Genomic DNA, 57,671 nt, shown 5'->3' on the forward strand with positions numbered 1-57,671 from the left:
GTCGCCAGCAACCTACTCACCGCTACGCAAAGGCAGAAAAAGTACACCTAAGCATACCAAATGTGCTTAATCGGCAGTTTCAGCCGAGCAAGCCAAATCAAGTTTGGGCGGGTGATGTCACTTATATTTGGTCGGGTTCAACTTGGTTGTATCTTGCAGTGGTCATTGATTTATATGCAAGGCGTATCGTTGGCTTTGCTACCAGTAAAAGCCCAGATAGCGAACTGACAAAAAAGGCATTAAGAATGGCCTATGAAAGCAGAAGGAAACCTAAACGTATTCTATTTCATAGTGACCAAGGCTGCCACTACACCAGTAAGGCGTACCGTCAATGCCTGTGGCATTTTGGCATGAGGCAAAGCCTTAGCCGACGAGGAAACTGTTGGGATAATTCACCCGTAGAACGGTTCTTTAGAAGCTTTAAAACCGAGTGGATGCCAAAATCAGGTTACGTTTCATTTAACGAAGGTGCTCAGGCGATTACTCAATACATTAATCAGTATTATAATCGTTACCGCCCACATGCTAACAATGGCGGGCTATCGCCAATAATGGCAGAAGAAAAATTTGGATTAACCTCTAAAGAGGTGGCCAGTTTTAGTTGACCACAACACGGTTGTGCGTGAGATACCAGACGTCTTAATGGAGGATGGCAATTACTTAAAATGAATAGCTTCATTGATAGTGAGTAACGGTCGCCTTCGACGGAGCGCACTACATACTCTCGTATCACCAAGCGTTCTAGCATGCGGTAAATTTCACTAGGACTGCGTCCCATTTCTTTGACTATCTCACCTCTTGTTAGTCCAGCAGGTTGCTGTGCTAACAGTTCAAGAATGTCTAAGCCCTTATCTAGCGCGGGTGCTCGGTAAGCAGATTTACTGTCGGTGGTGCTCATTGTCTTTTCTTCAATAGTTTTTCGGCGACCATAATTTAGCATATCTCTTATTGTCTTGTCGTAGCCGTATTTAATCATATACAGATTTTTTATTCATATACGAATTATTGTTTGCATGAATTTATCATATATGGATATACTGTTCACATACAAATAATTGTTGTTACATAGGAGGCTTGTCATTTTACGTTTACAGGGAAAAACCATATTGGTTACGGCTGCTGGCCAAGGCATTGGTCGAGCAAGTGCTATTGCATTAGCTACCGAAGGTGCGAAAGTTATCGCGACAGACCTTTCTAGTGAGTTGATCAATACTTTAAGTCAGGACTATCCACAGATAGTTACCCATACATTAGATGTGACAGATAAGGCTGCGATCGCTAGCTTGGCTGAACAGTATCCAGAATTAGATGGCCTCTTTAATGTCGCTGGCTTTGTGCATGAAGGAACCATCATGGATGCTTCTAGTGACGACTGGGACTTCAGTTTCAATCTGAATGTGAAGTCGATGTATATGATGGTTCAGGCATTCATGCCCGCATTACAAAAGCAAGCAGCCAAAAATGGAACGGCATCAATACTGAATATGTCTTCTATGGCTTCTTCAATTAAAGGCTTTCCGAAGCGCACACTTTACGGTGCGACGAAGGCGGCAGTGCTTGGTTTAACTAAAGCGATTGCGGTTGACTTTGTGGTTGAAGGTATTCGTTGTAATGCTTTATGTCCTGGGACTGTTGATACGCCTTCGTTACGTGGCCGAATTAATAGTGCTGCAGACCCCGTGCAGGCTGAGAAAGATTTCATTAGCCGACAGCCGATGGGTCGAGTCGCAACGGTAGAAGATATGACCCCAATGGTTGTGTACTTGTTGTCTGACGAAAGTAGCTTTGTGACAGGTCAGGGCATGTTGGTCGATGGGGGAGTGACGATATGAATTCGTCGCCGTCATTGGTCGATATGTCTGGTATTGAAAAGCGTTTTCCGGGCGTACACGCGCTTAAAAACGTCTCTTTCAATCTGCGGGCTGGCGAAGTTCATGCTCTGATGGGGGAGAACGGTGCAGGAAAGTCGACGCTGATGAAAATCCTTTCAGGGGTATACCTGCGTGACTCTGGTGTCGTGCGTTTGGATGGTAAGGAAGTTACTTTTGCAGAGCCGAAAAAAGCACAAGATGCAGGTGTTGGCATTATTCATCAAGAGCTGAGTCTGATGAATGACTTAACGGCGGCACAGAATATTTTTATTGGCCGTGAGCCTCGCTTCGGCTTTGGGCGTTTAGATGAAAAAGCTCTAAACCGTCAAGCGAGTGAGATTTTCGCATCGATGAATCTGGATCTTGATCCACGGGTATGTGTGGGTGAGTTAAGTATTGCGCGCCAACAGATGGTTGAAATCGCCAAGGCATTATCCTATCGCTCTCGTGTATTAATCATGGACGAGCCTACGGCTGCCTTGAACGATACTGAGATTGATGAGTTGTTTGTAATCATTCGACGCTTGCAAAAAGAGAACGTAGGGATCATCTACATCAGTCATAAAATGGATGAGCTGAAACGCATATCTGATCGTGTCACGATTATGCGTGATGGTGAAAATGTTGACACGGTGGATGCGAAGGCAACACCTGTGAGTGACATCATTGCAATGATGGTTGGGCGAGCCTTGATCGATAGTGATGTAGAAATACCAGATACCTCTGAAGGGACGCCTGCACTTGAAGTTCGTGGTTTGACTCGTGGAAGAGAGATTGTCGATGTTGGTTTTACGGTACAAAAAGGCGAGATTTTAGGATTCGCTGGGCTAATGGGCGCTGGCCGAACTGAGGTTGCTAGGGCGATTTTTGGTGCTGATCCGCGAGATGCGGGTGAGGTTTTGGTACACGGTAAAAGCGTTGATATCCAAAGTCCAGCAGATGCGGTGGCATCGGGTATCGGTTACTTATCTGAGGATCGAAAGCACTTCGGTCTGGCCATCGGTATGGATATCCGAGCCAATGTTGCTATGGCTTCATTAGAAAACTATACCTCTAAAATGGGCAAGTTGGATGAGGCTGCTATCGGCTTAGTGACGCGAGAATATATCGATAAATTGGATATACGCACACCATCTGATCAGCAAGAAGTACGGCTGTTGTCTGGTGGTAATCAACAGAAAGTAGTTATCGCTAAGTGGTTATTACGTGATTGCGAAATCTTGATTTTTGACGAGCCTACTCGGGGTATAGATATCGGAGCTAAGGCTGAAATATACAAACTTTTAAACCGTTTGGCAGCACAGGGACGGGCAATCATTGTTATTTCCTCTGAGTTGCCAGAAATATTACGGGTTTCGCACCGGATAGCGGTGATGTCTGAAGGCAGACTCACGGGAATACTACCCGGCGGTGCTAACACGACTCAGGAAGCAATTATGCATCTGGCAACTAAGCGCGAAACCGTTAGTGAATCTTTGGGAGCAACTGCATGACCTCGACCGATATTAGTAACCAGCCGTCTTTATTGAGACGCTTGATTAGCGGTGACGCACAGCAAAAGTTACTTGCCTTTGCCAGTTTGGTTTTGTTGTTGATTGGTTTCAGCATAGCATCGCCCAACTTTATGCAGGTCTCGAATATTATCGCGATTTTGCAAGCATCCAGCGTCAATGGCGTATTAGCGATTGCGGCAACATTGGTGATTATTACCGGAGGTATTGACCTCTCGGTTGGCACCATGATGACTTTTTGTGCGGTGATTGCAGGTGTAGTTCTAACCTATGCTGGCTTACCACTTCCTTTCGGTATTTTAGCAGCGATTTTGGCAGGGGCATTTTGCGGTCTTTGTTCAGGCACACTGGTCGCCAAACTCAAAATCCCTCCGTTTATTGCCACCTTAGGCATGATGCTAATCCTTAAAGGACTTTCGTTAGTTATTTCAGGTACAAGACCGATTTATTTCAACGAGACGGCAGGGTTTGATCTGATCTCCCGTGGTTCGATTATTGGTTATTTTTTCCCATCATTACCTATTCCGAATGGTGTGCTGATTCTGTTTCTTGTGGCCATTAGTGTGTCTTATATTTTGAGTCGTACGGTACTAGGGCGGTATTGCTTTGCATTAGGGAGTAATGAGGAGTCAGTGCGCTTGTCAGGCGTAAATACCGACCGCTGGAAAATGGCAATTTATGCCTTATCTGGCGCTATTGTGGGTATCGGTGGTTTGTTGATTGCTTCGCGACTCAACTCTGCACAGCCGGCCTTGGGTTTAGGTTATGAATTAGAGGCAATAGCGGCGGTCGTGATTGGTGGCACATCCCTATCAGGTGGTCGCGGAACGATTTTAGGTACTTTGATTGGTGCGCTGATTATGGCGGTCTTGATCAATGGTTTACGCATCTTGTCAGTGGCGCAGGAATGGCAAACCGTGGTGACGGGAGTGATTATTATTTTAGCAGTGTATGCCGACATGATGCGACGCAGAAAGTCGGGCTAAGTTTGTTAAGTTTTAAAGTGGCGAGGTTTCAGGTTTAGAAAGTAGCTTTATCAATTCTATTTAGAGGACGGAGAATGAACATGTTAAACAGAAGAACATTTGTTTCAACGATCGTAGGTCTTGCATTAGTGGCTAGTGCACCGTTTGCGTTAGCAGACGATAAAAAGATGTACATACCTTTGATATCAAAGGGTTTCCAACATCAGTTTTGGCAGGCTGTTAAATCTGGTGCAGATCAGGCCGCTGAAGAGTTTGGTGTAGACATTACCTTTGAAGGTCCAGATAACGAAACGATGGTTGATCGACAAATCGATATGTTGTCAGCAGGACTTGCGAAAAAACCAGCGGCGATTGGTTTTGCTGCATTAGACAGTCAAGCAGCTATTCCACTGCTCAAACAAGCGAAGAAAGCCGGTATTCCTATTGTTGCATTTGACAGTGGTGTTGAGAGTGACATTCCTGTGAGTACTGCAACGACTAACAATGTTGCGGCTGCGGCACTGGCTGCAGACAAAATGTCTGAATTGATTGGTGGTAAAGGCAAGGTTGCGATTGTTGCGCATGATCAAACTAGTCGCACAGGTATTGATCGTCGTGATGGCTTTATGAACCGTATGAAAGAAAAACATCCTGGTATAGAGGTAGTTTCAGTTCAATACGGCGCAGGTGATCAACTTCAGTCTACAGAAATTTCGAAGTCAATTTTGACAGCGTATCCCGACCTGAAAGGTATGTTTGGTACTAATGAAGGTTCGGCTATTGGTGTTGTAAATGGCGCACGTGAAAGTGCTAGAAAAGGATTAATTATCATTGGTTATGACAGTGGCGCAGCACAGAAAAAAGCTATTATGGATGGTTTGATGGCTGGTGCGATTACTCAAAATCCAGTGGGTATCGGTTATGAAACAGTGAAAGCTGCGGTGATGTCGGCTCGAGGTGAAAAGGTTGAGTTGTTGATCGATACAGGTTTTTATTACTACGACGCGAAGACAATAAACGATCCTAAAATCGCAGCAGTATTATACGATTAAAGGTTGAAGTGCCTTGCCCTTTAGCGATAAGGGGCGGGGGCTTATTTTTATTACAAATATCACACTGAACACGAAACTAAAAATACTATGAAATTATTACGTTATGGCTCTGCAGGTTCGGAGAAACCAGGTTTATTGGATGATAACGGTCATGTCCGTGACCTGTCAGGAGTAATTCCTGACCTTGCTGGTAATGTACTTGAGGCCGATAGCCTGAAGAAAATAGCAGCACTTGATATATCGCAATTACCTGTTGTTGAAGGTGTGCCGCAAGATACTTTGCGCTTAGGCCCATGTGTTGGTGGGATAGGGAAGTTTATTTGTATCGGTTTGAATTATGCCGATCATGCTGCTGAGGCAGGCATGGATATTCCACCCGAGCCGGTCATTTTTAATAAATGGACATCAGCAGTTGTTGGTCCAAATGATGATGTAGTGATTCCTCGTGGTTCAGAAAAAACGGACTGGGAAGTAGAGTTGGCTATCGTCATAGGGACTGGCGGAAGTTATATCTCAGAAGCTGATGCGTTAAAGCATGTTGCAGGTTATTGCCTAGTTAATGATGTGAGTGAGCGTGAGTATCAAATCGAGCGTTCAGGGACGTGGGATAAAGGTAAAGGTTGCGATACTTTCGGACCAACAGGGCCTTGGTTGGTAACACAAGACGAAATTGCAGATGTGGATGATCTAGCGATGTGGTGTGAGATTGATGGACGTCGTTATCAAAATGGTTCGACCGCAACGATGGTCTACAAAGTGGCCTACCTTGTTTCATATTGTTCACAATTTATGTCCTTGCAAGCAGGTGACATTATTTCTACGGGTACACCACCGGGTGTTGGTATGGGGCAAACACCGCCCATTTATCTAAAAGGGGGTGAAGTGATGACGTTGGGTATTACTGGTCTTGGCGAGCAACGTCAGCATGTTAAGCGTGCGGATGAACTGAATGGATCTTGAACTTAAAAATAAAGTGATTGTGGTTACTGGTGGCGGATCAGGTATCGGCGCAGCGGTCACTACAGGTGTGGCGCAGGAAGGTGGGATACCCGTTGTATTGTCTCGCGACTTTCCAGAGCCAGAGTTTTGGGCAGAGGTGTTGTCATTAAGCCCCGATGCGCATGCCATTGTTTTAGAGCTGTCAGATGACGACGCTTGCGCTAGAGCGATAGCGGAGGTGGTTATTAAATACGGCCATATTGATGGGCTGGTTAACAATGCGGGAGTGAATGATAGTGTGGGTCTGGATGCTGGGCCAAAGGCCTTTCGGAAGTCACTTGAAAGTAACTTAATACATTATTACACACTGGCATCATTTTGCTCGTCACACCTTGCTGCTACTCAAGGCAGTATTGTTAATGTGTCTTCCAAAACAGCACTAACTGGGCAGGGTAATACCTCAGGTTATTGTGCGGCAAAGGGTGCGCAGCTTGCGTTAACCAGAGAGTGGGCGGTGGCATTGGCTCCTCAAGGGGTTCGGGTAAATGCGGTAGCGCCTGCTGAAGTGATGACACCTTTATATGAGCGTTGGTTAGAGACTTTTGATCAACCTGAAGTGCAATTAGCTGAAATTGAAAAGCGTATACCTCTTGGTCAGCGAATGACGACGCCTGCAGAGATGGCCGATACCATTTTATTTCTGCTGTCTGCTCGGGCTAGCCATACGACTGGGCAATGGCTGTTTCCAGATGGTGGCTACACACACCTTGATCGCGCAATTGGCAGATGACTGCTGTACTAAAAATGAAAATGATTAACTTGGAACTGTCACTATGAGCACAGAGCAAACATCCGTCCAATTGCATGAAAATGACAATGTTAGAGTGGCTATTGCTACCTTAATTAAAGGTATTTCTAGTTCTGTTGAGACGCCAGTCTCTACAATCCCCTTGGGACATAAGTTTGCTAGTGCTGAAATTAAGACTGATGAGCCTATCATTAAGTACAACCAAATTATTGGATTTGCTTCTGAGCATATTGCCAAAGGTGATCACGTTCATACACATAATTGTCAGTTTCGAGGAGACTTTGAGCGCGACTCCGCGTCAGGTTCTAAGTCTACGCCTACACAATTTTTTGCAGCAGATCAACGCGCTACGTTTATGGGGTTTAAACGTGCTAACGGTAAGGTCGGGACACGCAACTATTTGGCGGTAATGACGACGGTGAATTGTTCAGCGACTGTTGCGAAAATGGTGGCTAAGCACTTTGAAGATGATGCCCTTGATGACTACCCCAATATTGATGGTGTGGTCGCTTTTGCTCATTCAACAGGGTGTGGCATGGGGATGGAGGGGGATGGCTACGATAACTTCCAGCGTATTCTACATGGTTATGCGACCCATCCTAATTTTGCGGGTGTTTTGATGATTGGTTTGGGCTGCGAGACGGCTCAGATTAGTGACTTGAAGAAGAATTATAGTCTTGCGGATGATGCAGGGTTTCAATCTATGACTATTCAGGGTGTCGGCGGCACGCGTAAAGCGGTTGCCGAGGGGATTAAGCGATTAGAGCAGATGCTGCCCGCAGCCAATGCTTGCATACGGGAAAAGGTTTCGGCTGAGCATTTAACGTTGGCGCTTCAATGTGGTGGCTCAGATGGCTACTCAGGCATCACAGCGAATCCAGCGTTAGGTGCTGCAGCTGATTTATTGGTGAGGCATGGTGGAACAGCGATATTGGCTGAAACACCTGAAATTTATGGGGCGGAGCACTTACTCACGGAGCGAGCGAATACACAGGAAGTCGCTGATAAATTAATGGAGCGGATTCGTTGGTGGGAGCACTACACGCGAATTAATAATGGCTCGATTGATAATAATCCATCACCCGGTAATAAGGCGGGTGGGCTAACAACTATTCTGGAAAAGTCTCTTGGTGCTGTTGCAAAAGGCGGAACAACTGACCTGATGCAAGTGTTGAAATATGCAGAGCCAGTGACAGAGAAGGGGTTTGTTTTTATGGATAGCCCAGGTTATGACCCCGTGTCAGTGACGGGTGAGGTGGCTTCAGGCGCAACAGTGGTTTGTTTTACAACGGGACGAGGTTCAGTGTTTGGATACAAGCCTTCGCCGAGTATTAAATTAGCGACCAACTCTCAGCTTTACGAGCACATGTCTGAGGATATGGATATTAATTGTGGTGAGGTGTTGAGTGCAGGTGTGTCGATTGATGAAATGGGTGAGCGGATTTTTCAATTGATTCTTAAGGTCGCGTCAGGTCAGCCTTCTAAGAGTGAGGCGCTTGGCTTTGGAGATAATGAGTTCAATCCTTGGATGATCGGAACGGTGATGTAGTAGCGGGCAAGTAAAGTGATTTATTAATCTATTTTGGTGCGTAAATTTACTTTTGGTTTTTTATGGTGCGAAAAAACTACATACTTAACAGCTTTGCTTGCTAATCAACGGTATCTTTTCTTTGGCTTATTTCTTGCATAAAATAACAAGAAGTCTAAACCAAACAAGGATAGCGATTAGTGTCAGCAGTACCTTTAGAAACAATAGAGCCATCCTCAGGTTGGAAAGCCAAGCTTGAGTTGGGCTATGTTGCACGTGAAACACGCACTGTCTTAGCGCACCGCAGTCGTCGTGGGCCATTAGCTGTCCAACGTGCTTTCTACCCTGAAGGTGCGGTTTGTCATTCCTATATCTTGCACCCGCCCGGTGGTGTTGTTGGTGGCGACGAATTACTTATCAATGTATCTGTCGATAAAGATGCTCAAGCACTGCTAACTACTCCAGGCGCAACAAAATTCTATCGTTCATTAGGCGACAAAGCCCATCAAGTTCAGCGTTTTACAATTGCTGAAAACGCCTGTTTGGAGTGGCTACCACAAGAAACAATTTTCTTCCCCGGTGCAAATGCAGGGCTTAGCACGCAGATTCAGCTACACGCTCTGTCTCGCTACATCGGCTGGGAAGTACATTGTTTAGGTCGTCCAACCAATAACGAACGATTCGAGTCTGGCCAAGTGTTGTTCTCAACGGACATCACACGAGATGACAAGCCGCTATACAAAGAGCGCTTATTTATCAATGGCCTTGGTGACTTAGACGCGTTAGCAGGCTTAAACGGCTATCCCGTTACTGCAACCCTAATCGCACTGCCTGCAACCGACGAAGTTTTACAGCTAGTTCGACAACACTGCCAAAACTTTACTGAGCAACATAAAGCCGACGGCTTTGCAGGCGCTACCTTATTAAATGATGTGTTAGTGGTCCGTTACTTAGGTAACAGTACCGAGCTAGCACATCGACTATTTAGAAATATTTGGCTGAGTATTCGGCCGTTTGTGAATGGCCTTGACGCTGTTTCACCTCGAATTTGGTCCACCTAGGAGGAGCCATGGAATTAACACCTCGCGAAAAAGATAAATTAATGTTGTTTACGGCAGGGCTATTAGCTGAGCGTCGTTTGGCTAGAGGCGTAAAGCTGAACTACCCTGAGTCGATTGCGTTCATTAGTGCTGCTATTTTGGAAGGCGCGCGTGACGGTAAAAGCGTTGCTGAGCTAATGGATTTCGGCCGCACCTTGTTAACGGTGGATGATGTGATGGATGGCATTCCAGAGATGATTCACGATGTGCAAGTTGAGGCGACATTCCCAGACGGTACCAAGTTGGTGACTGTTCACGATCCCATTGTATAAGGTAGGTGACGCATGAAACCGGGTGAAATTATTATAGGTGATGGCGGTGATATCGTCATTAACGAAGGCCGCGACAAGGTGACTGTTTCCGTGGCGAATATGGGTGATCGACCGATTCAAGTCGGCTCTCATTATCATTTTTATGAAACCAATACTGCATTGCAGTTTGACCGTGAAGCCACAAAAGGCTTCCGTTTGGATATTGCTGCAGGTACAGCAGTGCGTTTTGAGCCGGGTCAAACACGTGAAGTGACCTTGGTGAATTACGTAGGCTCTCGTGAGGTTTATGGCTTCAGAGGTGATGTGATGGGGTCGTTGGATAAAGGACACAATCATGAGTGATTCTATGAACAAGATAGATCGACGCGCTTATGCAGAAATGTACGGCCCAACTACCGGTGACCGCGTGCGCTTAGGCGACACAGAGCTGTTCATCGAAGTTGAAAAAGACTACACAACTTACGGCGACGAAGTGAAGTTCGGTGGCGGTAAAGTTATTCGTGACGGCATGGGGCAGAGTCAACGCCCGGATGCTGAGGTTGCGGATTTGGTCATTACCAATGCCTTGATCCTAGATCATTGGGGTGTGGTGAAAGCGGATATCGGCATCAAGCACGGTCGTATTGTTGCGATTGGTAAAGCGGGAAACCCTGATATACAAGACGATGTGAATATCATCGTTGGACCAGGAACTGAGGCGATTGCAGGTGAAGGTTCGATCATTACCGCGGGTGGTGTGGATTCTCATATTCACTTTATTTGCCCGCAACAGGTAGACGAAGCGCTGAGTTCAGGTGTCACCACTATGTTAGGTGGTGGAACAGGCCCTGCGACAGGAACCAACGCAACCACCTGCACACCCGGTATTTGGAATATGCACCGCATGTTGCAAGCCGCTGACTCGTTACCAATGAACATCGGTTTCTTGGGTAAGGGTAACGCGAGTTTGCCGCAAGGTTTGAACGAGCAGGTTGAAGCGGGCGCAATGGGTTTGAAGCTTCATGAAGACTGGGGAACAACGCCAGCTTCGATTGATAACTGCCTAACGGTTGCCGACAACTACGATATTCAGGTAGCGATTCATACTGATACGCTGAATGAGTCGGGTTTTGTTGAAGACACGATGGCGGCGTTTAAAGGCCGTACTATCCACACTTACCACACGGAAGGTGCAGGTGGTGGACATGCGCCAGACATTATTCGTGCCTGTGGTGAAGATAATGTGTTGCCGTCCTCAACCAATCCAACACGTCCATATACGGTAAACACGGTTGATGAGCATTTGGATATGTTGATGGTTTGCCATCACCTTGACCCAAGTATTGCCGAAGATGTGGCGTTTGCTGAGTCTCGTATTCGTCGTGAAACCATTGCCGCGGAAGACATCCTGCATGACTTAGGTGCATTCTCAATGATTGCCTCTGACTCGCAAGCAATGGGCCGTGTCGGTGAAGTGATTACTCGCACATGGCAAACCGCGCACAAAATGAAAGTGCAGCGTGGCAGTTTGGAAGGTGATCCATCCACACATGATAATGCGCGTGCGAAGCGCTATATCGCGAAGTACACTATTAACCCTGCGATTACTCACGGTATCTCACATGAAGTAGGTTCGGTGGAAGTCGGTAAATTAGCTGATTTGGTGATGTGGAAACCTGCATTCTTTGCAACCAAACCAAGCCTAATTATTAAAGGTGGAATGATTGCGTCGGCACCGATGGGTGATCCGAATGCATCTATTCCAACGCCTCAGCCAGTTCACTACCGTCCAATGTTTGGTGCGTTAGGTGCTGCGATGCATGCGACGCGTATGACCTTTATGTCGCAGGCGTCTATTGATAAAAAAGTACCTGAGATGTTGGATTTGAAAAGTATGATCGGTGCGGTCAAAGGCTGCCGAAACATCAAAAAAGCTGACATGATTTTGAATGATTATCAGCCGACGATTGAAGTTGATTCACAGACCTATGAAGTGAAAGCGGATGGTGTGCTGTTAACTTGTGAGCCTGCCGAGATTTTGCCGCTTGCACAACGCTACTTCTTGTTCTGATGATTAGACTTACTACAAAACTAACGCCAGAGATGGCGAGTGAAACCGTTGCTCAAGCGAGTGTTGTTTTGCCTTTGGATCTACGCATTAAAACTCGTCAGCGCGTGACTTTAGAGTCAGGTGAGGATGCAGGGATTTTTCTAGAGAAGGGCGCAATCTTGCGTGGTGGTGAGAAGCTACAGTCAGAAGATGGCTTGGTCGTTGAGATCATTGCGGCAAATGAAAATGTGTCTAGCGTTTATGTGGATGATGCGTTGGCGCTGGCTAAGGCGGCTTATCACTTAGGTAATCGTCACATTCCATTGCAAATCGATACGGGTGTTTTACGCTACCAGCATGACCATGTGTTGGATGAGATGGTGAAAGGCTTTGGTTTAACGGTAACAGTTGAGCAAGCGCCTTTCGAACCTGAAGGTGGTGCTTATAAGAGTGGCTCACATGCCCATGGTAGTCACTCTCATGGCGCGCACAGTCACGGTGATGGAGAGCACTCACATTGACCGAGGTTAGCTCAGTACCGGCAGCGCCAGAGGTGTCAGTGTCTTTGATGCGTCTAATGCAGTTAACTAGTCCTAGTTTGCCTGTTGGCGCGTTTGCTTACTCGCAAGGTTTAGAGTCAGCAGTTGAAATAGGGTTGTTAACTGACTTGGCCTCTTCTCGGTTGTGGATTAAAAACATCATGTCGCAAGGTTTGGCGCGTTTAGATGTGCCGATCTTTTACCGCTTATACCGCGCATGGCAGGCGTTAGATGAGGCAGAGCTAAGGTCACTCAACGCCCAAATATTCGCTCAACGTGAGACTAGTGAGTTACAAGCAGAAGATGCTCACATGGGCGGTGCGTTATCGCGCTTGTTAATTGACTTAGGTATGACTGAAGCTGCATTGTGGCAGCGCTCGGAGCAACTGAGTTTCACAACGATGTTTGCATTAGCAGCAGTGAAGTGGGATATCGAGATCAATCAAGCGGCAACCGGTTTACTCTGGTCATGGTTAGAAAACCAAGTCGCCGCAGCAATCAAATTAGTACCCCTCGGGCAAACCGATGGGCAGCGATTAATTGGGCAATTATTAGAGGATATTCCTGCGCTATTAGTAATGGCACAGCAACTACCCGACGATGAAATAGGCTCATGCCTACCCATGCTAGCTATTTTAAGTGCGCAGCATGAAACCCAATATTCGCGATTATTCCGTTCTTAAGAGAGAAGATTATGGCAGACAGTAAGTTCCTTCGTGTCGGTGTTGGTGGTCCAGTTGGATCAGGTAAAACAGCACTGTTGACGCAGTTATGTAAAGAGATGAAAGACCACTATGAAATGGCGGTCGTGACAAACGATATCTATACCCGTGAAGACGCCGAGTTCCTATTGCGTAATAAGGCCATGGATGCTGACCGTATTGTAGGTGTAGAGACGGGTGGTTGCCCGCACACAGCCATTCGTGAAGATGCGTCGATCAACCTTGCAGCGGTTGAAGGCTTGCAGGTGAAATTCCCAATGCTGGACTTTGTTATCATAGAGAGTGGTGGTGATAACTTGAGTGCAACGTTTAGCCCTGAGTTATCAGACCTCACTATTTATGTGATTGACGTCGCGGCGGGCGATAAGATCCCTCGTAAGGGTGGCCCAGGCATTACTAAGTCAGACTTGTTGGTAATTAATAAGACGGATCTTGCACCAATGGTTGGCGCGTCACTTGAAGTGATGGATACCGATACTAAGCGCATGCGTGGTGATAAGCCTTATGTGTTTACGAACTTGAAAACAGGTGATGGTGTACAGACGATTATTGATTTCATCATTCATAAAGGAATGTTGGACGCGAAAGTTTAGTTATAGCCGTCTGGTTTGTAGCTTAGTTACAAAAACTAAACTCAGCGTTGATATATTATAGATTGATTGAAGTGGGTAAGATCATTAGTATTAAAAGCGTAAGATGATTTCCTCCTCCTCAATCAATTTGAGGTAGTTGACTTAAGCCACTTTGTCTTCTACCTCACTTTGGTTTTTTAATCTCTTCCAGTAAGTCCGCTCAATACCTCAATACCTCAATACATTTCCTGACATACAAATATCTAAGTTTTAGCTCGTCCATAAGCAAAACTTTAATACTTCCTATACGCTTCATTTTTATGACTGATGACATGCGCATTTTTAGCAACGTGATACAAAGAGGCTAATTTGAAGTCATGCATGAATCAATTTTAAATATGTTACGGACAGGTGCTGGCTTACAAGAGTAGCAATACAAGGTGTCTAAGATATTTAGAAAGGGTGATTGAAATATGTGTGTTGGATGTGATTGCAGCTTTTCAACAATAACGGTTTGAAATATAAAAACTAAACACAGAGATAAAATATTATTGTTTGAAGGTCGTGATGAGTATCACTAATATGAAAGGTGTAAGATGATTTTCTCTTCCTCAGTCCAATTGAGGTAGATGACTAAGGCCACTTTGCCCTCTACCTCGCTTCGGTTTTCTGATTTCCCCTCCCAAGGAATTCTGCGCACAATCTTATACTTTTATAGTACCAAGACAAGTTTTTTTTCTGTATCTCCCTCATCGTATAGCCTATCTCAACTGCTGTTTATTGCTGCACCCTTGTTATATATAGCTCTAGCTATATGTTAGTACGAATAAGGGTTAGAATATATAAACTGAGTGGTTAAGTTAAGTCAATTGATTAAGGGCGGCTGAATAGCTAATATCTAACCCGTAAGATGATTTCCTCCTCCTCAATCAATTTGAGGTAGTCGACTTAAGCCACTTTGTCTTCTACCTCACTTTGGTTTTTTAATTCCCCTCCCAAGAATACTCTAGCAAAACTTAGACTGTCTCAGTCATATATAAGTATCCGCTTTTCTCTCAAGTTTAGATCTCGTACCACTCAGCCCATCTAGTTTATACATCGCATTTTGTAGTTAGACTTCAGTCTAAAGCTATCCACGCATAGTATTGTCTATTTTTTATAAGGGTGACAAGACTAGATAGTCTTGGATAGTGAAAGTAGTTAAACGAGATAGTATGAGGAGTTTAGTGCAGAAGAGATGTAGAAAAGCGTTATAAATAAGATGGGTCTATAGGTAAGAGTTTCTCAACGAATTTGTGTTGCGATTATAAAAACTAAACACAGTGTTGATATATTGTCGTTTGATGAACGTGATGAATACCACTAATATAGAAGGCGTAAGATGATTTCCTCCTCCTCAATCAAATTGAGGTAGATAGCTTAAGCCACTTTGCCATCTACCTCACTTTGGTTTTTTGATTTCCCCTCCCAAGGAATTCTGCGCACAATCTTATACTTTTCCAGTATCAAGACAAGCTGTTTCTTTTTCTCTCGCTCTCTCCTGTACATATACTCAAATCTTAATCTGGCGTTCAGCCTTGTAATTACTGCCTTAGGCATTATTGGTTTAGTTTTTTAGGGTTAGAATTAATAAACTGAAAGGTGAGATTAAGTCAATTGATGAGAGGTGTATGAATCGTTAATATCTAACCCGTAAGATGATTTCCTCCTCCTCAACCAAATTGAGGTAGCTGACTTAAGCCACTTTGTCTCCTACCTCACTTTGGTTTTTTAATGTCTGTAATATTTGTATCTCCTTTCGTATGATCCAAGACGTTTCATCTTAAGTCTCACCAAAGTCTCACCAAAGACTCACCCCTTCAGTTCCTCTTGTTCAAAACCCCATAGGTTGCATTAGTCGTGCGAATGGTAATTCTTGTTAGACTCCGCGCGTTATTTTCTGTAATTTAGTCGCGATACGCTTTCTCTTACACCCAAAGTCTGGAAACCACCTAATGACAAGCAAAACAAAGCCAAACAGCAAGCAAGCGAACGAAAAAATTACTTTCAATGTTGATCAAAAGCATAAATATGACTTGATCGTTATTGGTAGTGGCCCTGGAGGACGTCGAGCGGCAATTCAGGGTGCTGAGTTAGGTAAACGTGTGTTGGTTATTGAAAAAGGTCAAAAGGTTGGAGGCGTGTCAGTGCATACTGGAACAATTCCTAGTAAAACGATGCGTGAGACAGTGCTTAATTTGTCAGGGATGCGCGAGCGTGAGTTTTACGGACATAGTTATCGTGTAAAAGAAGATATTTCTGCTGCCGACATTTTTGAGCGATTAAATAAAACGCTTCATCACGAAGTCGAAATTCAAGAAATGCAGCTCAATCGTAATCGCATAGAGACTATTTATGGCTTAGCGAGTTTCGCTGATGCTCATCATATAAATATTCATACTGAATTGGGTGATGGTCCTTGTGTTCGTGGTGAAATCATTGTGATCGCGGTAGGGACTAAACCATACAGACCCGATTACGTTCCATTCAACGGTGAAACAGTTGTAGATAGCGATGAACTGTTGAGTATGAAAAAAATCCCAAGTTCACTGGCTGTTGTTGGAGCGGGTGTTATTGGTCTTGAGTATGCGACTATTTTTAGTGCGCTAGATGTGGCGGTTACTTTGATCGATCCACGGACTAAGATTTTGGACTTTGTGGATCGCGAGGTCATGCAATACACGGTAAACCAATTGCGTGATAGTGGTGTAACTTTCCGTCTAGGTCATAAAGTAGAGAAGATAGAGAAGGATCCTGTGAGTGGCCGTCACTTGTGCTACTTAAATAGCGGTCGAATGGTTACTGCTGAAGTGGTGTTGTTTGCGGCTGGTCGAGTTGGAACTACCGATCGCTTAGGTTTAGAAAACTGTGGTTTGGACGTCGATGACCGTGGTCGCATAAAAGTTAATGAGAATTTTCAAACAGCGATCGAAAACATTTATGCAGTTGGTGATGTTATTGGTTTCCCAAGTCTTGCCTCTACCTCGATGGAACAAGGTCGCGTAGCGGTTTGCCGAGCTTACAACCAACCGATGAATGACATGTCACAATTTTTCCCATACGGGATTTATTCTGTGCCAGAGATTTCAATGGTAGGAATGACGGAAGAAGACGTTCAGAAACGTAATATTCCTTATGAGGTCGGTGTTGCCCGTTTCCGTGAGACAGCTCGTGGGCAAATCATGGGACTAAGAACAGGTTTAATGAAGTGTATTTACTCTATAAAGACTCAGCGTTTGCTAGGTGTGCATATAGTAGGTGAAGGTGCGACTGAGCTAGTTCACATTGGACAGTCAGTAATGGCGCACAAAGGGAAGCTAAGCTTCTTTATTGATAATACCTTTAACTATCCAACACTTGCAGAAGCATACAAAATTGCAGCGTTGGATGCTGCAAGTCGTATGCCGCCCGGTTCTGAAGGCTAAATTTGAGTAGTTGAACAGGCAGGGCAGTTGGGGTTTTTAGTAAGCTTCATTCTCTGCCACTCTAGGTGTTGAGCGTCCAGTAATAGTAGTCTCCCTACAAGTGCTGGGCGCCCTAAAAGCACGTTGATAGTTTCTTGTGCTTGCATCGTCCCAATAATGCCAACTACTGGTGCAACTACGCCTTCCATTGAGCAACTTGCGCTTTCTACGCCCGTGTCAGGGTATAAGCAATTGTAACAAGGGCTATTTTTATCACTTGAATCAAAGGTTGTAACTTGACCTTCTTGGCGAATAGCCGCCCCAGATACCAAAGGCTTCTGTGCTTTTATGCAGGCTCGGTTTAATTCAAAGCGGCTAGGGAAATTATCAGTACAGTCGACGACGACGTCTGCGCGTCTGACTTGCTCTAAGAGTTCATTATCACTTAATTCATGATCAATCGTCGTGATATTAGTTTGTGGGCTGAGCGACTTAATGAACGCTTTTGCAGAATCAACTTTGAGCTGCCCCACAGTTTGCTCAGTGTGAATAACTTGTCTCTGTAGGTTTGAGCTTTCGACAACATCAAAGTCACTTAGGGTTAGATGCCCAACACCAGCCGCCGCAAGGTACATTGCAACAGGCGAACCGAGTCCACCCATTCCTATAATAAGTACATTGGCGTCTAATAGTTTTTGCTGACCAACTTCAGTAATAGCAGGTAGTCGGATTTGTCGATCGTATCGCGCCCGTTGCTCAGGGGTCATTTGTTAGCTTCCTCTGCCATATTACTCATTCTCAAACGCCATTCGTTCGATTAATGCAAATAATATCATAGGCTGGAGCGTTTGGAGGAGGGAGTAGATAGGTGAGTAGTGTTTATTCCGGCTAGTGAAACGAAAGAAGGGCAGCGAAAAGCTGCCCTTCTTTATCAACGAAAATAATCTAACTTTATTTGCCAATCCACAATGTCAGTGAGCCATGGCTAGAGGTGTGTCGAGAAGTCTTGTTGTGATGACGAGACTGCTTCTGGTGGCGAGCCTGGCGGTACTCGTGGTTGCTCGTGTACGACTTGATTCGCTTGTAAGCGCTTTTTAATCGTTTCTCAAGCGTATTGCGTTCCCACTTTTTTAGGCCGCCTCGGCGATACTTATGCTCAAGGTTCGCTACTTCCTTTTGTTCCTGGAGAAGTCTTTTTTCTTCGTAGCGTGTTAGCGAGCGGTTTTTAACGCCGTTGCTAATTAGCCGTGCTTGTAGAGCCTGAGCTTTGTTTACGCTAAACACGGGCTTAGTCGGTTTATGGTAGCGATTGTGATCTCGGTCGTTATGACTTTGATGAGCACTTGCCTGCATTGACAGAATTAGTCCAAGTGCAGCAACTCCAGTTGTTATGATTTTTTTCAACATTCTATGTCTCCTTTTTATAAAAGTAGTGCGTCCTTCTATTAGTTAAAGCGCGAACCGGAGAGTAGGAGGGTCATCTTTTATTATTTATATAGCTTGAAGAAGGTTGGTTTGTGGTGTGAATTACAAATAACAACAACTGTTGCTGAATTGGTACAGTTTGTACGGTGCTTATGTAAAGGAATGTAAATAATTATTTTACATATATAATAGTTAGCAACTATCTCTGTGTTCAATAGTTTTTTAAACGTTTTTTGGCTTTTTATTAGTTATTTTTAGGTTAAATTTGTATTTATTGATGATATTTTGTTTTAAGTAATTTCAAATATGTAAAAATTTGTTGCGTCAGGGCAACAAAGTGGTTAATCTAGCATATAAGTTATATGTTACTTACGGGGTTACAGTGGCGTAACTTCGGTATTTTTAAAAAGGGTAGGAAACATCAAAATGAAATTAACAACACTAGCAATCGCTATTGCAGCGGCTTCACTTTCTTTTTCAGCACAGGCTGCTGATATCAAGTTTGGTGGTGATTTTCACGTCGGTTACAAAAGTAGTTTCGGTGACAACAACGGTAAGCACCTTCAGGACGAAGGCTCTGAGCTGTGGATGAATATTAGTGAGAAAGCTGGTGGTCTTACGTATTTCGCTCACGTTGAGTTAGAGTTTGACGGTGGTATCTACGGCGATGACGGCGATAACAACGATGGCGATGAGAGCGACGATATTGAAATTGATGAACTTCAAGTTGGAGTTCAAGGAAAATTCGGTAAAGTTATCTTTGGTGATATCGAAAATGCTTGTGATAAGCTAGAAGTAGGTGGTGACTGGAATGAGTTCTACGCTGCGAGTGATAGCCGAGGCGATTGTGGTGGTGATCACGAAGGTACAATTCTTTACACTAAAAAAATTGGTAAGGCAGAGGTAGGTATTTCTCATAACACAGATACTGATGAGAATTCTGCTGCTGTACGTTACAAAGCTAACAAGAACTTAAGTGTTGCTCTTGGTTATATCCAAAGAAAAGGCGACTTAGATAATATCGTTTCTGCATCAATTACTGCACAGAAAGGTAAGTTTGGCCTTAAAGCTCGTGTAAATGATAACGAGACTAGCTCAAATGGTGATACTGGATACAGCGTTTTTGCTGCTTACAGTCTTACTAAAGTTGACCTAATCAACATCGGTACTGACAACGACGATAGAGTTTCTTTGGGTTACAACCGTAAGCTTTCTAAGAACTCTAAGTTGTTCATCGAAGGCGTTAAGCAAGGTAGTGGAGATATTGAGCATGCTGTAGGTGTTCAATACAAGTTCTAATATGACTTGCTAATTTGATCTTAAAAAGGGATGGCCTCGCGGCCATCCCTTTTTTTTTGCCCTAATTTTAGTGTTATTTGTATGAAGTAATTAGTGGTAAAAACCTCGAATTAACGGTGGTTTGTGGTGTTTTTGTCTTTCATTTTAGAGCGTGCGCTGTTGTTTTTTGATATAAATGTTGTTGCTTTTTCCCAACAGGTATAATAATGTTCTCCCAAGACGTAAGTTTTACGAGGTATGTACGTCATATTTCGAATAAATATAAAGTATGTAAATCTAAAGGGAATAGAAATGAAATTAAGCATAATCGCAATCGCAATCGCAGCAGCTTCAATGACTGGTGCAGCACAAGCTGAACTTAAAGTTAGCGGTGACGTTACAGTAAGTTACCAAGAAGATGGTACTGGTGGTTCGTCTTCTTTTGATGGTGCTGGTACTGAAGTAATCTTTGATGCTTCTCAAAAAGTAGGTAACTTAACAGTTTTTGGTTCTGCTACTGCTAACATCGGTGGAACTGGTTCTACTGTAACAGCTGATGATGTATTTCTTGGTCTAAAGGGTGCTTTTGGTACTGTTAAGATCGGTGATACAGACAACGGTTGTGATACTGTAGACACTGGTTGGGTTGCAGATGATGTATTCATCTCTCACGATTCAGGCGGATGTGCAGGTTCAGATACAAGCAACGTTACTTACTCAAACACTCGTGGCGCTATGACTTACGCTGCTTCTGTAAGCCCAGAAGACTCTGCTGACAACTTTGCTGTTGGTATCAAAGGTAAGATGGGTCCTGTTACGGCTAGTTTTGGTTATGAGAATGGCGACTTAGATGGTGATGCAACTACTTCTGATGTAGATAATGTTGTATTGGGTCTATCTGGAAACTACGGCCCGGTTGCTGTAGGTGTTCGCATGAATCAAATGGATGGCGGCGATACAGACTTCGGTTATACTGCTCAATATGCTGCAGGCGCTAACAAGTTCTATGCTGGTTTCGGTGATGTGACTGATCAGGATTCTAAGTACCTAGGTTACAACCGTTCAATTGGCAAAAATACTATTGCTGTAATTGAGTGGACGGACAAAGATAAGCTTGTTGATAATCAAGTAGCTGTTGGTCTTAAGCACAGCTTCTAATATTGTTCTATACAATATGAAGAACAAAAAAGGACAGCTTAGGCTGTCCTTTTTTGTTGATGGATGAAGTGAGTTTCCATCATGAATAGTTCTAATCACTAGTTATTTTTTTACCTTACTCTTTCGTCTATGACAGTAGAGGTTGAGGTATAAGGTAGTCGATAATATCGTGTAAACGTATCCATAGCCTGAAGTAATGGATTATCTTCATTTCTATCTAGAGGTTTGAAGATTAACTCAGATAAATCTAAACCTATCCCAAAGCGTAATTCAGTTTTAGCTTCTGGAAACTCATCTTTTTCTGAGCTTTTGAAGCCTTCAGTGTGGTAACCAAGTTGTAGTTCAAAGTACTTTAAAGGCGTTGTTTTTAGTCTCTGAAACCCACCAAGTTTAAGTGCTGCCACATAGGTATATGCTGAGTAGTTAGTTATTGGATGGTTATTGTTTGAATCAGTAGGCTCGTATTCGACCCGAAGATCAAGCTTGTCATCCAGTCCAGGTACTGTGTTCTTTAGATAAGAAACCCCAATACCCGCAGTGTTCATGATTAAGTCTTCGTACGAAAAGCCGTGATCATCAGAGTAGCCATCAAAAATTTCTACACCAAACATAATAGCACTCGAAAATAGTGCACTCTTTCTCGCAGCGGCTAACTTATTGTCAGTTTTTTGGTTGAGTCTTTTATTAAAAAGTTCGTTGATGAGGTATGAGGAGTACATATGCCCAAGTTTATCTGCACCTGCACTACCAGTATCTAGACCAAACCATCCTTCATCATTAAATTTAAATGAGTTACTAGTATCCCAGTTCCAGCTGTCTACACCTAAGTAGATTGCACCCGCGGTAATTAGACCAACTTCCCACTTTATTGCACTTGCTGCTTCAGCAGTAGTCAGTGTGTCTGCTGCGTGAGCAATATTGGCACTGCTGCTAATTGTTAAAAAAAGTGCTGAGGATAAAACGAAACGTTTCATTGAAAAGGCTTCCCTGAAGTTGGCAAATAAGTCGTATTAACTCCCTAAAGAGTATATGTCGCATATTAACCCAAAAATTTGTCGCATACTTCTAAAAGACAAAATTCATGTGTGCTTTGGCCTGTTATGTGTGGTTTTAATTTTGATTTAAGTTTTCGATATATAGTAATTATTTATTTGAGTAATTTCATAGTGGGGTGTATCCCCCTTTATCTATTGTTCTCTACCACTTACAGGTGGGCAGGGAGAGTCAGCTAGGCTAGAGCTGCTAGGATCTAAATTATTAATTTAAAACATATCTAGATGAAGGTTGTTGGGCTCAATAATGAAAATATATAAATGTCTACTCGCGCTTGTTGTCGCTGGCTTGCCTGTAATAACAGTTTATGCAGAGGATGGGCCTTGGCCTACGTCCGTCGAAGATAATGTTACGTTAACTGCTGATCAACGCGTTTATTTACCGGTATTGGATAACGATATTGGTGTTGAACTCGTATTATTTGATGTAAATACAACGACAGCTAAGCTTGGCAGTGTTGAAATGGGTACAGATAAAACAGGTGTTTACTATCAGTCTGCGAATGGTTTTACCGGTGAAGATTCTTTCTGGTATGCATTTGAAGATAACTTAGGTCGAACGAATGCTGCAAAGGTAATTGTTACTGTATTAGAGCCTACACCAGTGGATCCGCCTGAAGAGGTAGAAGACTTGTATCTTGGTTGGCCTGTTGCGACGCCCGATAATATTACTGCACTACAAGACGAAACAATTACTATCGCTGTGTTAGAAAATGATAATGGTCTTGAATTAGGTTTAACCGATGTCAATGAAGTGACCGTTAGTAATGGTTCAGCAGCAATTATAGAAGATAAAATTGAGTACACTCCCTATCAAGGTTTTATTGGTGAAGACTCTTTTTGGTATCAGTTTACTGATGCAAGAGGGCGAGCTAATAGCACACAGGTTAGAATAACGGTTAGCGAAGAAGATGCTGTAGTTCCTCCAGTCGAGCCGCCAACGCCCGAAGTTCCAGAACCAGAAGTTACCTTTAGTAATGTAGAGATGCACTACAACTTGTTGCAGGCTCAGTCACAAATTTTTGGTGAGACTGGCGGAAACTATTTCATGTCTTTAGCCGAGCCTGCTACCTCAGGAAGCACTAGTTTGTTATTGGGAGGTGATTACGAAATTAAAGATGGTCAGCTAATAACGTACTTATCAACTGATGGCGAATACTACACTTTAGCAACTGATACTTTAGATGGTAGGGTGCTGAGTTTGAAGCAGCCGTTGCCGGCTGATACGGCTGATAATATCTGGAATTTCTATGATAATGCTGCTCATCCAAATTGGTACGGATATTTGTCTGTTGCCGACTTTGCTGTGCGAGAGTTGAGCGTAGATGTTCTTAATTCAGGTAAGCACCTTATGTTGGGTGATAGTTGGTTTCAAAGTGGTGGTATAGAGCAGCGTTTAAAAGAAAGGCTACCCGATGCTGAAATTAGTAATAAAGGAGTCGGTGGTAGAACCGCAGGTGAAATCTTAGCTGCATTTGATACCGATATTGAAGGACAGTCTCCTGACTTTGTTTGGTTGATTGCAGGAACGAATGATTATTTCCAAGATGTTAGTCTGGAAATGTACACAGAAAACATGCGGTCTATCATTGAAAAAATAAATGACAGTGGTGCGAAAGCAATTGTTATTGATAGCTCAGTTGCACCGAAAATGCACGGTAGTGATGTATTAACCGAACTGTCTCATGAGTACTCAAATGCAGTAGAAAGCTTATTGGTATCGGAAAATTAATCGTTGACTGTAGTTTGCAGGAATTGATGTGCTATGCTAAGTCTAGATTTTGGGATAATATATTAAGATAATGAAAAAGTTACTTACCTACAGCTGTGCTGCTCTTTTACTGCCAACCCTCGTGTTAGCGGAAGAAAAGCCCGTGGAAACACGAATTAACAAAGTGCGTGTGGGTGGTTCACTTAGTTTTAATTATGACAGACCTATCTTCAAGGGCATCAATTCAACGACAGGTTATAGCTTAGTACCAAGACTTAGCTTAGGTCCTGTTAGAGATGATGAAAAAAACGGTAAAGCGGGTAATGGCTTTGTTGGTCCTTTAAAATTCATGCTTAAACCACGTTTTGGCTTCTTCAAGCAGGGTTACGATGCAAGTGACTCAGTAATGCTGGACGGCATGAAAGATCGTGATTCATCATTTAATCTAGGCCTTAAGTTCCAAACTAGAACACCTGTCGGTACTTTTGTGCTTGAAGGCGGTTATGATGTTATTGGCAAGCATGATGGTTTTGAAGGTAGTCTACTGTATACAAATCGTATACCGCTTGGAGCATCTCGCCTACGACTTTATCCTGAGGTGGGTGTTTATTACTGGAGTAAGCGTGTTTCTGACTACTACTACGGTGTGAATCTTGGTGAAGTATCTGTTGGTCTTGATCGTGATGCTTATGACTTAAATAGTACAACCAATTACTTCCTAGGTTATAGAGTGGAGTATCCTTTAACTAAGAAGTGGGGACTAACTCATTCACTACGCTCTACTTGGTATGATGACGCAATCACAGATTCACCTATCGTTGAAGATGACGCGGATAATGATGTTAGAGCGACGTTTGGTTTAACGTACGATTTCTAAATGAATATTTATAAAAAAGCCCGTTACTATGTAAGTAGTAACGGGCTTTTTTATGCGTAGAGTTTTTTCCGTTGGTAAGTCAATTACCAACGTTATTTTATAGTTTAAAATCCCACATCAAAAATGACTCTTCTGAAATACTTTGCTCGATAAGTTCAATCAAAGGGTGAGCGCGAAGACTCAAGCCAACAGATTTTGTTGTTTCTTCCTCTTCGTCTATCTCTTCTTGTTCATCATTGTTTAAATTATTCAACTCTATGAGCGCACTTTTCAGCGTTGATAGCGCCAGTGGTAAATCTTCAGCGCTGATGGCACTTGGCACAGCATTTCTACGCCCCATTAATTTGATTAAGTCAGTAGCGACCTCTTCAAACATATCGACCGTTCCACCACTTTTATTTGTAAAAACAACTAACATAACGATCTCCTAGCATAGGATTGAAATTATTTAGCCCACGTATCTCGTAAGCTGATGACTCGATTATAGACCAATTTTTCTGGTGCGCTATAGCGAGAGTCTTGAATGAAATAACCTTCACGCTCGAACTGAAAGCGTGACTCAGGATCTGACGCTGCTAAGCTTTTTTCGCCTTTACAGCCACTAAGGATTGCCAAGCTATCAGGGTTTAGTGACAACATATAGTCTTTTCCACCAGCGTCAGGTGAGGCATCATTAAACAAGCGATCATACAAACGTACTTCACAATCAACGTTATCTGTAGCATCAACCCAGTGGATTACACCTTTTGGTTTAATGTCATCTGCCGGGTTTTTGCCGATGGTATCTTCGATGATTCTAGCGCGTACTTCGATGATATTACCTGCTTCATCTTTCACCGCTTCATCTGCTTCAATCACATAAGCATTACGTAGGCGAACACGTTTTCCAATAACTAGGCGTTTATATTTTTTGTTGGCTTCTTCGCGAAAATCATCCTGATCTATCAGTAACTCACGAGAAAAGGGTAGATCACGAGATCCAAGGTCGTCACGGCTAGGGTGTCCTGGAGCAGTCATTACTTCCTTTTTATCGTCAGGATAATTAGTCAGAGTGACCTTTAAAGGGTGCAGTACACACATAGCACGGGCAGCATTTGTATTAAGATCTTCGCGAATAGCAAATTCCAGCATGCCGACATCAACAACACCTTCGTTGCGTGAAACACCCGTTTTATCAATAAATTCACGAATAGACTCAGGTGTATAACCACGACGACGCATGCCCGAAACTGTAGGCATACGCGGGTCATTCCATCCATCAACCACATTTTCGTCAACAAGCTGCTTAAGTTTACGCTTACTTGTAATCGTGTAGTTCACGTTTAAGCGTGAGAACTCATACTGCGTAGGTGTTGAAGGAACAGGTAAGTTCTCGATAAACCAATTATATAACGGGCGATGCTCTTCGAACTCAAGTGTACAAATTGAGTGAGTAACTCCTTCGATTGCATCACCTTGACCGTGTGCAAAGTCATAAGAAGGGTAGATACACCACTTATCACCCGTTTGGTGATGAGTGGCTTTTTTGATGCGATAAATAATTGGATCACGCAAGTGCATATTTGGTGAAGCCATATCGATTTTCACGCGGAGTGAACAAGCGCCTTCATCAAAATCTCCAGCACGCATTTTTTCAAATAATGCTAAGTTTTCCTCAACACTGCGCTCACGAAAAGGACTGTTTGTACCCGCTTCTTTAACTGTGCCGCGATACTCACGTGCTTGTTCTTTATCTAAGTCGCAAACGTACGCTTTACCTTCTTTAATTAGGTGTAGCGCCCATTCATGGATTTGATCGAAATAGTCAGAGGTGAACTTAATGTTGCCATCCCACTTAAAGCCTAACCACTCAACATCAGCTTTGATCGAATCAACGTACTCGATATCTTCTTTTTCAGGGTTAGTATCATCAAAACGTAAGTTACATTGACCACCAAATGTTTCTGCAATGCCGAAGTTTAGGCAAATAGATTTGGCGTGACCGATATGAAGGTAGCCATTTGGTTCAGGAGGAAAGCGTGTTTGAACGGCTTGTACTTTATTAGAGTCCAAGTCTTCCTTAACGATTTTCTCAACAAAGTTTAGTGGTCTAGTGCTGTTTGTCATGATTATAAGTTCTGTTATGTGATGGTTTAGCACGCTATTACACGTGAGCAGCAAAGGAAAGATTATACAGGCGCAAAGTGTATTTACGCCACATAGGCCAGCGGCAATGTATAAGTATTTTAATGATTAATACTTATACGCAAGTTAATGGGGTATTTAAAGTTTTCAAAGTAAGTAATTATGGGCATCAATGTTGTTGTGGTTTTAGATACAATGAGCCAATTCCTTTTTTTGAGCGATGAATATGTTGCCTTTGTTACGACAAGAACTAGAGTGTTTTTTTGCGGGTCTGTCATTTTATACGCGTATACCAACGCCAGCATGGGTTAAATACAAACCTGAAAATCTGAACAAGTCTAGGAAATATCTCGCGCTAATAGGTGTTTTTGTAGGGTCAGTGGGAGCATTGGTACTCCTATCACTATCATTTGTTTTACCGAGTTCGGTCAGTATCTTACTGTCAATGGTCGCAACGGTTTATATAACGGGTGCATTCCATGAAGATGGTTTTGCAGACAGTTGCGATGGTTTTGGTGGCGGTTGGGAGAAGGCACAAGTACTTTCGATTATGAAGGACAGCCGCATGGGGAGTTATGGGGTAGTGGGGCTATTACTGCTCTTTGGTCTCAAATTTTTGGTGCTTTGGGAGTTGTTTCAAGTAAATCTAAGTCTGGTGCTTATCACATTAGTGTTAGCGCATGCAGTGAGTCGCCTAATGGCGTCGGTTGTCATGCAGTACTTCGCATACGTTTCTCATATTGAAACAAGTAAGTCGCACCAAGTAGCATCATTGCGTTTATCAAATAAGAATATGCTGTTAAGTGCGTTGCCTATTTTTATAATATTGGCTTTTTCATTGGATTGGCGCTATTTCGTAGCCTTATTAATGTCGTTATTAGTTGCCGGTGTGTTGGGGCAGTACTTTAAAAAGCGAATTGGTGGTTATACAGGGGATTGCTTGGGTGCTGTTCAGCAGGTCACCGAAGTTGGCTTCTGTGTCATGGTATTGATGCTTGCTAATTAACATCAAGCCGTATTTCAGTCATATAGTTTAGATTGTCGTGTATGACATTGAATTATATCTGGTAATCCGTATTATCTGTACGTTAAGGCTGAGTGTTATTGTTAACTGATCATTGATCTGCCATTAAAGTGGAGTCGAATTGACGAGCTCAAAAGTCATTCAAAATAATGAGAATAACTTTTCAGCACTCTTGGTTAACTATCTTGATCAAAAAAATGACAATGGTGCAATGCTATTAGAATATATTGATCGTTACATTGCTCACATTTGCCGAACTCACTATGCGTTTAACTTTTCCGAGCAAGAAGATATTCGTCAAGAAATGGCAATTATTTTGCTGTGTCAGGGAGAGACGTATCGGCAGCGTTTTGCTAAACGCTTATTGTACGTGATGGTAAGAAACCAATGCCTTGACCAGTTCCGCAAACAACGACGTCATTTAACCACCTTTGTTTCACCTGCTTCTAAAGAAGACCAACAGTCAGCACCTGCTCCAACTATTTCTGATGGTGCAGATGCCGAGTTGTTTCAACATTTGAACTGTTTAGAGCGGATTTTTGGTGAAATAGGTGCGCAGCCAACAGGGGCAGAAGACGTGAAAATATACACTCAGTATGCTTTTGGTTTAAGTCATCTAGAAATATCACTCAGTGCAAACCGAAGTGTAACAGCGATAGCGAGACGACTTTCTATCTTAAGAGATCGCTTAAATAAGTTAAAGAACGACCTATGTTGAGACGTAAGCAATGAGTGAAAAAGATTCTAAGCAAACACTAATTACTAAGGAAGATGATCAAGAGTGGGCGAAGATCCTTCATGGAGAGATGACTCCTGATTCTGACAATGACACTCATAGTGAAGCGTTGTTGGTTCGCAATTATCTGATTGCTCGCGATGAAGTGGTTGCGTTGAAAGAAGTTGCTGTCGCGGATGACTTAAATGTTTTGTCTGCTGAAGAAGCTAAGGTTGTTTATCAGCAGGCGAGTAAGCAAATACACATTAGAGCGGCAACACCTTTTGATCGACTTAAGCGTGCCTTTGTTCCAGCGGCGATAGGTGCACTTTTTTTAGCGGTTGTGATTTTGGCGCTTCCCGATAAATATAAATCCTTTTTAGGTGACTCTTCAGTTGATGCTTCGCGTGCATCAGTTGCTCAGATGGCAGGTTTGGATTATTCGGGGTATAAGCCAGTGGATGGCGCTGGTGACTATCCAAATATGCTGTTGATACACAGCGGTAAGTTCACAATGGGTTGTACTACTGGGTGGGATGATACCGTAGGTTGTCGTGCTAATGAATTTCCACCGCACGAAGTAAGTGTCAAAACGTTTGAGCTTGCTCAGCATGAAGTCACCGTTAGGCAATTTGAAAAATTTGTGGATGCGACAGGCTACTTAACCTATGCGGAACAAGAGTCACGAGGGTGTGTGCATCGTGATTTGAAAGCCGAAGGGCATCCATTTGTAATGGCGCCCGAAATTAATTGGCGAAATCCTGGCTTTCCTCAAGAAGGTCAGCACCCCGTGACTTGTATCAGTTGGTCTGATGCGCAAGCTTACATTGCATGGCTGAGTGAGGAACAGGGTAGAGAGTACCGTTTGCCATCGGAGGCTGAGTGGGAGTATGCCGCGCGTGGTGGTAAAGCCTATGCTTATTTTTGGGGCGCTGAAGCGAATCCTTTATCAGCTAATTACGGTAGTGGTGATGAGGGGAGTCAGTTTACGACCGTTGTTGGTAAGTACCCAGCTAACGCATTTTCACTTCATGATATGTCTGGGAATTTATGGGAATGGGTGCAAGATTGCTGGCATAAAAAGTACGATGGTGCCCCTACAAATGGTGATGCTTGGGTTGATAACTGTAATGGCTCGGGCAAATATACTCGACGTGGTGGGGCATGGGATGCTCCGCCTCAAGGCATCCGCTCTGCGATTAGAAGCGCGGGCGCTAAAACAGATCGCAGTGTTTTTTATGGATTTAGAGTCGCTCACGATTACACCAAAAATAAAAAATAATTTACCGACCCCCTAAGGTTTTTCAATTTCATACGTTTAATAGGTAAGTCAGACGCAAATCACCGCAGAGTGAGGGTGCTAGAGAGTAATTGCTGCGGGGCTTTTACTGATGCACGAGATATACCTACCTGACTGTAATAGCCTTTATTTGTAAGGCTCTTTACTAACCCTAAACGAGTGTGAAATGTCATGTTACAGTCTCAGAAATCACCATCTTACGATCAGTTCGATAACGCTTCATTACTGCTAGTTGATATGGTGGCGCCAACCAATAAATTGCGTCGCTTAGCAAGACTAATCAATTGGAAGTTATTGAATGATTCATTCTCTAACAGTTTTCAGTCAACCCATTCACCATCGTCACGCATGGTATTTTCCTTGCTATACCTTCAGGCGAAAGAGAATGTTTCTTACGAAGAATTAGTAGAGCGCTGGGCCGTCACTCCAGAGTGGCAATACTTCTGTGGTGAGACAACATTGAAAGATACATGTCCACTGCATTCTTCTGCGTTGAGTATTTGGAGTCGTGAATTAGGCGTGAGCGGTTCTAAGCTAATGTGCGCAGCGTTGTCTCCATCATTTGCAGAGTTAAGAATTCACTAAATGATAATTGGCAAGTGTTGATGATTGATGCAGTATTAGTGCTCTACTACTGCATCAATATTTCATAGGTAACCAGCTTGCTAACATTGCGCCAACCCTACACTACATTAGCTGATGCAATAGAGTTCGAGATAGAACCTATCAAGCACTCTCGCTTCATCGCTTATGCGCAACCGGTAGATAATGACGAAGCTGCAATGGCTTTCATTGAGTCTATTCGATTGCTTGCGCCAGATGCGAGGCATCATTGCTGGGCCTACGCGCTTAGAGAAGACTCACGAGTACGCTTTAGTGATGATGGTGAACCGGGAGGCTCTGCTGGCCAACCTATGTTACGTCAAGTCCAAGGGCGAGAGCTGTTTGATCTTGCCGTGGTTGTTATTCGGTATTTCGGAGGCACAAAATTAGGTGTCGGTGGTTTGATGCGAGCTTACGGTGGTGCTGTCGGTCAGCTGCTTGATCGTGCAACACTCACCACCATTACCCCAAAACTTCCTCTCTGGCTTGAGTATGACTACTCCGACACAACTAGTGTCGATATGAGTCTAGCTACCTTTGACCTTGCAGCTTCTGAAACACTTTACGGTGAGCGGGTAAAAGCGTGTTTAATGATCGCTGATGAAGACGTTGTTAATATCTATAAGTCACTTCAAATTCAGGTGGGTGGGCGTATTGATTTAACGCTACCTGATGAGTTGATTTAAGCTGATTCGTTACTTAAAAGTTCAGTTCTAAAAATCATTTTTCGATCTAATATTGTCAGCTGTTTGCTAAGCGCATAACATGGGGTCATTACAGACTTTGAGAGAATAATGACGTGACGACAAAGCTCAGTGTAAACCTAAATAAAATTGCCTTATTACGTAACTCACGCGGTCGAGACTATCCAAGTGTCGTCGGCTTCGCTAAGAAATTTATCGCGCTAGGTGCTCATGGAATAACGGTGCACCCTCGTGAAGATGAGCGTCATATCACACGGCAAGACGCTCGTGACTTAGCTAAGCTCTTAGAAGAGTACCCTGAAGTTGAATACAACATCGAAGGCTATCCGTCAGAAGAGTTTTTGACGTTGGTTGAAGAGTGTAATCCCGATCAAGTCACTTTAGTGCCTGACGCTGTCGACCAATTAACGTCTGATCACGGCTGGGATGTTGCATGGCACGGTGAATTGCTAATTATGGTTACCGAAAGACTTAAAAAGTCGGGTATCCGTGTCGCAGCATTTTTAGATCCAGATGTTGAGCAAGTAACGCGTGTTGCCGCAACGGGCGTTGACCGTATTGAGTTGTATACTGAAGAGTTTGCATCCAGCTACGGCACACCTCAGCAAGCTGAAGTATTAGCAAAGTATGTTGCGGCGGCTGCTCAAGCTGAGCACATGGAGCTTGAGATAAATGCAGGTCATGATCTCGATAGTGAAAACCTACCAACCTTCCTAACTATTCCCAATATATTGGAAGTATCGATTGGTCATGTGCTAACAGTCGAGTGTATTGAGCAAGGTATGGAGTCAGTCGTAGCTAAGTACCTCGACATTTGCAGCGCATCTGCTTAATAGTCGTTTGCTAATACCGAATATCCAGACGTAAGAAAGCCCGCATTTTATTTAAATAAAGTGCGGGCTTTCGAGCTAATACAGCTTACTGGTTGTTATATACCATCTCACCTTTCGGCTCAAAAGCATCAACATCCAATGGGTTATTGTTTTCTAAGTACTCTTTTAATACGTCTGCATCTACAAAGCCTGTATCTACAAAACTGTCGTGGTCAGACACTTTAGGATAGCCATCACCACCAGCAGCAGTAAAGCTTGGGAGAGAGAAACGATATTCCTTTTCTAAGTCAATTGCTTCACTACCGACTTTAACATCAGTAACCCCATCAGTAGTAACTGTCATAGAGATACCCGCAAACTGAGCGTAAGCACCTGTATCTGTCGGTTTGGTAGCCACTTCGTTTAAGTATTTAATGACGTCTTGACCAGACATCGCAACAGACGTTAACGTATTAGAGAACGGCTGAACCGTTAGCACTTCTTTATAAGTAATGTCGCCCGTTTCAATCGAAGCACGCACACCACCAGAGTTCATCACACCGAAGTCAGCTTTTGCTTTAACCATCTGAGCCGTCGCAATAATACGACCTAGGTTAGTTTGGCCAAAGCGAACTTTGTTTCGCTCACCGACCAATAACTTGTTAGTAAAGCCGACTTTAATATCTAGCGCTTCTTTACCCTTATTTAAGTATGGGCCAAGTAACTTAAGCATCTCTTTATTGTGTGCGATCTCGTTGCTAATAAATACACGCGTACTTTTTCCGTCAGCGCCTTTTACTTTTTTCTTTAAGTTAATAGGAATTAGTTTGTAAGAAACTAATGTCGCTACGCCATTTTTAAACTCAAAGTCAGCACGGCCAACATACTTACCCCATTCGTGAGCTTGTAAAATGTAAGTACCGTTTTGCTTATCTGGAGCACAGGCTTGACCCGCTTGATAGTTCTCATTACGTACGTTCTCAGACTCCATGCAAACTGGCTCTTGAGAGTGTCCGCCAATGACAGCAGTCACTGCACCTTCTGGTAAAGCACGCGCTAGCGTCACATCACCTGGCGCGTTATAACCATGCTTAGCATCGTCGTAGTGCCCCATGTGTGTTACGGCTAGCGTTATGTCTGGTTTGACTTCTTCTACTAACTCTTCTAATACGATTTTCGCTTCTTCAGCTGGCGAGCGAAACTCTACATTAGATAAAAACTCTGGGTTACCAATACGCGCAGTATCTTCAGTCGTTAGACCTAGAATCGCGATTTTGATACCTAGCTTTTCAACAACAGTATACGGCTTGTAAAGTCGCTTACCTTCGTCCTTAGAGTAAATGTTTGCCGACAAGAAAGGGAAACCTGCCCACTCTTGCTGTTTGTCTAATACGTCTAGAGAGTTATCAAACTCGTGGTTACCTAGTGCCATTGCGTCATAGCCCATCTTACGCATACCGACAAAATCTGGCTCAGCGTCTTGCAGGTCAGACTCAGGAACACCAGTATTTATGTCACCGCCAGATAGAAGTATTACTTCACCACCGTCGGCCTCGACTTGTTGGCGAATAGCATTAATCACGGTAAAACGAGCCGGCATACCATACTCGCCACGGCTATTGTGCCAAAAGCGACCGTGGTTATCATTGGTATGAAGGATAGTCAGTTTATAGGTTTTATCGTCTTGCCAGTCTTTCGCGAATAGCGGAGTAGCAATACAGCTGATTGCTACTACTGGGAGGATGAATGGATAAACTTTCATGGCGACTCCTAAAAATTAGTTGATATTGTATATTAGTCTGATTTAACAGATAAATGGAATGATTCTAGTAGAGAAATCTGATTGTCTATGGGATGAGCTTTGTTTTGAGTTATGACTGTAGTTATTTGCAAAGTAGATTCAGTCGCCCGATAATGCGCACCTTACGCTTTTTCAGGCCTTACTCAATGTCAGAGACATCAATGCAATCATTATTAGAGACGTTATCTGCGTCAACTCAAACACTTCTTAAGAATTTATCAGTGCTTCGCGACGGTGGAAATTTAGTCGTTATCAGTCATGTATCACGTAGCGAGTCTGTGGAAGCCGCTAAAGTTGCAATGGATGAGTTAGTCGCAGCAGGTTTGGCTGAGGAAAAAGAGCATACGTTTTATAAGTTTAAACCTGATTTGTTAGTCCACTTGCAACAAACAGTGAGTAAGGAGCAACAGCAAGTCTCTTTTCAACACTGGTTAGCAGCGATGGATCAATTGCTAGGTTTCTTGTACCAGCAATGTTTTGAAGATAAGACAATGGCACTTGCTTTAGCGACTCAAGAACGTGACAACTTGATGGCTTATGCCGCTGAGATGGGTCGTACAGATAACGTATCAACGGTTAATGCGGAAGGTGTCGTTGAGCTGCTTGGTCGTTGGATTACGTTACTTGAACCACAAGAGTGCCCAATTGAGCTCGCTCAAGTTAAGCAATGGCGTGGTGCTGCTGAAGAAAAGCTAGGTCCATGGGGTGCTGAGCGCTTTGCGGCGCAGAGTGAAAATATTGAAAGCATGTTGCAGCAAAACTTAGTCACTGCTGCGTTTAGTGCGGCAAAGTCTTTGTTAGAGATAGCTGAAGACGTGGGTGTTAATGCGTATAACGGTGCGATTAATGATTTAGCATTTGCCAATATTTTAGTGGCACGTGCATTGAAGGTTGGCGGCAAAGGTGAGCATGCCCTTAGCTACCTACAAGACGCTCAAAAGTTGACTGAGCCAACGGCTAAAGTTGATTCGGTTGCAGGTTTATATTTGGTTGCGAGTTTGATGGAGCAGGGCGAGTGTTTGTTTGCACAACAGCAACTAGTTCCAGCTGAGGTTACTTACTCTCAAGCGATTGAGTTAGCAGATGAGATTGGCGATAAGCAAGGTTCCGGTATTGCTCAGACACAACGTGCGTCGTTGTACTCATTGTTAGAGCGTCCAGCAGATGCTTTGCGTGGCTACGAAAGTGCATTGGATGTATTTCAGCAGCTTGATGATAAAACGTTGATAGTTAATGTGTGGCATCAAATAGCGATGCTGCACCGTGTCAGTGAAGACTTTGAAAGTGCGGTCGCAGCACTTGAAGCCGCTTTGGTGGTACTACAAGATCAAGGCAACGCGGTCGGTGCAATCAGTACATCACTTGAGCTAGGCGGTATCAGTGAAGAAATGAAGCTACCAGAAAAAGCAGCGATGTATTACCAGCAAGCGTTGGATATGGCGGCTGAGGTTGGTGATGAGTATCGTCAGGTGGTTGCAGGTAATCGTTTAGCGGACGCGTTGAGACAGCAAGGTAAATTGAAGGAAGCGCTGGCTGAGTTGGAAAAGGCGGTTGTATTAGGTCGTCAATTTGGCCACTCGGCTGAGCCATGGAAAACGTGGGATATTCTAAGTGATATCGAGAAGGGTAATAGCAACCCTAAAGGTACTTTGGCTGCGCGTCTTAAGGCCATTGAAGCTTATATCTCTTACCGTGTTGAAGGTGGAGAGAACGAAGAGGCGGATGCTAAATTGTGCGAGATGGTCGTTGAAGCGATTCGTACAAATCGTGTTGATGATGCTAAGAGCTTGTTGACTAAGTTAGCTGATAACCCGCAGTGGCAAACGGACCATAACAAAGCGTTATTATCTGTACTGGGTCAGTTCTTAGAGGGCGCTAGAGGATTGCCATTGCTAGAGAATATGGATCTACATTACCGTCATGTTGCAGAGTTGATGTTGATTCAAGATCAGTTGCCAGATAAGGCATAAGCCAAGTAAGCAATATTTAGATACAAAAAAGCCTCTATGACAGAGGCTTTTTTGTATTCAGTGTTTTCGCTCAAAAGAGCGACTGAACGATTACTTACGTTGGTTATTAAGCTGTACTAGTGCAGCCTTCGCACGTTTCAAGCCTTTCTTAGCCGCTTTGTTGAACCATATACGTGCTTGGTTAGCATCACGCTTTACGCCGAAACCGTTAGCATACATAGCGCCGACACTGTACTCACCCATTGGTAAGCCTTGTGCGGCTGCTTTTTTGTACCAGCTCATCGCTAAATTATAGTTCTTAGCTTTTACACCAACACCGTCAAGATACAAGTCACCTACCCATAGTTGAGACTCTGGTAGACCTGCTTGAGCAGCCTTGTTAAACCAGTTAAATGCTAGGCCAGGATTTTTTGCAGTCGCTTGGCCGTTAAGGTACATAAGACCTAGGTGGTGCTGACCGATAGGGTAGTTCTTTCGCGCTGACTTGTTAAACATTTGGAATGCTTGTTGTGGGTTTTTACCCGTTCCAATACCTTGTAGGTACATAACACCAAGACCGTCCATTGCTTCTGCGACGCCCTTATCTGCTGCAAACTTCATGTTTCTAAATGCAAGCTGTGGGTTTTTCTTAGTGCCTTTACCGCTAGCATGCATGAGCGCAAGTAAATAACTCGCACCTGGTTTTGCTTTAGGGTTTTGAGACGCTTTAGTTGCAAAAGCAAATGCTTTGCCAGGATTGGCTCTTACACCAATACCTTTAAAGTAACGCTCAGCTAACATCATTTGTACGCCAACCACGCCTTTGTTAGCAGCTCTTTCGTACCAGTTCATAGCAGATCCCATGTTCTTAGGAATGCCATCGCCTTTCTCGTACATTTGACCCAAAGCAATCATTGAGTCGATAAAGCCTTTTTGGCCAGCGCGTGTAAACCAAAGCGATGCTTGCTTCATATTTTTCCCAGTACCAATGCCTGATGCATATAAAACACCAAGTGTGTGCATTGCTCTAGGGTATTGTTGGCCAGCTGATTTTTGTGTCCAGCTAAAGCCTAGTTTTGGGTTCTTTTGTACGCCTTGACCGCCCAGATATAAACGACCCAAGACATACTGTCCTGCTTTGTCGCCTTTTTTAGCGAACTCAGAGGAGATGGTAAAAGCTTGCTTGTAGTTTTTAGTCTTAAGCGCTTGTTGTAGTTGAGCATTCGCGTCTGCTGCAGATGACACGCCTGACAGCATTAAACCGAATGACATAGCTAAAATAACAATAATTCTTTTCATAATAAGTTCTGTTTAGACAATGTGATTAATGGCCACAAGTGGCGGGTATGGAGAGCCTAGTCTTGAGTTTCTAACTCAGAAACACGCTTCTCTAGCGCTTCTAGTTTTTCTCTCGTACGAAGTAGGACAGCGTTTTGGACATCAAATTCCTCACGTGTCACTAAATTCATTTTACGTAAGCCACTTTCAAGGCCTGAGCGTAAGCTAGACTCTATGTCTTGCTGAGTTGCTTGGAGTGGTTCAGGGATAAGTGAGGAGAGGCGCTTAGCTAGATTGTCTAACTGGTCGATAGGGTCCATTTAAATATCCCGAGGTTTATGTAGCCTTGGTATTCTAATGGTTATAGGGGTAAGAATGAAATGAGTATTTCGTAATGTTGCTGGATATTAACGGAGCAAATGGTGTTTGCTCCGTTAATGATCAGGATATGCTTTTTTTAAAGTGTGCTCACACGTGTAAATATACGTGTTTCAGCAGTGTCGCCATCAGTGGTAACTGAGCCACCCACTTGGATCTTGTCATCAATTTTGTACATTGCTGCGATATGACCGGCAACGCCTGAAGACTCTTCAGCGGTTGAAAACAATACGTCGATACCGCCTTTTAATTCAACGGTATCGCTCATCTGGTAGCGTGCACCAAAACCAACATTCAATGTTTGTTGTGATGAGCCGTTTTCTTTACCGTGCTTAATGCCAGCACGAGAGTAGTAGTCAGTATCTTCAGAGCTAGACTTATAAGCACCGATACCAACACCTATTTCATTTGAAGTAACACCACTCGCGATATCTGTTTGTATCGTCGCGGTTAGGTAGTGGTCGTTATTGATTTCCATTGATGCGTTTGCATCAAGGCTAGTGAATGAGTCATCGTCACCTGTTGTTGATGAGACACCGACATCAAAAAAGTCATATGAAAAATTACTTTGAGCGTAAGACATAGACGGAACAAGAAGTGCAGCTGTAATCACTGCCGATAGGTATTTAGTTTTTGAGGACATGGATTGACCTTTTTTTATTGTAATTTTCTGGAGGTATAATGGCAATCATAGCGAAACTTGTTACACGAGTGCAGCGCTTTGTGGATAAAAGGCTGCACCGTACAACTGAAACTTTCTTAAGTTTTAAGCCTTGTAAGTGCGCTCAACATACTGATTAACCAAGACTTGGAACTCCTCAGCAATATTGTCACCCTTAAGTGTTACTGTTTTTTCCCCATCCTCGTAGACGGGTGCAACAGGTGTCTCACCTGTGCCGGGAAGGCTTATTCCGATATTGGCGTGCTTGCTTTCACCTGGGCCGTTTACCACGCAACCCATAACTGCTACTGACATATCTTCCACGCCTGGGTGGTTATCTTTCCAAATAGGCATTTGGTGGCGTAGGTAAGATTGAATGTCTTCAGCAAGGTGCTGGAAGTATTCGCTAGAGGTACGACCACAGCCAGGGCAGGCGACAACCTGCGGCGTAAATGAGCGTAACCCTAAGCATTGCAAAATCTCTTGGCCAACGATGACTTCTTTTTCACGAGGAGCTCCTGGCTCAGGTGTTAGGGAAATACGAATCGTGTCACCTATGCCTTCTTGCAGTAATACCGAGAGTGCCGCCGTTGAAGCGACGATCCCTTTACTACCCATACCCGCCTCAGTAAGCCCAAGGTGTAACGGATAGTCACACTGTGACGCTAGGTCTCGATAGGTATGAATAAGGCCTTGTACACCACTTAGCTTGCAGGAAATGATGATTTTATCGTGCGCTAAACCATAAGACTCTGCTTTACGAGCGCTACCAAGGGCAGACTCAATCAGAGCGTCATGCTGTACTAATGCTAGATCGCGTGGTTGGGCGAGTTTTGCATTTTCATCCAGCATTGTTGCCAGTAACTCTTGATCTAATGATCCCCAGTTCACACCAATGCGAACGGCTTTGTCATAACGGCAAGCAAACTCAATCATGCTAGCAAACTGCTCGTCACGTTTTTTACCACGACCTACATTGCCGGGGTTGATGCGAAACTTACCTAACGCTTCAGCGCACTCTGGCACTGCGGTTAGCAGTTTGTGACCATTAAAGTGAAAGTCACCCACCAAAGGAACATTGTAGCCAATCTTATCAAGGCGTTCACGGATTTCAGGAACTGCTTTGGCGGATTCGAGATTGTTCACCGTAATTCTGACGAGTTCGGAGCCTGCTTTAGCGAGCTCTGCAACTTGCTGAACCGTGCGAACAACATCCGCAGTATCGGTATTGGTCATCGATTGAACAACGATAGGCGCATTACCACCCACTAGAACATGATCAATAGAAACGGGAACGGTATTGTGGCGCTTAATAGACTGCATGAGGCAACATTTTAGGAGTTTTGGGACTTGGAGTGTAGCAGAAAATGGCATAATCACCACGGCTCGGGTGACGAGTGATTATGCCACTTATAGACTTTATTTCGTGAGCTGAACCGGTGCTTGGCGAGTGCTTTGTGAACGGTTTAATATGCGTGACAATGTCTGTAAGTCAGTTTCGCTCAACGTACCTGCTGAATGTTTTAGTCTAATTGTATTAAGTAAAAACGTATTACGTGCAGTTGAGAAGGAGCTCTGTGCTTGGTAAGTGTCACTGTAAGCAAGCAATACATCTACTGCAGTACGAGTACCCGCTCTAAAGCCTTCTTCTGTTGCCTTTCTAGAAACCTCAGAAGAACTAAGAGAGCGTTGAAGCGCTTTGATCTGAGTCAAACCAGTCACAATGTTGAGGTAATAAGAACGTGTTTGCTGTGATGCAGAACGTTTTGTCGCTTCTAAATTTTGCATTGCTTGACGCAAACTAAAGCGAGCTTCTCTGACTTGTGAGTCTATTTTTCCTGAATCATAAAGATTCATACTAAACTCTAGACCAATCGATGCATCAAAAGATTGAGAGTCAGATGTCGACTCACCTTCAGAATAACCACCGTTGTGTCTGGCAAACATACTGACCGTCGGCTTCTTAGCTGCTCGAGCGATGTCCACTGCCTTTTGAGCGACTCGAACGGCCAGCTTGGAAATGATAACGTCTTTATTGTTGGTCGTTGCTGTCTGTGACCAAGCATCAATCTGAGTCGGAGCTGGAACAACAAGTGGCGTAGTATTGGTTGCACCACGTAAAACCTTGTAATAACGATTAGTCAGAGAGCGTAAGCTTTCAAGTGCAATTTCAACATTTTGATCAGCAACGACTATATCCGCAAGAGATTGGTCGTAACGGGACTGAGACTCTTTTAAGTCAGTAACCGCAGATCGTCCCGCTTCAAAGTAGGCTTCTACCTGCTTGTTTTGGCGTTCAATAGCATTCGCTTCAGCACGTGCTAATTCCGCACTGTCTCGCGCATTTAGAAAGGTAAAATAAGCTTCCGCAACACGTAGTATCAGGTTTTGCTGTTCTGAGATAAGAGTTTGTTCTGCTTGAGCAATAATAGAGTCAGTTTGTGAAAGCTGCTCTTGTAATGACTGGTTGTAAAGAGGTTTGCCTAGGCCCAGTTGATAAGAGCCGCTGGTCAGTAGGCTGTTGTCACCTTCACCAGCGCTCCAGCTTTGTGTGTCTTTCACAGTAACCGAGCCAGTTAGCGTTACTGAGCTTCCTAAGTTAGCTAATGCTTGTGGTCTTTTTTCTAAAGCAGCCAAGTAGCCCGCTTCTGACGCAAGTACTTGAGGGTCTGTCTCTTTAGCATGCTGGTAGACAGTAAATAAGTCTTCAGCGTGTGCAGCGCTACTAACTAATAGGCAAGCGACTACGCTTGAAATTAGTGTTCTGGCGGATACTTTTATTATCATCTCTTCTAAACCCTGTTAACCCTATAATGTGCTCATGTTCACTTTAAAGCGGTTTGGTAGATTTGCAATTATATTTACTGAAATTTTACATTCATATAATAGTTCTATGCTAATCATTATGCGCTTTATCTTGGTTAAACGTATGCTTGTAATAATGTTTTAGCTTGAGTTGCATCTTTTGCTATCTGTTCTTTAAGCATATCAAAGCTGTCGAACTTCTTTTCAGGCCTAAGAAACTTAATAAGCTCTACCTCAATGTGGCGACCATACACCGACTGGTCGAAGTCAAATAAGTGGGTCTCAAGGCGAGTTTCAATTCCGTCAACGGTTGGTCTATTGCCAAGGTTGGCGACACCTAGTAACGGGGTGTCACTTAGGCCTTTCACCTTTACGGCATAGACGCCATTAACCGTTGCTATATTGTCTTGAATCCTTAGGTTTAGTGTGGGGAAGCCGATAGTCCGGCCTAGTTTTGCGCCATGACGTATCCGTCCACTTAAACAGTACTTGCGACCAAGTAACTCAGCTGCTGCCGCTGTATCCCCAGACATCAGTTGTTTACGTATGCGAGTACTACTGACTCGTCCGTCGGTGTCTGCATGTGTCAGGCTGTTGCTTACCTGCATATTATGTAGTTTGCCCATGGACTCAAGCAGCTCGAAATTACCCTTTCTATCTTTACCAAAACAGAAGTCATCACCTACCACTAACGCTCGGACATTCGCAGCGTTTAAAAGGATGTTGGATACGAAGGCTTCGGCTGGCATCTTTGATAGCGCTTGGTTAAAACGCAGGCAAAGAAAGTAATCAACGCCCATCTCTTCTAGGTAACGACACTTGTCACGGAAAGGATAGATACGTGGTGATTGATGATCTGAGAAATATTCAGTCGGTAGTGGCTCGAAGCTAATAACAACCTTAGGTAGTGTGTATTGCTGAGACTGTCTTTCTAACTGTTGCAGTATGTGTTGGTGACCAAGGTGTAAACCATCAAAGTTTCCGATAGTAGCAACACAGCCATCCTTCAACGCAGCAATCTCTTTTATGTCACGAATTAGTTTCATATGGGGGCCTACTGCAATCCAGAGAAATTAGTTTGTCTTAATGCCTCATAAGTCACAATGGCAACGGTGTTTGATAAATTAAGGCTACGACTGCTGGCCAGCATAGGAAGTCGAAGTAATTGTTCTTTAGGCAGCTTCGACATCAGGTCTTCGGGTAAACCACGAGTCTCTGGGCCAAACAAAAATATATCACCTGCTTCGTAAGTCACTTCGCTGTAGTTCTTTTCAGCTTTAGTGCTAAAGGCAAAGATACGGTGAGTATCCTGTTCTTCTAAAAAGTGCTCCCATGACTCGTGTTCCTTGACGACCGTCAGATCACGATAGTCTAAGCCTGCTCGGCGCAGTTGCTTAGTTTCCATACTGAAGCCCAAAGGGTGAATCAGATGCAACTTGCAGCCAGCGTTGGCACAAAGGCGAATGATATTGCCAGTATTAGGCGGGATTTCTGGTTGATATAATGCGATTTGAAACATGGTAAACCAAGGGATTTAAGCAGGTAGTCAGCATACAGGATTTCGAGTGTGTTCATAAGTCGTTATGGTCTGAGAAGCTAAAAACAAAGAAAGATAACAAAAGTTTAAAAAACTGGTTGACGGAGTGAAGCTAAAGCGGTTTAATAGCGCCTCTTTCGCGGCCGAATAGCTCAGTTGGTAGAGCAGCGGATTGAAAATCCGCGTGTCCCTGGTTCGATTCCGGGTTCGGCCACCACGAAAGAAACTAGTTAAAAACCCTCGTTACATCTCCTACATTATTAAAAATCCGTTACACGCTTTCCAGCCTAAAGTTGTACACCTAATTATTTCTCAGTTTTATACTCCCTCTCTATTTATAATACTATTGTGTGACGCTGCTTAGTGTCTAAAGTAATTCTCAGCTTTCAATTCAATAATACTTCATTGTTAAATCAATAATATTTACTAATAACAAAAATCGATTCATTGAATAAGATTAATTAATTTATATTAATTAGATGCTTTCCTTATAGTGCTTGTTACAACAAACCATAGGCGGGGGGCTTAATATGGCTACAATGATAGATTGTGATAGCAATCATGATATTGTTAGGTTTAGTACTGAGTTGACGCATCAGTCACTGTCTGATCTTTGTAATGGGGATATTCTAGTCATCAGGGTTCCAAATTATTATAGTTCTATAGCATGCGAAAAAATACTATCTAATCTTGATAGTGAGCAGAAGATCACAGAAAAATACGATAATGCACCTGAGTTAGATATCTACCGATTGGGTATGGCATATTTTGAAACACGTTTTAATAAAAGCCTTCTTGATACTTACTTTTCATCCTCTGACAAATTTCATGAAGCCGTTGAAGATATTTGCTATCCACACACCACGCCACTGGAGGAGTTTGTAAAAGACCTAGATGATTTATGGCCTGCTGGAGCGACTATTCAAACGTTAGAAGACAAAGATATGATGCCAGGCTTGGTGCGTGTCATTTTGCAAGATCAGTTATTCCCGCCTCATCAGGACATGCTCACTCGAGACGTCCCTGACCTACCTAAAAAAGATCACCCGATATCTCAGTTAGCCGTTAATATTTATCTAAGAAATTTTGAGGAAGGCGGAGAGCTAGAAATATGGGACTATGCGCCTGATGATACGGAGGTTAAGCAGCTTTACACGGGTGCGCATGACTTCATTGATCGCAATAAGATTCCGGTCAGTAGCTTAACGATAAAACCACAGGCAGGGGAGCTTATACTCATTCAGTCCAGCAAACTTCACTCTGTGCGTCCGGGTACGGGTGGAAACCGCGTGGCTTTTTCTTGTTTTAGTGCCTATCGTGGAGAAGATAAACCTCTGACTTACTGGATATAACCTGAGTGCTAATAGTTCTAGCGGTTGATATAATGTAGCGGCACGCGACGGGTTATGCCAGTGAATAAGGTATACGCGATGGTGCTACTGTTAATGGCAACGCTATTTGCGGTGACATCACTTCCCCATAACTCAACGGGTGCGCCTTCTTTGATATGAGGTAGGTGAGTTAAGTCCACTGTTAGCATATCCATAGAGACTCTACCAATAATTTGGCTAGGATGTCCATCGATAGAAATGGGCGTACCGTCAGCTGCGTGTCGAGGGTAACCGTCGGCATAACCGATTGCTACGACACCGACGCGCGTCGGTTTTTCGCATAGGTAGCGTCCACCGTAACCAATTGTTTCGCCTGCTGCGATGTCTCTAATCGAGAATATTGCAGAGCGTAATGACATAGAAGGTTTTAGTTGCTGGCGTGACTCATGTTCATCACCCAGAGGTGTTGAACCATAAAGCATAATACCTGGGCGGATAAACTGCCCGTGAGAACTAGTATGAGCCAATACTGCCGCAGAATTTGCGGCTGAAGTACCATTACTCAGTCCTGTAATCACGTTATTAAAGCGGTCTAATTGTGTATTTGTAATGAGCGCAACAGGGTCGTCAGCGTGAGATAGGTGAGTCATAAGGACTAATTCATTCACCTGTGGCGCATTTGATAGTAACTCATAAGCAGCGGGTGCAGCTTCTAGCGAAAAACCTAAACGATGCATGCCGCTATCTACCTTTAAAAAGGCATTGATAGGTTGGTTAAGTTTGGCATTGAGTAACCAATCTAGTTGTTGCTGAGTTGAGACTGCAATACTTAAGCGGTGTTCGTCGACTAATAGCATTTCACATTCTTCAAAAACCCCTTCTAATAATAAGATAGGGGTTTTGATACCCGCTTCACGAAGCTCTAACGCTTCCTCGGAGCAGGCTACACCAAAGGCATCTGCCTCTGGTGCAAGCGCTTGCCCAACTGCAATAGCACCATGGCCATAAGCATTAGCTTTTAAAATGGCAATCGCACGCGAATTTGGCGCAGTTGCTTTTGCTAGCCGATAGTTATGGCGAATAGCGTCAAGGTCGATAATTGCGTGTGCTGGGCGTGCCATTAGCTTTTTACGGTGTGTTAAACAACCATAACTCCTTCAACTTCTACCTGCACGTCTAGTGGTAGCTTTGAGATTTCAACCGCTGCACGTGCAGGGAATGGCTCATCAAAGTAACGCACCATGACTTCATTTACTAAAGCAAAGTTGCTTAGATCTGTTAGGTAGATATTTAATTTAACGATATCTTTCGGTGACCCACCCGCAGCTTCTGTTACTGCTTTGAGGTTACGAAAAACTTGGTCTGCTTGCTCAGCGAAGTCTTGTGTTTCCACTTTCATTGTTACTGGGTTAAGCGGAATTTGGCCCGATATATAAGTCGTGTTACCAGCGGTTACGGCTTGAGAATAAGGTCCGATTGCTGCAGGTGCTTTGTCTGTAGAGATAATTTTTTTGTCTGTCATGGGTGTGTCCTTAAGTTTAGATGTAGCTGTTGATTAAAATATTACAAGCGGAACTATACCAAGCAGATGATTGATGATATCAACTGCTTATTTCATTGTATAGCAGGTTTTTTAACTATTTATTCTTCCAGTAATGAGTGGGATGGCTCTGAAAATACTTTCCACTTACCTTTTGGTATATCTCTGAACACTTCTTCGAAGCGACTGGTATGTAGATTAGAGCCTTCCACAGCGCGAATTAGAATGTGTTTTATGTTGTGAGGGTATTCACGATAAATACGTGCATAGACCTCAGGGTCTTTTTCGCCACTATCACCAATTAAAATAAACTGGTGCTCAGGGTAGCGATCAATAATATTCATCGTCTTACTGATTTTATACACTTCAGAAGAGCCAAAGAACTTAAAGAAGCTACGATTAGTTGGGTTGAAATTACGTAGGTTGAGCGAGCCTTTAGGGTAGTACTGATCAAGTAAAGGCTTGAGTAATGGGTACATCTGCCAAGGTGATGAAGACAAATAGTGAAAGTACGCACCTTCATTTGATAGGTGTTGGAAGAATGCGGGCATACCTTCAACAGCGTGATAGTCCTTAAAAAATACACTTTGAATCAGTGCTTTTTTGTCTAACACGTTGCTGGGTTTCAGTGTGTCATCAATATCTGAAATAACGGATAGCCCTTGGCGAGGGATCAGTTGTGTTTCTGCGTAAAATGTTCGCTCATCACCCTCTGGCATGTGAACGGGTATTTTAACCCAGTCGCCAGTGTTTCCAGATTTGGAGCTGATATCAAATAGTGAGTGACCATTCAAACCGCTGCGAGGAGAGGTGTGGATTTGGTTGTCGAGCTTAATGTTGATGCGTTTGTTGCTTTCATTATCGACTAAAAACCACTTAATTCGCTCTTTGAAGACAGGTAGCTTTGTCTGCTCTTCAGTAACATCCATATACTCTAGTAGTTCTGCAACCGCTTCGACACTCAACATTCTGATGATGCTGTTTTTGTCTAACTCGTACAGCCAAACGTGCACAGGAATTTTCCATACGCCATCTTGGTTTTGGGTCGCGCTCGTTGGGAAAAAGATAATGTCTTCATCTGTTTTGAGAGGAGAGCCGTGAAGTACTAAGCTAGGTGCAGCCATCAGCAGACCCGGTCCGATTTTCAACAAGCGTTTGATCAGCGTTAGTTTGGCGGTCAGTGTTTTTTTCATATCGAGCATCTACTTAAAAGTTGTTAGTCGTATTACTTATGCTTCATCGTAAGCTCGGCGAACTTCTTCGCCAATAATCTCAATGCCTTGCTCTAAAACGCTTTCATCTTGTGCGTAAGAAACACGAATGCACTCTTGAGTATGTTGCCAGCCAGACTCAATACCAGGGAAAAAGTTTTGCCCCGGAATGATCAGTACGCCACGCGCTTTGAGTCGCTCGTAAAGCACCTGACTACTAATGGGTAAGCCGTCAAACCATAACCAAAGGAAGATCGCGCCTTCAGGCTTGTGGATATAATAAGGCAGCTCACCCAGATCTTGCTTAAATAGACCGACTGCAAGCTCTGCACGATTGCCATAAAAAGGAGCGATGTATTCCTTGCTCATTTTCAGAATTTCAGCACTTTTAAACCACTCAACAGCCATGGATGGACCAAGGTTGCAGCAGGATAAGTTGGCCACTACGCTAGCATTGCTATATGCCTGAATAGTTTCTTCATTTGCCACGATAATACCCGTACGTACACCCGGTAAACCTAGCTTGGAAAGACTCAATACTAATATCGTATTGTCGTTCCAATGTGGCTTCGCGTCATTAAATAGGATACTTGGAAACGGTAAGCCATAAGCGCCATCAATAATGAATGGGATGTCATTTTCTTTGGCAATGATATCAAGCTGCGCGATTTCGTTATCGGTTAGCACATTTCCCGTAGGGTTGGTCGGGCGTGATACGCACAGTGCTGCTGCGTTATCTAAGTTTAGATTGGAAAAATCAACACGGTACTTAAACATATGGTCACCCAAATGCTCGATCTCAGGGCGGGTTGCGGTAAAGAAGTTATCGCTCAAACCGATATCGCTATAGCCGATGTACTCAGGTGCCATAGGTAGGTGAATGGAGCGTTGTTCACCGTCACTGGTTTTACCCGCCAACATATTAAATAAGATAAAGAAGGCTGCTTGGCTTCCGTTTGAAATGGCAATGTTTTGCTCGGTCAGCTCCCAGCCGTATTGCTTTGACAGTAATTCGGCAAGTGCTCTACGAAACTGGCGCTCACCTTTTGGTGACTGGTAGATGCCTAGTAGACTGCTTAATTGTTCTGGATCTGCGCTGATTTCTGCCATACGCTTTTGGAAAATAGCTTCCATTTCCGGAATTCGCGCAGGGTTACCGCCACCAAGAAACAGCATGTCTGGGTTTTCACTGAGCGCAGAGCTAAGATCATCCATGAGTGAGACGATACCTGTTTCTGCTGCAAATTTTTCACCAAAAGCGGAGAGTTTCATAAGGCCTACCTGTGACGCGTTATTAATTTTTCAAAGGCTCATGTTCTCATATTAAGGCGGGGCTGGGATAGGCTTGTGATATAGTGATTTTGACGGGTAAAACTAGCAATACATAGAGGAAAATGTATGAACTTTTGCAGTGAATGTGGTGATAAAGTCAGTCTAAAAATCCCAGAAGGGGATACTCATTTGCGCCATGTTTGTGATGGGTGTGAGACGATCCACTACGTAAACCCTAAAATAATTACTGGCAGTCTGCCGATTAGTGGGGACCGTGTTTTGCTTTGTAAGCGAGCAATCGAGCCGCGCTATGGCTTGTGGACGCTGCCGGCAGGGTTTATGGAAAACGAGGAAACCGTTGCCGAAGGTGCCGCGCGTGAAACTCAGGAAGAAGCGCATGCCGAGGTGAGTGATTTGCAACTGTACACGGTAACAAGCGTTCCAAGTGTAAGTCAGGTGCATGTCTTTATGAAGGGCGATTTGGTTGATGATAGCTACTCAGCGGGCGAGGAAAGTTTGGAAGTCGAACTGTTTACGGAAGATGAAATTCCTTGGGATGATATTGCGTTTAGTGCGGTTAAATCGACGCTAAAGCACTATTTTGAAGACCGTAAAACAGGCGTGTTTCCTGTGCATACCACTGATATTCGACACAGGTAACTAACCATGTTGCGTCTAATGCTATTAGCGGTAACGGTCGTAGGTCTTCTTCTTTTGTTGCTCGTCATTTATCTGGGTTATCGGAAAATACGCAAGGGTGTTTCTAGTGCGTGGGATAAAAGTGTTGAAGTCGTTTCCGAGCAACAAGAGCGCTGGAAGCATCGTGAAGAGTTAGATAAGCTGCCCGATTTTATGCAGAAAGCATATCAACAATCAGAGCAGATTGAGCAAGATACAGAGTCGTTAATCTCTGACTGGCAGACGCTATTAAAACCGCTTAATAGCGAAATGCAGCAGATCTTAAATACAACGGCTAATAATCTTGAGCGTGCAGAAAAAAATCGAAGTTTTTATAATACAAGTTTACCGGCATATGCGGCGTTTGTAGCGAAGTTGAAAACAGACCATATGCATTTAGATAATGCTGAAATACAAAAAGCTAAAGAAAATCTAGTGGTATTTACAGAAGATTTTCAGCGGTATGAAGGTGGAGTTCAGAAGGCCCGTCGTTTTGACTTTGATGTGCTAATGGATGTGATCAAAATACGTTTAAAAAATCGCTAGTGGAGAAAGTATGAGTATCGTTTTACTGATTATTGTTGCGCTAATTTTTGTGGGAGTGTGTTGGTTACTCATGCAGCCTGCGAGCTATGAAGTGGTTCGTCGCCGCGTAATTAAGGTGAAGCCAGAAGAAGTTTATCCGTTAGTTGCTGACTTTAAACATTGGTCTAGCTGGAGTCCGTGGGTGATACATGAGCCGAACACTGCGCTTGAATATGGCCCAGTAACCGATGCTAAAGAGGGTTGGTATGCTTGGGAAGGGCGGCATATTGGCGCTGGAAAAATGGTGCATAAGTCGTTAGTAGAAAATGAGTCTATTGAGCAGAGTTTGGCTTTTTATCGGCCTATGAAATCAAATAGCCATGTGTACTGGCGTTTTAATCCAATCGGCGACTATACCGAGGTGACATGGGGAATGCGCGGCAAGATGCCGTTCCTGTTTCGCTGGATGAGCAAAATGATGGATGGCTTTGTTGGTACGGATTATGAAATCGGCTTGGGTCTTTTGGCGATGAAAGTGGGTGACATGAGTGAGCCATTTGAACTCGAGTTCCCTGGCGAAGTTGAGGTTGAAGCACAAGACTATATTGCTAGTCACTTTGTAGGCTCGTTTGATGACATGAAAGCAGTTATGCATGAAGCGTTTCCAAAAGTTATGCAGGCGGTGGCCTATGGTGGCATGGCAGTGAATGGTGCGCCATTTACGCTCTATCACGACTTTGATAAGAAAAAACAGCTAGTGGTGTGTGATATTGCAGTGCCAGTCGTTGAGGCAAAGCATGTTGAAGGGCTTATTAGTGGTACGTTATTAGGTCAAAAATACTCTCGTACAACGCTCAAGGGTAGCTATGATCATCTTGAAAAAACATGGCACAGTGCCTTTAGTCACGTGCGTATGTATAAGTCTAAATTGCTTGTAGGTAAGCCGATGATTGAACGCTATATGTCTGACCCTACTGAGTCGGAAGGTCTGGATTTGGTCACGTATTTAGATTTGCCAATCAAATAAAAGCTAGAAGCAATGACTAGATTTAGGGCGTAAAATTTATCGCTAAATGTTATCCTTTGCGCCTTCTTAACGGCATAGTTTCAAAGGATTAGGCATGAATACCCCAACCTCGATCACCATTCGCACACCTGATGATTGGCACCTACACCTACGTGATGGTGAGATGCTAAAAGCGGTTGCGGGATATACCGAAGCGCACTTTGCTCGCGCGATTATTATGCCAAATCTTGTACCTCCAGTGATTAAAACTGAAGATGCAGTGAGCTACCGAGAGCGCATTTTAGGTGCGTTACCCGAAGGTACGTCGTTTAACCCGTTAATGACGTTATACCTAACTGAGCAAACTGATCCAGCTGATGTGCGTCAAGGTTTTGCGAGTGGCGCGATTACTGCTGCGAAGTTGTACCCAGCGGGCGCAACCACAAACTCAGATGCTGGCGTTAAAGACGTTGAAGCGATATTCCCTGTACTTCAAGCCATGCAAGACATTGGTATGCCATTGCTTGTGCATGGCGAAGTGGTTGATGCGGATATTGATATCTTTGATCGTGAAGCGGTATTTATCGAGCTTATTTTGTCTGGCGTTCGTAAAACATTCCCAGAGTTGAAAATTGTCTTAGAGCATATTACGACAGCTGATGGTGTTGCATTTGTTAAGTCTTGCGATAGCAATGTGGCTGCGACGATTACACCACACCACTTAACGATTAACCGTAACGCGATGTTGGTTGGTGGCATTCAACCGCACTACTACTGCTTGCCTGTGGCAAAGCGCGAAACGCATCGTTTGGCGCTGGTTGAAGCGGCTACTTCTGGCGACCCTCGTTTCTTCCTTGGTACTGACTCGGCTCCGCACTTAGATGGCGCGAAAGAAAGTGCGTGTGGTTGCGCGGGTATTTTTAATGTTTCTGTGACGATGTCGGTATTGGCGCAGTTGTTTGAAACAGAAGGTAAGTTGGAAAACTTGGAACGCTTTACGTCGCTTAATGGCCCAGCGTTTTATGGCTTGGCTGTGAATGAAACGACAATGACCCTGACTAAGGGTGAGCAGGCGATTGATATTTCAGAGAAGTTGAATGTTGCGGGTGGACAGATGACTATTTTTGACCCTAAGTTTGAGTTGTTTTGGACGGTTGGTTCTTAACAGTTATATGTGGCTGGGTGAGAGTAGGTGCCATAAAGTGCTATTTATTCTTGCTCGGCTGGTTTAGTTTTATTGGGGTAATTATAAATGAAAAAAATACTATTTCTTTGCAGTCAAAATAAGCTAAGAAGCCCTACAGCAGAATCAATTTTTTGTAACAAAGAAGATTGGGATGTTAGATCAGCTGGTCTCAATGCTGGAGCCAATGTGTGTATAAGCATAGAAGATGTTGAGTGGGCAGACTACATTTTTGTTATGGAGCAGACGCATAAAAAGAAACTGCAGAAAAAGTTTCGGGAGCAGATAAAAAATCAAAGCATCATTTGTCTAAGTATTCCTGATAACTATGACTATATGGAAGAAGAACTTATAAGAATTTTGAAAGCGAAAGTTCCACAATTTGTGACTTAAATTAGGCAGCAAAAGTCACTTTTATATATAAGGAGCTAAGTATGTACCAGTTATATTGAGAGTGTAAATCTACCTGTGTAAGTGCCATTTTGGGTTAGTTACAAATAATCAGTTAATCGCTCTTCAAATTCGATGGCCTCGGCACCCCCCTGAGGGGAATAAAACGATTGAGTGCCGATTTCCAATTGCGAATCGGCATATTCCACTTTTTCGAGGTTTCTTGAATCGCTTTGCGGATATCTTTAGGGTAGATAAATAGTGTGCTCAAGTTGGTCATATGGTTGCGCCATGAGCGGCTAATGAGTGGGTATTTTTGATCCCATTTTTCCGCAAACCTTTCTGGAGTAGATATGAGTTGGTTTTTTGATTTTATCTTTTATTGGCCGTTAGTTATTATTCTGGAAACATACCAGTTTATAAGTCTTCTTAGGAGGGCTGGTATTGACATACCATATATAAATTTAGGGATACCGGGTTATCCCGATACTTTATATTTTTCATATAGAAAAAATAACAGTCCTTACTGCATGTCTCATATTACAAGCATGAGGTATGCAATAAGAGTTTTTGTTCATATTATATATATTGTTTCAGTATGCGTGTTTGTATACAAAATAATGTAATCCCTCGAAAACTAATAGATATCTTAGCTAGAATGTTTAGAGCATAAACAGATGCTGATGTTAGAGTTTTGAGCTGACCAAATTTAATGGTATTTGATGAGCTTAAGCACGGAGCTAAACATGTACAAACTATACTACTACCCCAACAATGCCAGCCTAGCGCCTCACTTCCTACTTCACCATATGAACTTGGAATACGAGCTGTTGTTCGTCGACAAAAAAGCCAAATTCCAAAAGTCAGCAGAGTACCTAAAGCTAAACCCCGCAGGTGTTATTCCAACGCTAATTGAAAATGGTCAGCCTCTCACTGAAAGCCCTGCAATCTGCATTCACCTATGTGAATTTCACCCAGAACAAGGACTTATTCCGTTACTTGGTGATCCTCTACGACCGTTATTTTTCCAATGGCTTGCCTACCTAAGCAATACACTTCAAGCTGATCTCATGTTCAGTAACTACGCTCACACGCATACCAATGATGAGCGCACGATCCCCAATATCGTTGCCGCTCAAAGCGACCGCATTGCAGACGCCTTGTCGATCATCAATGACCAGTTGGAAGGTAAGCAGTATTTATTGGGTGATCAATTAACAGCCTGTGACTACTTCCTATTTATGCTGGCAGGTTGGTCTTTTCATGGGGCAACGTCACCCTTAACATTTAAGCATCTTGCCGCTTACTTAAAACGCATGACTGCAAACTCAACAGTGCAGGCTGTTTGTGAAATTGAAAGCATAGATCTATCGCCGTTTCAGTCTTAAACGGCAAGTTTCGTCTCCAAAACACCAATAACATTTTCGCATAGCTTATTCGTTAATATGATTGGATATTAGCTTCTCGAATATCTAAGGTGAAGTCAGGCTACGTTTTGTTGTAGCTGATACTGAGGAGCGTTTAACCATTATCAAATACTCTTCTCAGTCACCTTTCCACTAAAGTTTGATTAAGTGAGACTTCTATGCAAAAGCTATTTTCCCGATTGATATTACCAATATCGTTTCTGATATTGAGCTTTGGTCAGGCTCAGGCCAACACGTTGAATATACATAATGGTTCTGACCCTGCGTCACTAGACCCTCATAAGGTATCTGGTAACTGGGAAGATAGAATCGTTAGTGATGTTTTTGAAGGCTTAGTAGCTGAAGATAATACAGGTGGCACAATACCTGGTCAGGCTGAAAGCTGGACTGTTTCTGACGACGGCCTAGTGTATACCTTCAAACTACGTGATGGCATCGTCTGGTCAGATGGTAAGCCTGTTACGGCTGGTGACTTCGTTTTCGGTTTTCAGCGTCTGATGAATCCAGAAACAGCAGCGGGTTATGCGTATATCCAATACTTAGTAAAAAATGCTAAGGCGATCAATAAAGGCGAGATCAAAGACTTAAATGAGCTGGGTGTTAAGGCGTTAGACGATAAAACGCTTGAAATTACACTTGAGTCACCAACGCCTTACTTTGTGGGCACGCTTGCTCACTTCACGACTTTCCCAATTCCAAAGCATGTCGTTGACGCTAAAGGTAGTGAGTGGATCAAGATAGACAACATCGTTACTAATGGCCCTTATACGCCTACTGAGTGGGTGCCAGGCTCTCATGTTTTAACAAGTAAAAATGATAAGTATTATGGTGCTGATAAGGTAAGCATCGATAATGTGAAGTTCTTCGCACTTGATGACACAACGGCAGCGCTTAAGCGTTACCGCGCCGGTGAATTTGATATCATGACTGACTTCCCAACGGATCAGTACGAGTGGATGCAGAAGAACTTACCGGGTCAAGCTCAGGTTGTTCCTTCGGCGAGTTTGTACTACTACTCAGTGAACACTCAGAAAGCACCGTTTGATAATGCTGATGTGCGTAAAGCACTTTCAATGGGTATCAATCGTGAGGTGATTGGACCTCAGGTATTAGGTACTGGTGAGATCGCTGCTTACTCTTGGGTTCCACCGGGACTGGCTAACTACACCTCTGCTCAAATCACTTGGAAAGACTTGCCATACGGCGAGAAAGTAGCAGAAGCAAAGAAGCTATTAGCAAAAGCAGGCTTTACCAAAGACAAGCCACTAAAGCTGCAGCTACGTTATAACACCAATGATAATCATAAGCGTATTGCGGTTGCAATTGCGTCTATGTGGAAGCCAATAGGTGTGCAGGTTGAGCTTTATAATACTGAAACAAAAGTACATTACGCTGAAATCGGCCAAGGTATTTTAGATGTAGCTCGTGCGGGTTGGGGTGCAGATTACAACGATGCAGATGTATTCCTTAAATTGCTAAGATCAGGAACGCCGTACAACTATGGTCGTTACAGTAACAAAGAGTATGACGCCTTAGTGAATAAAGCGAATGTAACTTCTGATGTTGCTGAGCGTGCCAAGTTACTTCAGCAAGCTGAGCAGATTGCATTGGATGAGTCAGCATCATTTCCGATCTACTATACTGCGACTAAAAATGTTGTTTCGCCAAAGATTAAAGGCTTTGAAAACAACCCGTTCGATATCCATCCTTCACGTTGGCTGACTAAGGAAGATTAATTAGCAGCTACGTTTTTTGAGTCGGAATACCTTCGGCTCATTTGGACGTGCCATCAAACGTTAACAACGCTGGTGGCATGTTTCATTTTCAAAAATAAGGAGGGTAGATTGACGTGATTAAATATGCATTTAACCGTCTACTAACCACGATTCCAGTACTTTGGATTGCGATTACCGTATGTTTTTTCATATTACGAATGGCGCCTGGTGGCCCGTTTGATGGTGACCGCCCACTACCCGAAGCGATTAAAGCGAATCTGGCAGCACACTATAATTTAGATAAACCCCTGATTGAACAGTACTTCATATATGTAGGTAATGTGCTTCAAGGAAACTTGGGGCCGTCGTTTACAACGCCGGACTTTACCGTGAGTGAGCAGCTTGCTGTTGGCCTGCCATACACGTTGATTCTGGGTGGCGCTGCATTTTTTGTATCACTGGTTATCGGTGTTGCAATAGGTGTCTACGGTGCATTAAAACGAAATAGTTACCCTGACCATATATTGGCTGCGATTGTTCTAATGGGTTTGGTGGTCCCCGGTTTTCTGGTTGCACCGATTCTACAACTGATCTTTGGTCTGAAATTGAACTGGCTTCCCGTTGGGGGCTGGGGGGATGGCTCGATAAGCTATTTGGTTCTGCCCGTGACGGTTTTATGCCTGCCTCATATCGCACGTATCTCACGACTCACGCGTGGTTCGATGATAGAGGCACTTAACAGTAATGCCATCCGTACTGCTTATTCCAAAGGATTGAGTGACACGGCGATTGTTTGGCGTCATGCACTCAGGCCTGCGATGATGCCGGTGTTGTCTTATCTTGGCCCAGCCGCTGGATTTTTGCTGACAGGTTCATTAGTCGTGGAATCCATCTTTGGTATTCCGGGTATTGGTCGTTACTTCATTAATGCGGCGTTGAACCGTGACTACGGCATGGTGCTCGGCACCGTTGTGTTCTACATGGTGCTTATTATGGTGCTTAATTTGCTGGTGGATATTTTCTACGCCTGGCTTGATCCGAGGGTAAGAACACGATGAGTATTCGGTCACTTAAAGAAAATATTGTAGAAGATACGTTTACAGCAGATAAAGAAACGGGCGGCCGTAGTTTGATGCAAAGCGCGGCCTTGCGTTTTTATCGTAACAAGGCAGCAATGCTCTCCTTGATCATTCTGTGCCTACTGATTTTATCCGCCATCTTCGGGCCTTACCTTATTCCGTTTGGTTATGAAGATCCTGATTGGGCAGCTTTTCGTTCACCGCCGTCATGGGACTCAGGACATTACTTTGGAACGGATCAGAATGGTCGAGACTTGCTGGCACGAACCCTTTACGGCACACGTATATCGCTGTTGGTAGCACTAGTTGCGACTGTCGTATCAGTGGTTATCGGTGTGAGTTACGGTGCTGTTGCTGGTTATATCGGTGGCAGTATCGATCAGGCAATGATGCGTTTTGTCGACATTATGTATGCTTTGCCCTACATCTTGTTCGTGATTTTGCTGATGGTTATTTTTGGTCGAAATGTATTTTTGTTGTTTGCAGCCATAGGCGCTTTGGAATGGCTAACGATGGCGCGAATCGTACGTGGTCAGACGTTGTCAATAAAAGAGCGTGAGTTCATTGAAGCAGCACGTGCTACTGGACTCAGTACCTCAGCGATTATCTTCAAACACATTGTGCCAAATCTGACTGGGCCTGTAGTGATTTATGCGGCATTAACCATTCCAGAAATCATCGCGACAGAAAGCTTTCTTTCTTACCTGGGTTTTGGTGTTCAAGAGCCACTAACGTCACTAGGTACATTGATTGCTGATGGCGCAGGTGTGATGGAAGTATTGCCTTGGTTATTATTTTTCCCAGCCGGTGTGTTGGTGACTTTACTGATCAGTTTGTTATTTGTGGGTGATGGCCTTCGAGATGCCTTTGATGCTAAGGAGCTAAAGCGATGAGTCAGCGTATATTAACCGTTTCAGACTTAACCGTAAGTTTTGATACAGACGATGGTGTTGTTCAAGCTGTTCGTGGCATAAACGGGTATTTAGATAGAGGCGAGTGCTTAGGCATTGTGGGTGAGTCGGGTTCGGGCAAAAGCCAGACATTCTTAGCGGCGATGGGTTTGACCAGTAGTAACGGTCACACCAATGGCAAGATAGAGTTTAAAGGCCAAGACTTACTAAGTTTAAAAAAGTCTGAGCTGAATAAAATTCGTGGCGATAAAATGTCTATGATTTTTCAGGATCCACTGACCTCATTGACTTCTCATCTGCCCATCGGCAAGCAAATGCAGGAAGTGCTGCGAACGCATCGTAACATTGGTGGGCGTGAGGCGATGGCGATTTGTTTGGACTGGTTGGAGCGTGTGCAAATGCCAGAAGCCAAGCGACGTCTTAAGCAGTATCCGCATGAGTTATCTGGCGGTATGCGTCAGCGTATTATGATTGCAATGGCGATGCTTTGTGAGCCAGATCTGTTGATTGCAGATGAGCCAACCACAGCTTTGGATGTGACTATTCAGGCTGAAATACTCGACATCATGGATAACTTGCGACGTGAGCAAGGAACGGCCATTGCGCTGATTACGCATGATATGGGTGTGGTTGCCAGAATGTGTGACCGCATTCAGGTAATGCGTCACGGTGAGTATGTGGAAGAAGGCTCGGTAGAAGATATTTTCTATAACCCTCAGCACGAGTATACCAATATGTTATTGGACTCTGTGCCGCACATAGATGTGACTGGTGCAAAGCCTTCAAAGGTTAGCAAGGTTGCGATCTATGAGGATGGGGGTAGAGATTTTCTGCGTGCTGAAGATCTTCGTGTTGAGTTT

At 43.6% G+C, this 57,671-nt stretch carries 56 protein-coding genes, 1 tRNA gene and 1 pseudogene (1 of these 58 running past the window's edge); 39 read left to right on the forward strand and 19 right to left on the reverse strand.

Features of this window, described 5'->3' with window-relative positions:
• Positions 1–605 (forward strand): IS3 family transposase (locus tag DKT75_RS14130; RefSeq protein ID WP_109824089.1); only part of this gene is annotated, 605 nt, incomplete at its 5' end.
• Here the strand turns inward: DKT75_RS14130 and DKT75_RS14135 are convergent.
• Positions 512–976, reverse strand: a complete 465-nt coding sequence (locus DKT75_RS14135) for a helix-turn-helix domain-containing protein (protein WP_342767353.1) — start codon at positions 974–976, stop codon at positions 512–514. The genes DKT75_RS14130 and DKT75_RS14135 overlap by 94 nt on opposite strands.
• A 130-nt stretch (positions 977–1,106) precedes the next feature.
• On the opposite strand from DKT75_RS14135, the gene DKT75_RS14140 reads away from it, so the two are divergent.
• The 15 genes from DKT75_RS14140 to sthA all read left to right on the forward strand — a co-directional run bounded on the left by DKT75_RS14140 (position 1,107) and on the right by sthA (position 17,372).
• Positions 1,107–1,832 carry an SDR family oxidoreductase gene (locus tag DKT75_RS14140; RefSeq protein WP_109824090.1) on the forward strand — a complete coding sequence of 242 codons (726 nt, stop codon included), beginning with the start codon at positions 1,107–1,109 and terminating at the stop codon, positions 1,830–1,832.
• Positions 1,829–3,364: a sugar ABC transporter ATP-binding protein gene (locus DKT75_RS14145; protein WP_211665438.1), complete on the forward strand. Its 1,536-nt coding sequence runs from the start codon at positions 1,829–1,831 to the stop codon at positions 3,362–3,364. Before DKT75_RS14140 ends, DKT75_RS14145 begins: the two co-directional genes overlap by 4 nt.
• Complete coding sequence (locus tag DKT75_RS14150; protein ID WP_109824091.1) at positions 3,361–4,368, forward strand: ABC transporter permease; 1,008 nt, start codon at positions 3,361–3,363, stop codon at positions 4,366–4,368. The genes DKT75_RS14145 and DKT75_RS14150 overlap by 4 nt, the downstream gene beginning before the upstream one ends.
• Positions 4,369–4,442: 74 nt before the next feature.
• A complete protein-coding gene (locus DKT75_RS14155) occupies positions 4,443–5,399 on the forward strand; it encodes an ABC transporter substrate-binding protein (RefSeq protein ID WP_245923218.1) in 957 nt (318 codons plus the stop codon).
• A gap of 87 nt (positions 5,400–5,486) precedes the next feature.
• Positions 5,487–6,359, forward strand: coding sequence for a fumarylacetoacetate hydrolase family protein (locus DKT75_RS14160; RefSeq protein ID WP_109824093.1), 873 nt, complete (start codon positions 5,487–5,489; stop codon positions 6,357–6,359).
• Positions 6,349–7,128 (forward strand): L-fucose dehydrogenase, encoded by a 780-nt coding sequence (locus tag DKT75_RS14165; protein WP_109824094.1) that lies wholly within the window; start codon positions 6,349–6,351, stop codon positions 7,126–7,128. Before DKT75_RS14160 ends, DKT75_RS14165 begins: the two co-directional genes overlap by 11 nt.
• A 43-nt stretch (positions 7,129–7,171) precedes the next feature.
• Positions 7,172–8,695, forward strand: a complete 1,524-nt coding sequence (locus DKT75_RS14170; RefSeq protein WP_109824095.1) for a UxaA family hydrolase — start codon at positions 7,172–7,174, stop codon at positions 8,693–8,695.
• Positions 8,696–8,874: 179 nt separating this feature from the next.
• The gene (locus DKT75_RS14175; RefSeq protein ID WP_245923227.1) at positions 8,875–9,735 is read left to right on the forward strand and encodes an urease accessory protein UreD; all 861 of its coding nucleotides are present in this window, start codon (positions 8,875–8,877) and stop codon (positions 9,733–9,735) included.
• 8 nt (positions 9,736–9,743) lie between these two features.
• Positions 9,744–10,046 (forward strand): urease subunit gamma, encoded by a 303-nt coding sequence (gene ureA, locus DKT75_RS14180; protein ID WP_109824096.1) that lies wholly within the window; start codon positions 9,744–9,746, stop codon positions 10,044–10,046.
• Between the two features lie 12 nt (positions 10,047–10,058).
• Positions 10,059–10,388, forward strand: a complete 330-nt coding sequence (locus DKT75_RS14185) for an urease subunit beta (RefSeq protein WP_109824097.1) — start codon at positions 10,059–10,061, stop codon at positions 10,386–10,388.
• Positions 10,389–10,392: 4 nt separating this feature from the next.
• Positions 10,393–12,096 carry an urease subunit alpha gene (gene ureC, locus DKT75_RS14190; RefSeq protein WP_109824540.1) on the forward strand — a complete coding sequence of 568 codons (1,704 nt, stop codon included), beginning with the start codon at positions 10,393–10,395 and terminating at the stop codon, positions 12,094–12,096.
• The gene (gene ureE / locus DKT75_RS14195; RefSeq protein WP_109824098.1) at positions 12,096–12,596 is read left to right on the forward strand and encodes an urease accessory protein UreE; all 501 of its coding nucleotides are present in this window, start codon (positions 12,096–12,098) and stop codon (positions 12,594–12,596) included. Before ureC ends, ureE begins: the two co-directional genes overlap by 1 nt.
• The gene (locus tag DKT75_RS14200) at positions 12,593–13,297 is read left to right on the forward strand and encodes an urease accessory protein UreF (protein ID WP_211665439.1); all 705 of its coding nucleotides are present in this window, start codon (positions 12,593–12,595) and stop codon (positions 13,295–13,297) included. Before ureE ends, DKT75_RS14200 begins: the two co-directional genes overlap by 4 nt.
• Before the next feature lie 11 nt (positions 13,298–13,308).
• Complete coding sequence (gene ureG, locus DKT75_RS14205; protein ID WP_109824099.1) at positions 13,309–13,929, forward strand: urease accessory protein UreG; 621 nt, start codon at positions 13,309–13,311, stop codon at positions 13,927–13,929.
• Positions 13,930–15,902: 1,973 nt separating this feature from the next.
• The gene (gene sthA / locus DKT75_RS14210) at positions 15,903–17,372 is read left to right on the forward strand and encodes a Si-specific NAD(P)(+) transhydrogenase (RefSeq protein ID WP_109824100.1); all 1,470 of its coding nucleotides are present in this window, start codon (positions 15,903–15,905) and stop codon (positions 17,370–17,372) included.
• On the opposite strand, the gene DKT75_RS14215 is transcribed toward sthA, so the two are convergent.
• Both DKT75_RS14215 and DKT75_RS14220 read right to left on the reverse strand, forming a co-directional pair.
• Positions 17,369–18,118, reverse strand: coding sequence for a HesA/MoeB/ThiF family protein (locus DKT75_RS14215; RefSeq protein WP_109824101.1), 750 nt, complete (start codon positions 18,116–18,118; stop codon positions 17,369–17,371). The two genes, sthA and DKT75_RS14215, sit on opposite strands and share 4 nt — an antisense overlap.
• Positions 18,119–18,302: 184 nt before the next feature.
• Positions 18,303–18,758, reverse strand: a complete 456-nt coding sequence (locus tag DKT75_RS14220) for a hypothetical protein (RefSeq protein WP_109824102.1) — start codon at positions 18,756–18,758, stop codon at positions 18,303–18,305.
• A gap of 444 nt (positions 18,759–19,202) precedes the next feature.
• Here DKT75_RS14220 and DKT75_RS14225 point away from each other — a divergent pair, with 444 nt between their 5' ends.
• Both DKT75_RS14225 and DKT75_RS14230 read left to right on the forward strand, forming a co-directional pair.
• Positions 19,203–20,075: a porin gene (locus DKT75_RS14225; protein ID WP_109824103.1), complete on the forward strand. Its 873-nt coding sequence runs from the start codon at positions 19,203–19,205 to the stop codon at positions 20,073–20,075.
• Positions 20,076–20,366: 291 nt separating this feature from the next.
• A complete protein-coding gene (locus tag DKT75_RS14230; protein WP_158278879.1) occupies positions 20,367–21,212 on the forward strand; it encodes a porin in 846 nt (281 codons plus the stop codon).
• A gap of 110 nt (positions 21,213–21,322) precedes the next feature.
• Here the strand turns inward: DKT75_RS14230 and DKT75_RS14235 are convergent, their stop codons facing one another.
• A complete protein-coding gene (locus DKT75_RS14235) occupies positions 21,323–22,186 on the reverse strand; it encodes a DUF2279 domain-containing protein (protein ID WP_109824105.1) in 864 nt (287 codons plus the stop codon).
• 325 nt (positions 22,187–22,511) lie between these two features.
• Here DKT75_RS14235 and DKT75_RS14240 point away from each other — a divergent pair, with 325 nt between their 5' ends.
• Together DKT75_RS14240 and DKT75_RS14245 are read left to right on the forward strand one after the other, a co-directional pair.
• Positions 22,512–23,996 carry an Ig-like domain-containing protein gene (locus tag DKT75_RS14240; RefSeq protein ID WP_109824106.1) on the forward strand — a complete coding sequence of 495 codons (1,485 nt, stop codon included), beginning with the start codon at positions 22,512–22,514 and terminating at the stop codon, positions 23,994–23,996.
• Positions 23,997–24,066: 70 nt separating this feature from the next.
• The gene (locus DKT75_RS14245) at positions 24,067–24,852 is read left to right on the forward strand and encodes a MipA/OmpV family protein (protein WP_109824107.1); all 786 of its coding nucleotides are present in this window, start codon (positions 24,067–24,069) and stop codon (positions 24,850–24,852) included.
• A 97-nt stretch (positions 24,853–24,949) separates the two neighbouring features.
• On the opposite strand, the gene DKT75_RS14250 is transcribed toward DKT75_RS14245, so the two are convergent.
• Both DKT75_RS14250 and DKT75_RS14255 read right to left on the reverse strand, forming a co-directional pair.
• Positions 24,950–25,270 (reverse strand): DUF1840 family protein, encoded by a 321-nt coding sequence (locus DKT75_RS14250; protein ID WP_109824108.1) that lies wholly within the window; start codon positions 25,268–25,270, stop codon positions 24,950–24,952.
• Positions 25,271–25,296: 26 nt separating this feature from the next.
• Positions 25,297–26,958 carry a glutamine--tRNA ligase/YqeY domain fusion protein gene (locus tag DKT75_RS14255; RefSeq protein WP_109824109.1) on the reverse strand — a complete coding sequence of 554 codons (1,662 nt, stop codon included), beginning with the start codon at positions 26,956–26,958 and terminating at the stop codon, positions 25,297–25,299.
• Positions 26,959–27,202: 244 nt separating this feature from the next.
• Here DKT75_RS14255 and DKT75_RS14260 point away from each other — a divergent pair, with 244 nt between their 5' ends.
• The 6 genes from DKT75_RS14260 to DKT75_RS14285 all read left to right on the forward strand — a co-directional run bounded on the left by DKT75_RS14260 (position 27,203) and on the right by DKT75_RS14285 (position 32,155).
• On the forward strand, positions 27,203–27,982 hold the full coding sequence (locus tag DKT75_RS14260; protein WP_158278880.1) for an adenosylcobinamide-GDP ribazoletransferase: 780 nt from the start codon (positions 27,203–27,205) through the stop codon (positions 27,980–27,982).
• 139 nt (positions 27,983–28,121) lie between these two features.
• Positions 28,122–28,718 carry an RNA polymerase sigma factor gene (locus tag DKT75_RS14265; RefSeq protein WP_109824111.1) on the forward strand — a complete coding sequence of 199 codons (597 nt, stop codon included), beginning with the start codon at positions 28,122–28,124 and terminating at the stop codon, positions 28,716–28,718.
• A 10-nt stretch (positions 28,719–28,728) separates the two neighbouring features.
• Entirely contained in the window at positions 28,729–29,997 is a 1,269-nt protein-coding gene (locus tag DKT75_RS14270; protein ID WP_109824112.1) for a formylglycine-generating enzyme family protein, read from the forward strand.
• Between the two features lie 189 nt (positions 29,998–30,186).
• Positions 30,187–30,600: a transposase gene (locus tag DKT75_RS14275; protein ID WP_109824113.1), complete on the forward strand. Its 414-nt coding sequence runs from the start codon at positions 30,187–30,189 to the stop codon at positions 30,598–30,600.
• Positions 30,601–30,677: 77 nt separating this feature from the next.
• Complete coding sequence (locus DKT75_RS14280) at positions 30,678–31,304, forward strand: IMPACT family protein (protein WP_109824114.1); 627 nt, start codon at positions 30,678–30,680, stop codon at positions 31,302–31,304.
• A gap of 113 nt (positions 31,305–31,417) precedes the next feature.
• On the forward strand, positions 31,418–32,155 hold the full coding sequence (locus tag DKT75_RS14285; RefSeq protein WP_109824115.1) for a pyridoxine 5'-phosphate synthase: 738 nt from the start codon (positions 31,418–31,420) through the stop codon (positions 32,153–32,155).
• 85 nt (positions 32,156–32,240) lie between these two features.
• Here DKT75_RS14285 and ushA read toward each other — a convergent pair whose 3' ends face one another.
• Positions 32,241–33,896, reverse strand: coding sequence for a bifunctional UDP-sugar hydrolase/5'-nucleotidase UshA (gene ushA, locus DKT75_RS14290; protein WP_109824116.1), 1,656 nt, complete (start codon positions 33,894–33,896; stop codon positions 32,241–32,243).
• Positions 33,897–34,096: 200 nt separating this feature from the next.
• On the opposite strand from ushA, the gene DKT75_RS14295 reads away from it, so the two are divergent.
• Positions 34,097–35,905 carry a tetratricopeptide repeat protein gene (locus DKT75_RS14295; protein ID WP_211665440.1) on the forward strand — a complete coding sequence of 603 codons (1,809 nt, stop codon included), beginning with the start codon at positions 34,097–34,099 and terminating at the stop codon, positions 35,903–35,905.
• 90 nt (positions 35,906–35,995) lie between these two features.
• On the opposite strand, the gene DKT75_RS14300 is transcribed toward DKT75_RS14295, so the two are convergent.
• From DKT75_RS14300 to trmL, 7 genes are all read right to left on the reverse strand, one after another.
• A complete protein-coding gene (locus DKT75_RS14300; RefSeq protein ID WP_109824118.1) occupies positions 35,996–37,183 on the reverse strand; it encodes a tetratricopeptide repeat protein in 1,188 nt (395 codons plus the stop codon).
• Between the two features lie 56 nt (positions 37,184–37,239).
• Complete coding sequence (locus tag DKT75_RS14305; protein WP_109824119.1) at positions 37,240–37,482, reverse strand: accessory factor UbiK family protein; 243 nt, start codon at positions 37,480–37,482, stop codon at positions 37,240–37,242.
• Between the two features lie 137 nt (positions 37,483–37,619).
• Positions 37,620–38,183 (reverse strand): transporter, encoded by a 564-nt coding sequence (locus DKT75_RS14310; protein ID WP_109824120.1) that lies wholly within the window; start codon positions 38,181–38,183, stop codon positions 37,620–37,622.
• 123 nt (positions 38,184–38,306) lie between these two features.
• Positions 38,307–39,524: a flavodoxin-dependent (E)-4-hydroxy-3-methylbut-2-enyl-diphosphate synthase gene (gene ispG / locus DKT75_RS14315; protein ID WP_109824121.1), complete on the reverse strand. Its 1,218-nt coding sequence runs from the start codon at positions 39,522–39,524 to the stop codon at positions 38,307–38,309.
• A 96-nt stretch (positions 39,525–39,620) separates the two neighbouring features.
• Complete coding sequence (locus DKT75_RS14320; protein ID WP_109824122.1) at positions 39,621–40,988, reverse strand: TolC family outer membrane protein; 1,368 nt, start codon at positions 40,986–40,988, stop codon at positions 39,621–39,623.
• Positions 40,989–41,122: 134 nt separating this feature from the next.
• Positions 41,123–42,052, reverse strand: coding sequence for a bifunctional riboflavin kinase/FAD synthetase (gene ribF / locus DKT75_RS14325; RefSeq protein WP_109824123.1), 930 nt, complete (start codon positions 42,050–42,052; stop codon positions 41,123–41,125).
• A gap of 8 nt (positions 42,053–42,060) precedes the next feature.
• Positions 42,061–42,525, reverse strand: a complete 465-nt coding sequence (gene trmL / locus DKT75_RS14330; RefSeq protein WP_109824124.1) for a tRNA (uridine(34)/cytosine(34)/5-carboxymethylaminomethyluridine(34)-2'-O)-methyltransferase TrmL — start codon at positions 42,523–42,525, stop codon at positions 42,061–42,063.
• 159 nt (positions 42,526–42,684) lie between these two features.
• Between trmL and DKT75_RS14335 the strand changes: the two genes are divergently transcribed.
• Positions 42,685–42,760 (forward strand) — tRNA-Phe (locus DKT75_RS14335).
• A gap of 313 nt (positions 42,761–43,073) precedes the next feature.
• Entirely contained in the window at positions 43,074–43,895 is an 822-nt protein-coding gene (locus DKT75_RS14340) for a 2OG-Fe(II) oxygenase (RefSeq protein ID WP_109824125.1), read from the forward strand.
• A gap of 17 nt (positions 43,896–43,912) precedes the next feature.
• Here DKT75_RS14340 and alr read toward each other — a convergent pair whose 3' ends face one another.
• The 4 genes from alr to DKT75_RS14360 all read right to left on the reverse strand — a co-directional run bounded on the left by alr (position 43,913) and on the right by DKT75_RS14360 (position 47,897).
• Positions 43,913–44,995, reverse strand: a complete 1,083-nt coding sequence (alr, locus tag DKT75_RS14345) for an alanine racemase (protein ID WP_109824126.1) — start codon at positions 44,993–44,995, stop codon at positions 43,913–43,915.
• A 17-nt stretch (positions 44,996–45,012) separates the two neighbouring features.
• The gene (locus DKT75_RS14350; RefSeq protein ID WP_109824127.1) at positions 45,013–45,396 is read right to left on the reverse strand and encodes a RidA family protein; all 384 of its coding nucleotides are present in this window, start codon (positions 45,394–45,396) and stop codon (positions 45,013–45,015) included.
• 119 nt (positions 45,397–45,515) lie between these two features.
• Positions 45,516–46,607, reverse strand: a complete 1,092-nt coding sequence (locus DKT75_RS14355; RefSeq protein WP_158278881.1) for a phosphatidate phosphatase App1 family protein — start codon at positions 46,605–46,607, stop codon at positions 45,516–45,518.
• Positions 46,608–46,643: 36 nt separating this feature from the next.
• Entirely contained in the window at positions 46,644–47,897 is a 1,254-nt protein-coding gene (locus tag DKT75_RS14360; protein ID WP_109824129.1) for a valine--pyruvate transaminase, read from the reverse strand.
• Between the two features lie 126 nt (positions 47,898–48,023).
• On the opposite strand from DKT75_RS14360, the gene DKT75_RS14365 reads away from it, so the two are divergent.
• The 5 genes from DKT75_RS14365 to DKT75_RS14385 all read left to right on the forward strand — a co-directional run bounded on the left by DKT75_RS14365 (position 48,024) and on the right by DKT75_RS14385 (position 51,682).
• Complete coding sequence (locus tag DKT75_RS14365) at positions 48,024–48,557, forward strand: NUDIX hydrolase (protein WP_109824130.1); 534 nt, start codon at positions 48,024–48,026, stop codon at positions 48,555–48,557.
• A 6-nt stretch (positions 48,558–48,563) separates the two neighbouring features.
• Positions 48,564–49,121 (forward strand): hypothetical protein, encoded by a 558-nt coding sequence (locus tag DKT75_RS14370; RefSeq protein WP_109824131.1) that lies wholly within the window; start codon positions 48,564–48,566, stop codon positions 49,119–49,121.
• A 10-nt stretch (positions 49,122–49,131) separates the two neighbouring features.
• Positions 49,132–50,127, forward strand: coding sequence for an SRPBCC family protein (locus tag DKT75_RS14375; protein WP_109824132.1), 996 nt, complete (start codon positions 49,132–49,134; stop codon positions 50,125–50,127).
• A gap of 94 nt (positions 50,128–50,221) precedes the next feature.
• Entirely contained in the window at positions 50,222–51,271 is a 1,050-nt protein-coding gene (pyrC, locus tag DKT75_RS14380; protein WP_109824133.1) for a dihydroorotase, read from the forward strand.
• 87 nt (positions 51,272–51,358) lie between these two features.
• Positions 51,359–51,682, forward strand: coding sequence for a low molecular weight protein tyrosine phosphatase family protein (locus tag DKT75_RS14385; protein ID WP_109824134.1), 324 nt, complete (start codon positions 51,359–51,361; stop codon positions 51,680–51,682).
• Between the two features lie 98 nt (positions 51,683–51,780).
• Here DKT75_RS14385 and DKT75_RS22290 read toward each other — a convergent pair.
• A pseudogene (locus DKT75_RS22290) lies at positions 51,781–52,022 on the reverse strand (IS256 family transposase); the annotation flags it as partial.
• Between the two features lie 403 nt (positions 52,023–52,425).
• Here DKT75_RS22290 and DKT75_RS14395 point away from each other — a divergent pair.
• From DKT75_RS14395 to DKT75_RS14415, 5 genes are all read left to right on the forward strand, one after another.
• Positions 52,426–53,067, forward strand: a complete 642-nt coding sequence (locus DKT75_RS14395) for a glutathione S-transferase family protein (RefSeq protein WP_109824135.1) — start codon at positions 52,426–52,428, stop codon at positions 53,065–53,067.
• Between the two features lie 197 nt (positions 53,068–53,264).
• On the forward strand, positions 53,265–54,842 hold the full coding sequence (locus tag DKT75_RS14400; RefSeq protein ID WP_109824136.1) for a peptide ABC transporter substrate-binding protein: 1,578 nt from the start codon (positions 53,265–53,267) through the stop codon (positions 54,840–54,842).
• A 113-nt stretch (positions 54,843–54,955) separates the two neighbouring features.
• The gene (locus DKT75_RS14405; RefSeq protein WP_109824137.1) at positions 54,956–55,879 is read left to right on the forward strand and encodes an ABC transporter permease; all 924 of its coding nucleotides are present in this window, start codon (positions 54,956–54,958) and stop codon (positions 55,877–55,879) included.
• The gene (locus tag DKT75_RS14410) at positions 55,876–56,793 is read left to right on the forward strand and encodes an ABC transporter permease (RefSeq protein ID WP_109824138.1); all 918 of its coding nucleotides are present in this window, start codon (positions 55,876–55,878) and stop codon (positions 56,791–56,793) included. Before DKT75_RS14405 ends, DKT75_RS14410 begins: the two co-directional genes overlap by 4 nt.
• A protein-coding gene (locus DKT75_RS14415; protein ID WP_109824139.1) for an ABC transporter ATP-binding protein crosses the window boundary here: on the forward strand, positions 56,790–57,671 show its 5' portion. The gene runs 942 nt beyond the window's last position; the window shows 882 of its 1,824 coding nt (coding positions 1–882); its start codon is at positions 56,790–56,792; its stop codon lies off the right edge, out of view. The genes DKT75_RS14410 and DKT75_RS14415 overlap by 4 nt, the downstream gene beginning before the upstream one ends.

It is taken from the genome of Leucothrix arctica (assembly GCF_003172895.1).
GTDB lineage: Bacteria > Pseudomonadota > Gammaproteobacteria > Thiotrichales > Thiotrichaceae > Leucothrix > Leucothrix arctica.

Excerpts from the sequence above, each read along its gene's own strand:
- DKT75_RS14135 (WP_342767353.1), bottom strand. The coding sequence starts at position 976 with ATGATTAAATACGGCTACGACAAGACAATAAGAGATATGCTAAATTAT.
- DKT75_RS14145 (WP_211665438.1), top strand. The coding sequence starts at position 1,829 with ATGAATTCGTCGCCGTCATTGGTCGATATGTCTGGTATTGAAAAGCGT.
- DKT75_RS14150 (WP_109824091.1), top strand. The coding sequence starts at position 3,361 with ATGACCTCGACCGATATTAGTAACCAGCCGTCTTTATTGAGACGCTTG.
- DKT75_RS14155 (WP_245923218.1), top strand. The coding sequence starts at position 4,443 with ATGAACATGTTAAACAGAAGAACATTTGTTTCAACGATCGTAGGTCTT.
- DKT75_RS14160 (WP_109824093.1), top strand. The coding sequence starts at position 5,487 with ATGAAATTATTACGTTATGGCTCTGCAGGTTCGGAGAAACCAGGTTTA.
- DKT75_RS14165 (WP_109824094.1), top strand. The coding sequence starts at position 6,349 with ATGGATCTTGAACTTAAAAATAAAGTGATTGTGGTTACTGGTGGCGGA.
- DKT75_RS14170 (WP_109824095.1), top strand. The coding sequence starts at position 7,172 with ATGAGCACAGAGCAAACATCCGTCCAATTGCATGAAAATGACAATGTT.
- ureA (WP_109824096.1), top strand. The coding sequence starts at position 9,744 with ATGGAATTAACACCTCGCGAAAAAGATAAATTAATGTTGTTTACGGCA.
- DKT75_RS14185 (WP_109824097.1), top strand. The coding sequence starts at position 10,059 with ATGAAACCGGGTGAAATTATTATAGGTGATGGCGGTGATATCGTCATT.
- ureC (WP_109824540.1), top strand. The coding sequence starts at position 10,393 with ATGAACAAGATAGATCGACGCGCTTATGCAGAAATGTACGGCCCAACT.
- ureE (WP_109824098.1), top strand. The coding sequence starts at position 12,096 with ATGATTAGACTTACTACAAAACTAACGCCAGAGATGGCGAGTGAAACC.
- ureG (WP_109824099.1), top strand. The coding sequence starts at position 13,309 with ATGGCAGACAGTAAGTTCCTTCGTGTCGGTGTTGGTGGTCCAGTTGGA.
- sthA (WP_109824100.1), top strand. The coding sequence starts at position 15,903 with ATGACAAGCAAAACAAAGCCAAACAGCAAGCAAGCGAACGAAAAAATT.
- DKT75_RS14215 (WP_109824101.1), bottom strand. The coding sequence starts at position 18,118 with ATGACCCCTGAGCAACGGGCGCGATACGATCGACAAATCCGACTACCT.
- DKT75_RS14220 (WP_109824102.1), bottom strand. The coding sequence starts at position 18,758 with ATGTTGAAAAAAATCATAACAACTGGAGTTGCTGCACTTGGACTAATT.
- DKT75_RS14225 (WP_109824103.1), top strand. The coding sequence starts at position 19,203 with ATGAAATTAACAACACTAGCAATCGCTATTGCAGCGGCTTCACTTTCT.
- DKT75_RS14230 (WP_158278879.1), top strand. The coding sequence starts at position 20,367 with ATGAAATTAAGCATAATCGCAATCGCAATCGCAGCAGCTTCAATGACT.
- DKT75_RS14235 (WP_109824105.1), bottom strand. The coding sequence starts at position 22,186 with ATGAAACGTTTCGTTTTATCCTCAGCACTTTTTTTAACAATTAGCAGC.
- DKT75_RS14240 (WP_109824106.1), top strand. The coding sequence starts at position 22,512 with ATGAAAATATATAAATGTCTACTCGCGCTTGTTGTCGCTGGCTTGCCT.
- DKT75_RS14245 (WP_109824107.1), top strand. The coding sequence starts at position 24,067 with ATGAAAAAGTTACTTACCTACAGCTGTGCTGCTCTTTTACTGCCAACC.
- DKT75_RS14250 (WP_109824108.1), bottom strand. The coding sequence starts at position 25,270 with ATGTTAGTTGTTTTTACAAATAAAAGTGGTGGAACGGTCGATATGTTT.
- DKT75_RS14255 (WP_109824109.1), bottom strand. The coding sequence starts at position 26,958 with ATGACAAACAGCACTAGACCACTAAACTTTGTTGAGAAAATCGTTAAG.
- DKT75_RS14260 (WP_158278880.1), top strand. The coding sequence starts at position 27,203 with ATGTTGCCTTTGTTACGACAAGAACTAGAGTGTTTTTTTGCGGGTCTG.
- DKT75_RS14270 (WP_109824112.1), top strand. The coding sequence starts at position 28,729 with ATGAGTGAAAAAGATTCTAAGCAAACACTAATTACTAAGGAAGATGAT.
- DKT75_RS14275 (WP_109824113.1), top strand. The coding sequence starts at position 30,187 with ATGTTACAGTCTCAGAAATCACCATCTTACGATCAGTTCGATAACGCT.
- ushA (WP_109824116.1), bottom strand. The coding sequence starts at position 33,896 with ATGAAAGTTTATCCATTCATCCTCCCAGTAGTAGCAATCAGCTGTATT.
- DKT75_RS14295 (WP_211665440.1), top strand. The coding sequence starts at position 34,097 with ATGCAATCATTATTAGAGACGTTATCTGCGTCAACTCAAACACTTCTT.
- DKT75_RS14300 (WP_109824118.1), bottom strand. The coding sequence starts at position 37,183 with ATGAAAAGAATTATTGTTATTTTAGCTATGTCATTCGGTTTAATGCTG.
- DKT75_RS14305 (WP_109824119.1), bottom strand. The coding sequence starts at position 37,482 with ATGGACCCTATCGACCAGTTAGACAATCTAGCTAAGCGCCTCTCCTCA.
- DKT75_RS14310 (WP_109824120.1), bottom strand. The coding sequence starts at position 38,183 with ATGTCCTCAAAAACTAAATACCTATCGGCAGTGATTACAGCTGCACTT.
- ispG (WP_109824121.1), bottom strand. The coding sequence starts at position 39,524 with ATGCAGTCTATTAAGCGCCACAATACCGTTCCCGTTTCTATTGATCAT.
- DKT75_RS14320 (WP_109824122.1), bottom strand. The coding sequence starts at position 40,988 with ATGATAATAAAAGTATCCGCCAGAACACTAATTTCAAGCGTAGTCGCT.
- ribF (WP_109824123.1), bottom strand. The coding sequence starts at position 42,052 with ATGAAACTAATTCGTGACATAAAAGAGATTGCTGCGTTGAAGGATGGC.
- trmL (WP_109824124.1), bottom strand. The coding sequence starts at position 42,525 with ATGTTTCAAATCGCATTATATCAACCAGAAATCCCGCCTAATACTGGC.
- DKT75_RS14340 (WP_109824125.1), top strand. The coding sequence starts at position 43,074 with ATGGCTACAATGATAGATTGTGATAGCAATCATGATATTGTTAGGTTT.
- alr (WP_109824126.1), bottom strand. The coding sequence starts at position 44,995 with ATGGCACGCCCAGCACACGCAATTATCGACCTTGACGCTATTCGCCAT.
- DKT75_RS14350 (WP_109824127.1), bottom strand. The coding sequence starts at position 45,396 with ATGACAGACAAAAAAATTATCTCTACAGACAAAGCACCTGCAGCAATC.
- DKT75_RS14355 (WP_158278881.1), bottom strand. The coding sequence starts at position 46,607 with ATGAAAAAAACACTGACCGCCAAACTAACGCTGATCAAACGCTTGTTG.
- DKT75_RS14360 (WP_109824129.1), bottom strand. The coding sequence starts at position 47,897 with ATGAAACTCTCCGCTTTTGGTGAAAAATTTGCAGCAGAAACAGGTATC.
- DKT75_RS14365 (WP_109824130.1), top strand. The coding sequence starts at position 48,024 with ATGAACTTTTGCAGTGAATGTGGTGATAAAGTCAGTCTAAAAATCCCA.
- DKT75_RS14370 (WP_109824131.1), top strand. The coding sequence starts at position 48,564 with ATGTTGCGTCTAATGCTATTAGCGGTAACGGTCGTAGGTCTTCTTCTT.
- DKT75_RS14375 (WP_109824132.1), top strand. The coding sequence starts at position 49,132 with ATGAGTATCGTTTTACTGATTATTGTTGCGCTAATTTTTGTGGGAGTG.
- pyrC (WP_109824133.1), top strand. The coding sequence starts at position 50,222 with ATGAATACCCCAACCTCGATCACCATTCGCACACCTGATGATTGGCAC.
- DKT75_RS14385 (WP_109824134.1), top strand. The coding sequence starts at position 51,359 with ATGAAAAAAATACTATTTCTTTGCAGTCAAAATAAGCTAAGAAGCCCT.
- DKT75_RS14395 (WP_109824135.1), top strand. The coding sequence starts at position 52,426 with ATGTACAAACTATACTACTACCCCAACAATGCCAGCCTAGCGCCTCAC.
- DKT75_RS14400 (WP_109824136.1), top strand. The coding sequence starts at position 53,265 with ATGCAAAAGCTATTTTCCCGATTGATATTACCAATATCGTTTCTGATA.
- DKT75_RS14410 (WP_109824138.1), top strand. The coding sequence starts at position 55,876 with ATGAGTATTCGGTCACTTAAAGAAAATATTGTAGAAGATACGTTTACA.